Here is a 40658-nt window from a genome sequence, read left to right as displayed (position 1 = left end):
TTCCCGCTGATGCGAATTCATCCCTTGGTAATACCGATAGTGAAGTCTATTTTGCCGATATTTTGGTTAGAGGTAGACCTGTATTCCAAGTGGGTAGCCTTGCAGATCTGGGCGCAAGAGAACGGGCAAAAATTATCAATCGGCGGGTTAACAGTCTTTTGGCACAATCAGAAACTTTAGGACAGGTAACTGTTAAACCGGATGACCCTCGCCAAGTGGCAACCTTGCGATTGAATAATCGCGTATTAATGACGGTTACTCAGCAAGATGCCCAAGACTTTGGTTTGTCAGTGGAAGCCTTAGCCGAGAGATGGGCAGAACAATTGAATCAGGCAATTAAAAAACCCCCCCTAGCGATTGATGTGGGACAGCGTCTCTATGGAACAGTACAACAACTTTTACGGGATACGGTGACAAATCTCCCCTCTTTATTAGGGGCGCTGGTTATGGTTGGGATTACCTGGGGAATAGCGAAAACAGTGCAGTTTATTGGCTTTAGTTGGGCGCAACGGACAGAAGGCGATCGCAGTACGGAAATTCTGATTGGACGCTTGGGTTATGGTGGCGTCTGGGTACTGGGTTCAGTTGTTGCTTTAGGGGTTTTAGGACTGAATTTTGGTGCATTATTAGGGGCGTTGGGACTCACCAGTGTGGCGATTGGTTTTAGTCTCAAAGATGTGCTGAGTAATTATATCTCTGGAGTCATTTTACTCGCGGCTCGACCTTTTGGTATTAATGATCAGGTGGTGATCAGTGATTATGAAGGTACGATTACGCAGATTGACCTCCGGGCAACTACGATGAGAACCTATGATGGGCGGTTAGTTTATATTCCGAATCAGGAAGTATTCTCTGCCAGTATTATTAATAATACCGCTTCGCCACGCCGTCGTAGTTCAGTGATGGTTGGTATTGACTATGATGCCGATATTACTCATGCCAAACAAGTGATTAAAACGGCTCTTGCCTCACTTGCAGGATTAGAAAAAGAGCCGCCTCCGGAAATTTTGGTAATGGAATTAGCGGCGAGTACGGTGAATCTGGAAGTGCGGTTTTGGGTGGATTCGCGACGATTAGGCTTTTTGACGATGACATCTCAAGTCAGTCAACGTATAAAAGAAGCACTGCAACAGGCAAATATCGAAATGCCGACTGATATCTATACATTAATGTTTCGCAATTCTCCTCTACCAACGGATACAACGGGTAATTCTCAGTCTCACCAACCGCCTGGGGTTGAAACCCAAAGCTAAGAACTCAAGTTAGCTAAAGCGGACTGGATATGGATTTCAGTCCATAGTGGTGATTTTTCATTTTATTAAAATAAAACAATAGCCTATAAAATTGAATTTTTTTAATCCAACTTACGGCAGATACGTCACTCCGCGATCGCTGTACCCTAGAGAGACGTAAAGTTATTCAACACCGAGATAAAATACCAAGTGTAAATTGCCAAATTTTAGAAACGGATATGCATACACTACCAACTCTAACCTTAGAGGAAATCACCAGCGTGCTTGAGCGCATCTCAACATTGAGAGAGGCTGTTTTGTACAAGTAAGAATCCTTGAATATGGCTGAATTTAAGAAGTTAACTAAGATAGCTTAAAGGTAACATCTTAAAATAGGGAACTTGCACCGTAAATTGATTGGCTTTACACTAACATCACGACATCAAAATTAGCCAAGCTGATCAATCGAATGCAACTGTCACTTTTTCCAGAGACTCAAACCTCGAACGCCAAAGATAAATCGGTGTTCAGTGATCCGAGTTTTGCCAGCAATAAGCTTTTACCCGTACATCGGTGGATACCTTGGATTGCTGGCTTTTCCAGTTCTTTTGTGCGCGGCGTGGTAGAAACTAAGCTTCCTCAACCGGGAACGGTTCTTGATCCCTTTGCGGGTGTGGGTACAACCCTCGTTGAATCAGCATTAATTGGACATGATAGTGTTGGTTTTGAGATTAATCCCTACGCGGCTTTGGCTTGTCGAGTTAAAATCAATGCATATAAACTTAATCCAGAAGATATTCAAAGAGAGATAGGGCGATTCCAAACGTTTTATGACCATAGCGTGACGAGTGGATATTTGCCGATGAGTCAGCCACCATCGGGATTCCGAACCCGTCAAGCATTCTATAGTCCAACTGTGTTAGAGAAAGTCCTGATTGTTCAGGATTTTATTGATTCTGTGGATGATGAGAAGATTCAAGATATTTTTAGATTGGCGTTTGCGTCAACGATGGTTTATTACTCGAATTATTCCTATGAACCCAGTTTAGGAACCAGACGTGCAGCAGGTAAAAAGAATATTGCGGATTTTGCCGTTTTTGAATTAATCACGGAAAAGCTTAATCAAATGGCTTTGGATGTTAAATGGCTTTCTAGTAATTTGCCCCGTCATTCATTCCAAAACAAGATTGTCAACGCATCATTTTTTGATTGCCCACAGTATCTTAAACCGAATTCAGTTGATCTTGCAGTTACATCACCCCCTTATCTGAATAATTACCATTACATTCGCAACACCCGCCCCCATCTCTATTGGCTAGGGTTTGTCAAGAAGCCTGATGACACTAAGATTTTGGAACAGCAAAATTTTGGCAAATATTGGCAAACTGTGCGAGTTCAAGATAGGGTTAACTTGAATTTTTCCCATCCACCAGCCGAGCTTATTGAAAAAATTGATTACTTGCGTACAGTTAATACACAGCGAGGTATCTATGGTGGCAATGGATGGGCTAACTATGCTGCATCTTATTTTAATGATTGTCATCGTTTTGTTCAGGGACTTCGATACGTTCTCAAGCCGAGTGCTTCAGCATTTGTGGTGATTGGAAATAGTATTTTGCAAGGAGTCATGTTCCCAACCGATGTCTATTTAGGTAAAATTGTTGAACAATCGGGTCTTGAGCTTGTCAGCATAAACACGCCACGAGAGACTCGTGTGGGAAATAGTATTATTCAATCAAAGGTGCGGGTTGCTAAAGCGGATAATGCTTGTCGATTATACGAATCGGTGGTTGAATTACGTCAGCCGAAATAGTTTTGAATCTTTTCGATTAGTTGTTCTCGATTAGGACGTTGACCCTGCCATTTTCTTTCCTAACTTCGACCCGGGTGCAAGGTGTCCCATTCAGCCAGCAGTTGTCCATAACGGTTAATCCCTGGATCATGATTTCCGAAGCCATCGATAACACTATTCCATAAGGGTTGATATCGACGAATTAGTGCTGCTTCAACCGCAGGAATCAGACTACTCTCATCGTCAGTTAGAATAACAAAGCGACATGAGAAATCTGTTAAGTTGAGGTTCTGTGCTGCTCTTATACTGGTCGCATGTTCGTTTAAACGACGATAAAGAGTCGCTATTTTTTTAGATGGGGTTCGGGCTTGTCGCCAACCACTCGGAACGGCTTTACCCGCATAAATTGGTGTGGAAAGGTTATGGCTGTTCGCTTGCGCGATCGCACTATAGGGTGGAAAATGACCTGTGTAGTACAGTAAGTAAAGTCCTGCACCTGTAAATGTCTCTGATGGCGGTAAGGGTTGAACAGGTGTGGAGAGGAGAAAACCTACAGCGTCTTGAATTACCTGTTGAAACTGGGATGATCGAAAAAGGTGGTTGTCTGGGTTGAAAGAGGAAAACATTGTCGATCATGGGTGAGAAAGCCGGACATGATATGACACAACTAAACTGATGGATTGGAGTTGTCGATTTTATGGGCGCACGCCATGCGCCCCTACGGTTTCTTGTCAAGTGGTGGGTATAGGGCAGTGGATGCAGTAGAGTGTGTTAGAGTGCAGTTTGACTGAATCCCTATGTATGCCAGGTGGCGATCGCGTCTGGGGTCTGCATCCGGTGAGTAAGCTAGACTAGGATCAATGGCGGTGAAAATTTGCATCGCGCGATCGCTAAAACCTTGGATATATGGATAGGTGTTTTTTTTGGGGGATGGGGAAAAATGGCTGAATCGCCCTCTAGGTAAGCAGTTGAACGTGACTCTACTCAAATCTCAGCCGCGCAATTCCTGAAAGGCTTACTGGGACTGATGTTTAGCGATTTTTATTTTTGCCTCTTGCCAAACCCTAGGTCTGAAATGCTATTATTTTTATCAGCCGCGCAACTGAACCATGAAAACTACATACTGTCAGGCTTCCAGATGACCGCTCTCGGAATTCCCCTGAATCCCTATCAGGGATTGAAACCATTGATCAATGCTTCCGTGATTTCAATGCAATCCTCGGAATTCCCCTGAATCCCTATCAGGGATTGAAACACAAGAGGGTACAAGCCTGAAAATAACAGAAGTCTCGGAATTCCCCTGAATCCCTATCAGGGATTGAAACCATTTGAAGAACGCTTGGACTAAGTGTATAGCTGCTCGGAATTCCCCTGAATCCCTATCAGGGATTGAAACAAAACCTTAGTAAGGGCTTGGTAACCAAGCCCCTACGTCTCCCCCTCACCCTCAACCCATCACTGTAATTATGGGTATTCAACCGGACATGATATGAATCCCGATTAGGCGGCAAATCTGCACAATTGGCTCTAGCCGGATATAATAAAGAGTTCGAGATAAATGCTTTAGCCCAGAATTAGGAGTCTACCCGCCCGTGGTTGTACAAGTCGCCAACAGCATCTACGAAACCCAAACCATCGAAATTGCCAAACAGCTTCTCGACACCACTCGGCAAAAACGCTCCTTTTTTGCCCAAATGCGCGATCAAATGCGCTGGGATGATAAACTCCTAGCTTGGGCAATGAGTAATCCCGGTTTGCGGGTGCAGCTTTTTCGCTTCATTGATGCCTTACCCGCCCTCCAGAGTAAGACCGAGATTGCCCGTCATTTGCAAGACTATTTAGGGGATGAGTCGGTGGAACTTCCCACCGCCCTGAAAAATTTACTCAATTTTGCTAATCCTGACTCGATGCCGGGACAGTTGGCGGCGTCAACGGTATCTACGGCGGTGGAAACCTTAGCCAATAAGTATATCGCTGGGGCAACAATTAAGCAGGCAATTAAGACGATTGAACGCCTGCGGAAAGATAAGATGGCATTTACCCTAGATTTACTGGGGGAAGCCGTGATTACTGAAGCCGAAGCCCAGTCGTATCTGGAACGCTATCTGGATTTGATGGAACAACTTACCCAGGAAGCGAAAAATTGGTCAACGGTGCCGCCAATTGACCAAGCCGATGGGGAAGAATTACCACGAGTTCAAGTTTCTGTCAAGTTAACCGCATTCTATTCCCAATTTGACCCCCTAGATCCAGAGGGTAGCAAAAAACAGGTGTGCGATCGCATCCGGATTCTGTTACGGCGTGCTAAGGAATTGGGGGCGGCGGTTCATTTTGATATGGAACAGTATGTCTATAAAGATATGACCCTGGGCATTCTCAAGGAATTGTTGATGGAAGATGAATTCCGCGATCGCACGGATTTAGGTATTACTCTACAAGCCTATCTACAAGACAGTAAAGGGGATTTAAAAGATATTATCACCTGGGCAAAAGAACGGGGCAATCCCCTCACCGTGCGTTTAGTTAAAGGGGCATATTGGGATCAGGAAACAATTAAATCCTTACAAAACCATTGGCAACAACCCGTTTATAACCAAAAAAGCGCCACCGATGCCAATTTTGAGGAAATGACCCAGCTATTGCTAGAAAATCACCAGTATCTCTATGCTGCCATAGGGTCTCATAACGTGCGATCGCAAGCCAAAGCCATCGCCATTGCAGAACAGTTAAATATTCCCCGTCGCCGCTTCGAGATGCAAGTTCTCTACGGAATGGGGGATCAACTGGCAAAAGCCTTAGTGCAACGGGGACATCGGGTGCGGGTTTATGCGCCGTATGGGGAACTGTTACCGGGAATGGCATATCTAATTCGCCGCTTACTGGAAAATACCGCCAATAGTTCCTTCCTACGCCAAAGTTTAGAAGAACGCCCCGTTGACGAATTAATCGCACCCCCGGTTGTGGATGAGGAACCTGAACCTGTAGAGACGTTGCATGCAACGTCTCTACAATTCGCCAACGCCCCGGATACCGATTACGCCCAAGCCGAAGCCAGGGAAAAAGCCCAAACCGCCCTGGAAACCGTGCGCCAACAATTGGGTAAAACCTACTATCCCTTGATTAACGGCGACTATCAACCCACAACCGAAACCGTTGACTCCGTTAATCCCGCCAATCCCAGTGAAATTATCGGTAAAGTGGGATTACTCTCCATCGACCAAGCCGAAAATGCCCTAAACGCCGCCAAAGCCGCCTTTCCGGGATGGCGTCGCACCCCGGTTAAACAACGGGCGGATATTTTGCGTCAAGCGGCGGAATTAATGGAAGGGCGCCGGGAAGAACTCTCCGCTTGGATATGCTTAGAAGTCGGGAAAGCCTTACGAGAAGCCGATGCAGAAGTCTCCGAAGCCATCGACTTTTGCCGTTACTATGCGTCGGAAATGGAACGGCTGGAGGGTGGGTATATCTATGATGTGGCTGGCGAAACCAATCGCTATGTCTACCAACCCAGAGGAATTGCGGTGGTGATTTCTCCCTGGAATTTCCCCTTGGCGATTGCGACGGGAATGACGGTAGCCGCATTAGTCGCGGGGAATTGTACCCTGCTTAAACCTGCTGAAACCTCATCCGTGATTGCAGCGAAACTGGCAGAAATTTTAGTCGCAGCCGGAATTCCCCAGGGTGTGTTTCAATTTGTTCCCGGTAAGGGTTCCCAGGTGGGGGCGTATATGGTGAAGCATCCAGATACCCATTTAATCGCCTTTACGGGTTCTCAAGAGGTGGGCTGTCGGATTTACGCTGATGCGGCGATAGTTCAACCCAGTCAAAAGCACCTAAAACGGGTAATTGCCGAGATGGGGGGGAAGAATGCGATTATTGTCGATGAGAGTGCGGATTTAGATCAAGCTGTGGCGGGCGTGGTGAAGTCGGCATTTGGATATAGTGGTCAAAAATGTTCTGCCTGTTCACGGGTAATCGTTCTCGACCCTATCTATAATACCTTTGTCGAACGATTAATCGAAGCCACGCGATCGCTAAATATTGGGGCAGCGGAATTACCCAGTACCCAAGTTGGTCCAGTGATTGATGCTACTGCCAGAAATCGGATTCAGGACTATATTGAAAAAGGGCGGCAAGAGGCAGAAATTGCGGTGGAATGTGAAGTCCCAGACACGGGTTATTTTGTGAGTCCCACAATTTTCACCAACGTTTCACCGGATGCCAAAATTGCCCAAGAGGAAATCTTTGGTCCGGTTGTAGCGGTGATTCGGGTTAAAGATTTTCCCGACGCCCTGGCTGTGGCAAATGGGACAAAATATGCCCTGACGGGAGGATTATATTCCCGCACGCCATCTCATATTGACCAAGCATCTGCTGAGTTTGAAGTGGGCAATCTCTATATTAACCGCACGATTACCGGGGCGATTGTTTCGCGCCAACCCTTTGGCGGATTCAAATTATCAGGGGTAGGTTCTAAGGCGGGAGGACCCGATTATTTACTCCAATTTTTAGAACCGCGCACGATTACCGAAAATATTCAGCGTCAGGGGTTTGCCCCGATTGAAGGAGTTGATTAAGGTGATGAAAGCAAAACATATTATTGATTTCAATAAAGGACTAACGTTTCCGGTAATATTAGCCTTGATGGTGGCATATCAAAATTTTACCATCGGTTCTTGGGTGTACCTCGCCCTCCATGGCATGTATGGGTTTATGTGGGTACTCAAAAGCCGCATCTATCCCGATAAACAGTGGGAACAAGAAATCTCTTTTGGAACAGGTCTATTTATCTTTGGGCTTCTATTGCTCTACTGGGTTGCTCCGTTTATCCTGATTAGTAGTGGCTCAGAACCGACTCCTCCCCTGATTGCGGCGGCGATTGCGATTAACCTAATGGGTGTCTTTCTCCATTACAGCAGCGATGCTCAAAAGTATTACACGCTCAAGTATCATTCTGGATTGATTACCGAAGGATTTTTTGCCCGGTGTCGGAATCCTAACTATCTGGGAGAAGTCTTAATCTATGGCTCTTTTGCCCTGCTGACTCAGCACTGGCTACCATTTTTAATTCTGGCAGGTTTTATAGCGGGTATTTTCATTCCCAATATGCTTAAAAAAGACCAGTCACTCTCCCGTTATCCAGAGTTTGCTGACTATAAAGCTCGTTCAGGATTGCTATTCCCTAAACTGTTTGTCCCCAAATCTTCTGAGGTAAATAATTCAGACATTGCTCAGAAGGTAAGTTAGTTTTCACAGGAAACAGAGAAAAAAGCGAACCAATAGGCAAGAGGTAATTCTAGAAGGTGTATTTCAGGACTTTTTTAAGATTTAAAGAATGAAGTAGATCCCTGACGTCTTGAAGATATCGGGGATTTGGCGTCCTGAAGCCTTCTATATTGTCGTAGTATCACCGAATTTTGAATACATTTCTTTATAGATTAGGGTAGCATCTGAGTCGTCAAATCCACTCATTACTTGTAGATTAACACTGACGGATGTTACCCAGTTTTTTAGCAAAACCCTCTCTAAAAATGCGTTTGCGCCTTGTCCTTGTTGTTCCTTTCCTGCTGCAAATTACAGCGGCTGTAGGATTAACGGGTTGGCTTTCCTTACGCAATGGTGAACAAGCGGTTCATGAACTTGCCAGTGATTTACGTCAAGAAATCGCTGCCCGGATTCAACAGAAACTCGATAGTTACTTGCAGATTCCCCATGCCTTTAATAAACTCAATGCCAATGAAACCTGTCTGAATCAATTAGAATTAGACAATTGGCTTGATTGCGAAAAAACCGTCTGGCATCAGATGCAAGTTTTTCCAGTTAGCGCTACGGCAATTGGTACAGAAGATGGTAAATATCTGGAAGTGGTGCGACAAGAGGGGGATAATTTTCAAATTCATGAATCAGTGAATTATACTAAATATATTTATGCCGCGAATCAGCAAGGAAATCGGATAAAGTTATTAGAAACTCCTGCCTACGATGATCACCGAACTCGACCCTGGTACGAAAAGGCGGTAAAAGCAGGTGAGGCAACCTGGAGTGAGGTTTTTCGCTATGAACATGAAGATACATTAGCGATCGCGGCGAGTATGCCCCTGTATCAGGGTGATACGTTGCTGGGCGTAACCAGTACGATTCTGTCTCTGTCTCATATTGGGGACTTTCTGGAAAGCTTGAAAATTAGTGACTTTGGACAGACGTTTATTTTAGAACCCAAGGGGAAGGGAACCTTAGTCGCTACATCGATGAGTGAAGATACATTTGTCTCTACTGATCATGCTAAATCTGAACGTCATGATTCAATTACCAGTGAAAACCAGCTAATTAAGGCGACGGCTGACTTTTTAGTCGGGAAATTTGGTAGCTTTGAGAATATCACAGGGGAATATCAGTTAGATTTTGAGTTAGATAAAAAGAAGCAATTTGTCCAAGTTCTCTCCTTTCAAGACAATCAAGGACTCAATTGGTTGATTGTTGTCGTGGTTCCCGAAGATGAATTTATGGGACGCATCCACGCCAACACGCGCACGACAATTCGCCTCTGTGTAGCGGCGTTAATTCTTGCCACGCTTTTGGGATTATTTACCTCGCGTTGGATTAGTCAACCCATTTTACGACTGAGTATGGCATCTTGTGCGATCGCGAGTGGGGAACTTGATCAACGAGTAAAAGTCGAAGGGATTTATGAACTGCGGATTTTATCCAAATCTTTTAACCAAATGGCGCAGCAGTTGCAGGAATCCTTTACCGCCCTGGAAAATGCTAAAGCTGAACTGGAATTGCGGGTAGAACAACGCACAGCAGAACTAAAAACAGCCAAAGAAGAGGCGGATACGGCGAATAACGCCAAAAGTGAGTTTCTGGCAAATATGAGTCATGAACTGCGAACGCCATTGAATGGGGTGTTAGGCTATGCCCAAATTCTACAACGATCCAAAACGATGAGCGATCGCGAACTTGATGGTGTTCGGATTATTCATCAGTGCGGTTCTCATTTGCTGATGTTAATTAATGATATTCTCGATTTAGCGAAAATTGAAGCCCGGAAGATGGAACTCCATGGCAGTGATATTCATTTTCCTTCATTCCTGCGTGGCGTTATCGAAATTTGCCGGATTCGGGCGGATGCAAAAGGCATTTCCTTTATCTATCAACCGACTTCATCCCTTCCTGCTGGTATCCACGTAGACGAAAAGCGACTGCGACAAGTTCTAATTAATCTCCTCAGCAATGCGATTAAATTTACCGATACTGGCGGCGTTACCTTTAAAGTCGGCTATGCAGATAACCAAGACAATCACAGCATTGGGGGACACAATGGAGACAAGCCAGAAGGCGTCTCTCATCCACGGGAAGCCTCAACCTCTCCCCATCACCAAATCCGGTTTCAAATCGAAGATACCGGGGTAGGGATGAGTCCCCAACAATTGCAACGCATCTTTTTACCCTTTGAACAAGTGAGCGATCGCAAACGTCAGGCGGAAGGAACGGGACTAGGGTTAGCGATTAGCACCAAGATTGTACAACTCATGGGTAGTACCATTCAAGTCCACAGTGAAGTCGGTAAGGGAAGTGTATTTACCGTAGATCTAGACTTACCCGAAGCCCAAGAATGGATTCAAACGACTCCCGCCTTTACTCAAGGTAGAATTATTGGCTATCAGGGCAAACCCCTAACCATCCTTGTCGTCGATGATCGCTGGGAAAATCGTTCAGTCATCGTCAATTTGCTCGAACCCTTGGGATTTGATGTCATTGAGGCGAATAATGGTCGAGAAGGATTAGATATCGCCATGACAGCCTCACCGGATCTGATCATTACCGACTTAATTATGCCGATTATGGACGGCTTTGAGATGATGCGACACATTCGCCAGTCCAAAACCCTGAAAAATATGCTAATCGTAGTATCGTCAGCCAGTGTTTTTGAGATGGATCGGCTTCACAGTTTGGCAGCCGGGGGTAATGATTTTCTGCCCAAACCCGTTCACATTGATGAGCTACTCCAGACGTTACAACAACATTTGGGACTGACCTGGATTTACGAACCCGCATCAGGGAATGGTAGTCAGTCAGCGGCTGTTAAGGTAACACCATACGAGCAACAAAAACCGGGCAAACTCGAAGCGATTATTTTTCCTGAAGAGGAATTAGATATTCTCTGGGATTTAGCCATGAAAGGTCGCATTAAAGTTCTCCTCGAAGAAATTGATAATATCGAGAGTTCGGACAAGAAGTTCGCCCCATTTGCTCAATATATACGCCAGCTTGCTAAAGGCTTCCAGCTTAAAAAAATACGAGATTTTATTGAAGAAAATCGGTGCATTCACTAAACGGAATTAACCTATCGCTAACAACTAGAAATTCTCGCCATGCTTACGTCTAAATCTACTACATTGAACCGGATAGAACAACGCAACAAGGCAATGATAGACAAGTTAAATAAAACGATTATTTTAATTATTGACGATAGTCCCAACAATCTAGAAATACTCTCAGAAACCCTGACTAGCGCTGGATTTGAAATTGCCGTTGCTCTTGATGGAGAAACCGCGCTTGAGCAAATTGCCTATGATCCACCGACCTTAGTTTTGTTAGATGTGATGATGCCAGGAATTGACGGATTTGAAACCTGCCGACGTCTAAAAGCAAATCCTGACACTCACGAGATTCCGATCATTTTTATGACGGCTTTGACCGATACCATTGATAAAGTTAAGGGGTTAAATTTAGGGGCTGTAGACTATATCACTAAACCCTTTCAGCAGGAAGAGGTATTAGCACGAGTCAAGGTGCATTTGAAACTGCGAACCTTAACCAAAACCTTAGAAGAACAGAATACCCGATTAGTTGAAGAAGTTGAACAACGGGGTAAAGCAGAAGCCGCGTTGCAAACATTGACCCAAGAATTAGAACAACGGGTGGAAGAACGGACGAATCAACTTGCCCAAGCCCTCAACAATTGGCAACAAGCCCAAGCTATGCTAGTTCAAAGTGAAAAAATGTCCAGCTTGGGACAAATGTTAGCCGGAGTTGCCCATGAAATTAATAATCCCATTACTTCGATTCATGGCAATTTAAGCTGTGCCAGCGAATATAGCCGAGATTTACTTAAACTCCTGCAAATCTATGCTCAACATTATCCGAATCCAGTTTCCGAAATTCAAGATAAATCTCAAAAAATTGACACGGATTTTCTGGTAAAAGATTTACCAAAAACCTTTAAGTCGATGGAATTGGGCATCGAACGCATCTGTCAAATCATTAAAAGCTTGCGAAATATATCTCGCCTCGACGCGGGCGAAATGATGATGGTTGATTTGCATGAGGGGTTAGATAGTACGCTGGTTCTCTTGCAACATCGGATCAAACCCTCCGGGAAACATTTAGGGATTCAAGTGATTAAAGAATATGGTAAATTACCGCCTATTGAATGCTATCCTGGACGGTTGAGCCAAGTGTTTATGAATATTCTGGCGAATGCGATTGATGCCTTAGAGGAAGCAGAATTTAGAAAGCAAAATTCCGAGACAATTTCAGAGAGTGATCCAACCCCCGCGCCTCCCACTATCTGGATTCGTACCAGAGGGATTGATAACCAGCGAGTAGAAATCCGTATTTCTGATAATGGTCCTGGTATTCCTGAAGAGATACAAGAAAAGCTATTCCAAGCCTTTTTCACGACTAAACCCTTTGGTAAGGGAACGGGGTTAGGGTTATCGATTAGTCATGAGATTGTCGTGGAGAAACACGGCGGACAATTACGTTGTGTGTCTCACCCTGGAGAAGGTGCTGAGTTTATCATTGAACTGCCAATTGGTTAATGAAGGGAAGATGAGGGAGATGGGGAAGATAGGTGTCAGATGGGGAAATTGTGTAGGGGTTCACTTTCACTACTATCGTTGGAAATGGTGCGTTACTATTATCGTTGGAAATGGTGCGTTACGCTACCCTTCGGGAACGCTTCGCGAACGCTAACGCACCCTACTGGCTACTATCGTTGGAAATGGTGCGTTACGCTTTGCTAACGCACCCTACACCCGCCCCGACTTGACAAATGACAAATGACAAATGACAAATGACAAATGACAAATGACAAATGACAAATGACCAAAATAAGGAGGTGATACCCTTGCCGAAAGTTCGCGTGCGCCAACATGTCAATCCCTTGAGTAAAAAATACCTGACTCCAGTAACGCCTCCCCCCTGGGACAAGGTTTATCATCAACCCCAGCAACCTTTGCATCTCGATATCGGTAGTGCGAGAGGGGAGTTTTTGTTAGAAATGGCAACCCGGAACCCCGATTGGAATTTTCTGGGATTAGAAATTCGAGAACCTTTAGTCGAGAAAGCCCAAGAATTGGTAGCGGAGTTAGGATTAGATAATCTTCATTTTATCTTTTGCAATGTCGATAACTCATTAGCGCCAATTTTAGCTTCTTTACCACCTGGCGTATTCAAACGGGTAACCATTCAATTTCCTGATCCATGGTTCAAAAAACGACATGCTAAACGCCGTGTAGTCAAACCGGAATTGGTCAATACTTTGGCAAAATACTTGGTCAAAGGCGGCGAAGTTTTTATCCAGTCTGACGTTGAAGCCATAGCCCAGGAAATGTGCGATCGCTTTACTGAGAATCCAGCCTTTCAACGTCAAGGAACCGAGTGGTTAGCCACGAATCCTCTACCTGTTCCCACCGAGCGAGAAACCTACACAATAGCCTGTAAACAACCTGTTTATCGCGCGTTGTTTGTGATTGGTGATTAAGTGGGTAATTCGTCATTCGTCATTCGTCATTTGTCATTTGTCATTTGTCATTTGTATTAATTAAAGGTGTAGGGGCGGGTTTAGGGATTTTATTCTCGCTATTGATGATCAGATTTATTCAAAACCCGCCCTTCTACGTCTTATCAAAAAAAGATTCCATTTTATTAATTAAAGGTGTAGGGGCGGGTTTAGGGATTTTCTTCTCGCTATCGATAATCAGGTTTATTCAAAAGCCGCCCTTCTACGTCTTATCTTTGATGTTAGTCAGGACGGGTTTTGCTATAGCAGTAGACACATCGATTAGGACTTTCGGCACCATTGTAGAGACGTTGCATGCAACGTCTCTACATAAATGATGTGTCCTAACAGCCATGGCGGTTGCTATACATACATTATCGGTGGGATTCAAGATTGAGTGGCTAAACCCGCCCCTACATATTGATTGACAGATGTTTCGCCGGAACCTCTCTACCGGATCGTCACGCGATCGCGCCCCTGTCGTTTTGACTCAAATAGTGCTTCATCAGCCGCCTGCACCAGCTTTAATGGATCATCATCTGGATGGGGAATCATCACAGCGACACCCAAACTCAGGGTGATAATTGAGGAATATCCACACATCCGATAGGGATCATGGGAAATATTTAAGGCTTTGACACGTTCTCGGATTTGCTCTGCTAATTGTACCGCTTGCTCTCCATTTATTTGTGGCATAATTACGGCAAATTCTTCCCCGCCAAAACGGGCAACCAAAGCCCCTGAATGCTTAACGCACTCCCGAATCGCTTGGGCGATTTGCTGTAAACAAAAGTCTCCTGTCAGATGACCAAACGCATCGTTAAACAATTTGAAAAAATCGATATCCGCTAAAATCAGTGCCAGGGGAACCTCTTCTTCCGCTAATCTCTGCCATTCTTCGGCGAGGTGATCGTCAAAGTCGCGGCGATTCGCCAGCTTGGTTAAGTCATCAATTCTTGATAAATACTTTAACTGTTGATTCTCTTGCTCTAACTGTCCAATACGCGGATCGGTTGGCGATTCCAGGGAGAGTTGTTCCCTCAAATAAAGCCGATATAACTTACAGCGGATTGTCGCCTGATTTCCCTGTAGTTTGATCAGCCCCATACTCTCTAATTTATACGCCGCGATCGCGTCTAAACGCACGCTCTCTGTTGCCATCACCACCTGTTGCAACGCCGCCACTAACTCCGGATTCTTTTCCACCGTGGCGAATTGACGCCGCAAATGATGACTATAAACTCCCGCCAGGGTTGGTGCTTCTTCTAATAACTGTGCCAAGGTAAGATCCGCGTAACGCAGGTGATAAAATGCCAGTTGGATTAAATAAGGATGTCCTCCCACCATTGCCATTAAGTCGGCGACTTGAGACTCATCCATCCCATCGAGTTGATAACGACGGGCTAACTCCTGCACTTGCTCTAACGTTAACTCCGACAAAATCAAGGGTAGTCCCACATTAAAGGGAGATTGATTAATATTTAATGACGTATAAATCTCCGTCGAATGCACCACAACAAAGCGCAGTTGCTCAAACCCCTCATCCAGTTGGGCTTCTTCATGCCAGGAACGCAGTAATGGTAGAAAGTCCCTGGCAATTGTGTCATACTCTAACAGCCGATTAACTTCATTCAATGTCAGCAGAATCGGCGTGTCAATTTGCTCCAGCAGATATCCTTGAAAATAGAAGGTGCAGCTAACTTTGCTACCAATATCTTCATCCCAATAGTCATCCAGATTAGGTGGGATCTGCAACTGCCGAGCGACGTTAGCGCAGAACCAGCGCAGAAATTTATCCAGGTTGATAAAAACACTTTCATCAGCTTGTTGAAAGTCGAGATTAACTGTGTGGAATCCTTGCGCCTTAGCTTGAGCAATAATCCGTTGCAGCAGAGAACTTTTTCCCATCTTTGAGGGTGCTTTGATGCGAATGATACTGCCGGGTATGCCAATTTCCGCGTAAGCGATTTCTTCGACAGGGGGGCGATTGATGTAAAATTCGGAATTAAGTGGCAGAGGACTACCAGGGAATTCTAACCGATCTGGTGTTTTGGTTTGGTTTAACATAGTATTGCTGAAGTTGGCTAGAGGAGATTGGGCTGAAATATCTTTTGTTCCGTTGATAATATAGTACTCAAAGACAGTATTGATATTATTTTTAGTGACTTTTTCTCCAATAATCTGAGAAAGACGTTGCCAAAGTTTAGCACCAACATCTCGAATATAACTCTCTTCATATCCAATGTTAGCCGAAATTTCCGTATAGGTTAACCCTTGCCACGTCAAGTGAAAGACTTGTTCTTGAATGTTACTCAGTGGCGGCTCACGAAGCATCGAACTCAGGACAGCTAGCGCTTCTATACTATTCATTGAGTATCATTATGTATTGTATTAACTCAGCCTTTTTAAGTTTATTTTAAGGGACAGAGTACCAAAAACCAACATTTTCCAACAAAAATGTCTATTTTGGTTCATTTTGAACACTAGAGCGGAAATTATAGGACATTATCCAACAGATAAGGTAGAATGGGGATCAGTATACTGAAAACGTGACAGAGTTGTCTTTTTATCTAAACTAAAAAACAAAACCACTTTTTTGAATATACTCACAGCAATTTACCCGTTTTCCGGGCAATAACTCCTCAATTACTGTAGTTATTAGTTATTTTAAAAACGGCATAAAATACCGCTCACAGGATACACCGATAATTCATAGTAACGCCGTTTACCAGAACGATGAATGGTTGTTTTTGTCAGGGATAATGGAATAGAAATTGCTCCGAGACGTAGCCGCCATATTTCCCAAATTTTTCAACGCCTGTATAGCAAACAGGAGTATCCAGGAATGGAAATTGGTTTAACCCTGTGTCAGACAAGAGTGGACAATCATCGTGGTAGACTTTGGGTAGAATCTCAACTCGGTCAGGATTCAACGTTTTACTTTACTTTTGCTGATTATCAGAATTAAAATTATGGGTACTCAAGGCACTTTAATTGATTTTCCTCTACCAGCGATTTTTCAGTGGCTTGAGAAAGGGAATAAAACAGGTGTACTAGCGATTCACCCCTTCACTGGTGTCCGCTTCGCGTCTGATACAAACTGGCAATCCAATGTAGGCGTTAGAGGAAACACGGGAAATGAGGAAGATAGAGCGTCAACCCTCAAGACGCGCCATGGAACGTCTCCAGAATCAGTCAGGACGAGTTTTGAACCAACGTTACCACCTGTAGCAAAACCAAAGCAGATCCACTCGTCTCTACAAATTCAACACTTTCCCAATCACTACATCTGGATAGCTCAAGGTCGAATAGTCGCCGCCGCTAATCGGTTCGATGGAAAGGGTTTGATATCCCTGATTCGACGGGATCAATGGGTAAGCGATCGCGTCTTAAGCAAATTATTACAGCGTTGCTCCCTGAATCACCAACCCTTGGGGTTATGGCTCAAAAGTAACGGCGTCTTGGATAGCGCACAACTCGAACAAATCTTTGAGATTCAACTCGTCGAGCAAATTGTTCCTCTATTTCAACTCAAGGATGCTCAGTTCAAATTTGAATTGAGAGCGGCTCTACCTGCACTGGAAATGACTGGTTTAAGCCTATCCACAACCGAAGCAACGATAATGATATCGGGAGCGTTGAAACGGTTTAGTGGGTGATGGGGTGATGGAGAGCTGGGGAAGCAGAGGGAGCTGGGGGAGCAGAGGGAGCTGGGGGAGCAGAGGGAGCTGGGGGAGCTGGGGGAGCAGAGGGAGCTGGGGAAGCTGGGGAAGCTGGGAAGTTAACTCAAAACTCTACCTACCTGTTCCCTGTTCCCTGTTCCCTGTTCTTTGACAAATGACGAATGACGAAAACTTTAACCGCGATCGCAAACCCATTTCCATAGCGGATGACTCGGACCTTGATCACATATCCGACGCACCTGATGCGCCAAGCGTTGTTTTTCAGCGGGCGGAATTCCAAATAAAATGTTGCGACTTTGCCAAACTAAAACCGCCGTCGTCATCCCAATACAGATAGCTAGACCCAAAATAGGCAAACGGTTAAATGCAATACTATATCGCAGACCCGACCAGGTAAAATGCTCTTGTAACAACAATAACTCATAACGCCAACCCCAAAGACTCAGCGGAGCAACACTAATCCAAAGAATACCCACGAATAACCAACGACCATACACCGTAAGTTGATGAAGTCGCTGAATTTTCACCTTTATTGTCGGCTCAAGGTGATCTGGAGTGTTGTGAGAAGTCTGAGTGTCTGACGGCTCCATTATAATTAAAGACAATTCCAATTATGCTTTGTCCAAAAATTCAGCTTCGATAACCTGGGTAGCTTTGGTTTGACCCGTGCGTTCTCTCCAGAATGCTAATAGGGTACTGGCAATAAAAATACTCGAATATGCACCTGCGATAAACCCCACAATTAGGGCTAGGGCAAAATATTTTAACGTTTCTCCGCCAAACAAGAAAATAGACACCAACGTTAATACCGTAGTTAACGTGGTATTAATTGACCGGGTAAGGGTTTGATTAATCGCATCATCAACTATTTGATCAATATGTTGGTCGGGATGCTTGGCAATGACTTCCCGGATGCGATCGTAAATAACTACGGTATCATTAACAGAAAATCCAATAATTGTCAAGAGAGCGACGACAAAAAGGCTATCGACTTCTACCCCTTGGACTAAACCCAAAATAGAGAAAATGCCCAACGTGACTAGGATATCGTGAAGTAAAGCAATAAACGCCAAAAAAGCATAGTCAAACTGAAACCGGAACGAGAGGTAAACCAGAATCCCGGCAAAGGAAACGAGTAATGCCAGTAAACCGGATGTAAATAACTGTTGTCCGATGATTGGACCTACCGTATCAATTTGAGTCGCGGCTGGAGCGAATTCCCCAATCCTTTCACTTAGGGCTGCTTGTAACTGACTGCGCTGTTCAACATCTAACGTTTTCGTCCGAATCGTCAACCCTTGTTGTGCAGCACCGATACGCTGAATCGTACTATTACCCAGATCCTGTTCATTGAGAACCTCGCGCACCTCTGCCAGCTCTATCGGTTCGTCGCAGTTACCGGGTACACTACAATCGAGTTCAACTTGTAGACGTGTCCCGCCAACAAAATCAAGACCGGGACGCAGAGGCGCTCCTAGCTGTGCCGTGGAAATCGCCATCGAAACTATACCAGCCAGGATAATTACGGCGGAAATGATCCACCAGAGCGATCGCTGTTTGATTACACTAAATTTGGTCATTTGTCATTTGTCATTCGTCATTTGTCATTTGTCATTTGTCATTTGGTCGGGGCGGGTTTTGCCGCCAAGCTAGCGATAACAATCAATATTAGTCCCTAAACCCGCCCCTACACACAGATGTCATGACACCTCTCTACATGACTCCCCCAGCTTCCCCAGCTCCCTCATCTCCCTCATCTCCCTCATCTCCCTCATCTCCCTCATCTCCCCCATCACCCCATCACTGAGACGATGACAGATTCGGACAAAACAGTTGCGGCTTCTGGCGCACCCCAGGAAATCCTAAAACCAATAACAGCATAAATGTGCGAGTACAGGTAAGGGCTGTAAACATACTAATCACAACTCCAATTCCTAGGGTAACGGCAAAGCCCTTAACTAAACCTGACCCTAGCCAAAATAGAGCCGCACACGCAATCAACGTGGTTAGGTTCGAGTCTAAAATACTGGAGAATGCTCGATAAAAACCCGATTCCACAGAGCGATATAGAGTTTTCCCCTCGCGTAACTCTTCTCGCGTCCGTTCAAAAATTAGCACATTCGCATCTACCGCCATGCCAATACTGAGAATAAACCCAGCAATTCCTGGTAGAGTTAACGTCACACCAATCAGGGCAAAGGCGGCTAGGGTAAGTAGAGCGTAGATACTCAGCGCCACATCAGCAATTAAACCGGGGAGACGATAGTAGATACCCATGAACACCAAGACTAAAATTAAACCGCCAATGGCAGCATAAACACTGCTTTGAATACTATCTCGTCCCAGGGTAGCGCCGACAGTGCGATTTTCCACGATTTCCACAGGTAACGGTAACGAACCCCCTTTGAGTTGGGCGGCTAAGTCACTCGCCCGTTGCACATCAAAATTCCCAGTAATCACAGCACTACCGCCACTAATCCCCGTTTCCGCGTATTCGGGACCCACCGTGGGGGCGCTGATTAGGGAGTCATCCAGGAAAATTCCAATACTGCGCCCGGTACCTGCCAAGTCTCTAGTCAGTTCAGCAAATCCTTGTCCCCCCGCCGCATCAAAACGGATGGCGACTTGCCAACCATTACCAGCTTGAGTCGGTTGCGCGAAGGCATCTTTGAGGTTTTTCCCAGTGACATTCGTCTTCTCAAACAATTCTGCGATCGCGGCGTTCGAGCGTTCCAAAGCGGCTTGATTTTCTGCGATCGCGTCTGGATCACCACCCTCTTCACTCTCCAGTAGAACGGCTTGCTCAAATAGCAGTTGCTGACGCAACTGTTGCTCAATCTGAAGCTGGGCTTCTGTACCCGGTATTTGCTGGCGGAAATCCAGTTGTGCGGTTCCCCCTAGCACCCGTTCCGCCTGTTGCGGATCATTCACACCGGGGAGTTGTACCAATATTTGGTCTGAGCCAATAGTTTGGACTTGAGATTCAGAAACACCCAGAGCATTCACTCGACGGTCAACCACAGTTTTAACAGCTTCCAACTGATCGGGCGCAATTTCGGGAATCTCTTCTGTGGTTTTCACCTGAATTGTCAGTTGTGCGCCACCCCGCAAATCCAGTCCCTGCTGAAGAGGAATCTTCACCAGCACCACAATTGCCAGAATGATCAAGACTAGAATCAGGGCTACTAACGAACGCTGTCTTTGCATAACTGTGACCCGCCGCAACAAATGCTATCTTAACTCTGTTTCTTTCATATCTTGCACCATTTTCCGTAAGCCCCCCCATCCGCCAAGAACTTCAGGTCTTGACAAGCAAGCTACTGTCCAGGCTTAGTGGAGCGAAATCCATTCCAGTCAGCTTTAGCTGACTTTAGCTTTTAGCCTTGGGTTTGAACCCAAGGCGGTTTAAGGTGAGTGGTGCAAGATCTGAGTTAAATCTGAAGTGCCAACATCTTTTTTACTCCCTCTGCAATCTGCTGAGGTTGGACAATGGTCAGGCTTTCCAGAGTGCCATTATAAGGAGTGGGGATATCTTGAGACGAGAGCCGCAAGACAGGAGCATCCAATTCATCGAAGAACCGATCATTGATTGATGCCGTTACCTCCGCCCCAATACCACCAGTTTTCATGCATTCTTCCACCAGAATCACCCGATGGGTTTTGCGAATCGATGCGCCAATGGTTTCAAAATCCAAGGGCTTCAGAGAAATCAAGTCAATCACCTCTGGATCAAACCCTTCTTTCTCTAGAGACTTCACCGCTTGGGTGACATGGTGACGCATCCGCGAGTAAGTGAGAATGGTGACATCTTCGCCCTCTCGGACAACCTCGGCTTTATCCAAAGGCAGGACATACTCCTCATCTGGCAAATCTTCCTTTAAGTTATAAAGAAGAACATGCTCAAAGAACAAAACCGGATTATCGTCCCGAATTGCCGCTTTGAGTAATCCCTTGCCATTGTAAGGAGTAGAGCAGGCGACAATCTTTAAACCCGGAACCGCTTGAAAATAGGCTTCGAGTCGTTGAGAATGTTCCGCACCCAGTTGACGCCCCACCCCACCGGGACCACGAATCACCATGGGAATTTTGAAATTACCGCCAGACGTGTAACGCAGCATCCCAGCATTATTGGCAATTTGGTTAAATGCCAAGAGCAAAAAGCCCATATTCATGCCTTCAATAATCGGTCGCAACCCCGTCATTGCTGCGCCCACGGCTAAACCCGTAAAACTATTTTCGGCAATGGGAGTATCTAGAACTCGCAGTTCACCGTATTTTTTATACAGATCCTTGGTCACTTTGTAGGAGCCACCGTAGTGACCCACATCTTCACCAAGCACGAATACCGCGTCATCGCGAGCCATTTCTTCATCAATAGCCGCACGCAACGCATTAAAAAAAAGTGTTTCTGCCATCAATACCTCATCAGAAGTGGCAAATGTCATCCTAGCATTGCCTAAGCAACAGGGGAAGTCGGGGAGCGGGGGAGCGGGGGAGCGAGTATGACCTAAGACAAATATCTCTAACTCAAGCCAAGTTTAATTTTTATAATAAAAAATTAAAGTATTGAGGTTTCATTAATCAATTCCCATTAAAGCAATTAGAATTTCCTATTGATAAGTCATAGTAATAAATTTTGTTCATTGCTGCCTCTAGAGATTAGTTTTGCTTAAAAGGGATCGAAAAACTACAGATTTATGTATACTGAATGACTGTGTGAGTCATGACAGTGCATTCTACAGCAGAATTATTTTACATTATGCCATTTTTCGGACTAATTTGGACAACATCATGGGTAAGCTGTTTGCTGGCATCCAGCCAGGGTCTATTAAGAGTACCCGACTACATCACCAATGCTTTACCGACTAAAGTTTTATCCGTTGTTAACAGCCCACTCGAACAACCAATATCTCCTTTTTTTTCATCTCCAGTTTATTCAAACGTCTGGTCTAACAAGTCTTCAGTAACAGCACTTGCCAATTCAGGATTAGCTAATGATTTAGGCAGTTTACCATTTCCATTCGCCCAGACTGCTACTGTCGCAGCTCATCCATTCAGGGATACTGCTCAACCAGTTACTTGTCCAGCAAAGTCAGATTCCCTGGATGATGGGGGCAAATCCCAACCTAGCCATGATTCCTCATCGGCTTTAGGAAATTATTCATCTACCAACCATCTCTCAAACGCTAGTCTACCCCAGAAAATCTGGAAAATGATCGAGAATTTGTTTTCTTGGGGTCAACCTGTTGCATCCAAAGAAAAAACCTCGGCTGAATCCGTAGTCGTAATCAGCTCTCACTCTCAAACACGACCTCGTGGCAGAAATAAGAGTCAGGGAATAAGGGGAAAACGGGGCTTTTTGCAATATACCCAAAGGAGTAATAAATTAGAACATTCGGCTGAACAGCAGCAATTCCAGGTTGTGGTGAAAGGGCGAACGATTGCCCAATTGCCGACTCAAAAGCAGGCTGAACAAATGGCGCAAAGTCTCACGCTGTTGTTTTGTGACTCATCAGATGTATCTGAGATAAATTCATCGGTACGAGCTATCCTGTCTGATGGAATACCTGTGGTGAAAGCAGGCGATCGCGTATTATTTAAAGTGGATGATACCTTAGCCAAAGACTTAGATCAGCATCGAGAACTTCTGGCAATTGAATGGGCAAATAACTTGCGTCTAGCGTTAGGACAATCGCCATTAAGTTTGGCAGACGCCCAAAAGCAGATGTACAACTTAGTTGAAACATCAAGTACCATTGAAGGCATAGCATCTTGGTACGGACCCTATTTTCACGGTCGGTACACAGCTACTGGGGAAATTTACGATCAGCATGATTTGACGGCAGCGCATCCTACCTTACCATTTGATACCTATCTGAAGGTCAAAAATTTAGAAAATGGTCATAGTGTGATTGTTCGCATTAATGATCGCGGTCCTTATATTCCGGGTAGAACTCTAGATTTATCCCGACAAGCCGCTCGTTCTATTCGGAGTGAAATAGTAGGAGTTATTCCGTTTGAAGCTACACTTATGGAACCACGCGAAAGGATAAGGGATGAGGGATAAAAGAGATAATAAAGATGGGGAAGATGGGGAGCAAATGACCAATGACCAATGACCAATGACCAATGATGAATGACCAATGACCAATGACCAATGACCAATGACCAATTCTTAACTTGGCGTCAGTGAAAGTTCAGGATGCTTGGTGATTATTTGATTAATCGGAATAGCGATAATGAACTCTGATCCGACACCGGGTTGAGACCGACAAGTTAACTGACCCCCATGGTTTTCTACAATAATTTGATAGCTAATCGATAGACCCAATCCGGTTCCTTTACCCAGGGGTTTGGTGGTATAAAATGGATCAAAAAGTTTTTGGCAGACGTCTGGACTCATCCCTGGACCATTATCGGCAATCCGAATTACAGCATGAGGTATTTTTTGGCAATAACTTGCTCCAGGTTTCTCAATACTAATATCCTGCACCTCAGTGCTAAGTTTAATTTGATGAGGAGTCTTTCTACCTGAAGATTCCAATACATCTACAGCATTAGTGAGTAAATTCATAAACACTTGATTGATTTGCCCTGCATAACAATCGACTGGGGGTAATTTGCCATAGTCTTGAATCACCGTAATTTCGGGATGCTCAACGCTAGGTTTCAGGCGATGTTGCAAAATCAAAAGAGTACTTTCAAGTCCTTCATGAAGATCGGCGGACTTCATTTCAGTTTGGTCAGCCTTGAGAAATTTTTGTAGAGACAAAACCACCTGCCGAATCCGGTTAGCTCCGACTTTCATTGAATTCAGTAGTTTTGGCATATCTGCCATCAAGAAATCTAGATCAATGTCTGTGATTCGTTTCTGAATATCGGCTACGGGTTGGGGATAGTGAATGCCATAGAGTTCGACTAACTGCATTAAATCGCGCAGATAACAGATGGCGTAATCGATATTGCCGTAAATAAAACTGACAGGATTATTGATTTCATGAGCAACCCCGGCAACCACTTGCCCCAAACTGGACATTTTTTCTGTGTGAATCAGTTTGGTTTGAGCTTGTTGCAGCTTCTGTAATAAATCAGTGACGTAGTGAGTTTCTTCTGCCAACGCCACTTCTGTTTGCTGGTGCAGAGCGATCTCTTTTTTCAGCCGCTCATTGATTTGCAACAGTTCAGCCGTTCGTTTAGCGACTCGTTTTTCTAACTCATCATTCGTTCGTTCTAGGGTTTCCTGAGCCAATTGGCGTTCGGTAATATCTCGTGTTACCCTAGCAAAACCCCGTAATTGTCCGTCTTCTCCCCGTAAGGCAGTAATCACAACATTCGCAAAGAAGGTGGAGCCATCTTTACGCACTCGCCACCCTTCCTCTTCCACACGACCTTGCTGTGCAGCTATGTTTAAGCACTTGTCCGGTTGTCCCTGGGCGATATCCTCAGGGGTATAAAAACAACGGACATGTTGACCGAGAATTTCTGCGGCGCGATATTGTTTAATTCGTTCGGCACCCGGATTCCAGCTTACAATCTTACCCTCTGGATCGAGCATAATAATGGCGTAGTCTTTGACGCCATCGACTAATAAACGAAACCGTTCTTCGCTTTCCCGGTGTGCGGCTTCAGCTTCCCGGCGTTGGGTGTTATCACGAGCAACCGCATAAATTTGGTTCTGCGTGTGACATAAGGTGATGTTCCATAACAGCCACTTATAGGAGCCATCTTTGCAGCGGTAGCGATTTTCAAAGGAGACAATTTCCTCACAGTCCCTCAGCTTTTGCAGTTGCTTCAAGGTCATCTGCTGATCCTCTGGATGCACCCATTCAATCCAGGGGCGGGCTTTTAATTCTTGGCTACTATATCCCAGGATTCGCTCACACATCGGGTTAACTTGCTGCCAATAGCCATCAGGACTGGCAATGAAAAACAAATCAAGGGTCAGGGTTAAAAATTTGTCTTGATTGCTACAAAACTCATGATGCTTTTGTGTTGTATCTCCCTGAGACTTAGGGATAGGGGGTTCTGCCGTTTGGATGATCATCGATTACTTACCTGATTGATGAGACTCAATTGCGCGAGTGAGAGAAACTCAAAATGATACTACAGGTCTCTCAAATACCTAAACCGACTTAGCTGAGTCGCTATGTTATCTAGAAAAGCCGAATAACAGCTAGACCTCTGAAGTCTATCTATTTTTCGTCAAACGCTGTTGTGGTCAGGCAAGCAGATACACCCTTGAGTATGATAAAGCCTTTCGATCGTTATTGCTAGTTTATTCTCTAATATATATTCTCTAAATATAAAGGATAAAGGACAAAGGACAAATCAAAACTTAGACAATTAGCCAGGGAAGCCAGAGGGCTAAACTCAGCAAGCTGAGAAATAGAATCGGTAAAGTCAGAATCAGGCTAAGACGAATATAGTAAAACCAATGCAGGCGCAAACCTTTACGTGCTAAAACCTTGAACCAAATCAATGTTGATAAACTACCCAGAGGAGTAATTTTTGCTCCCAGGGTACATCCAATCACATTAGCGTACTCCATCATTTCCCGAATCGCTGGCTCAGTGGTTGTGTCGGAAATGGCTACGGCATTCAGCAACACAGTGGGTAAATTTTGAAATAAGTTTGACAGCCCAGTAGCCAGAAAACCTGTGCCGATGGCTGTCAGGGTTAACCCCCAACTGGAGAGGGCGTCTAGCTGATGGGTGATGACATGACTCATGCCAACTTGACCTAAACCGAGGACGACACCATACATCAGGACGCTAAACCCGATCAATTGCCAGGGAATTTCCTGCCAAACTTTGCCCACAGAAATAATCGGTGTGGTATTTGGGAGAAACCCGCGTCTCGCCAATCCTAGCAGAATCAACGCCGCGATCGCAGGCACGATCCAAGTCGGCAGAGCATGGTCTTGGGCAATCCAGTATGCCAGAGGTAGACTGGCTAAAATAAACATGCCCCATTGACAAACCAACGGATCACGAATGGCTTGGCGTGGTAGCGGCAGGTGAGTAATTTTATATCTGGCTGGAATGTCCCGATGGAAGTAGAACCAGAAGCTGGCTAAACTGGTTGCGATCGCGACGAATGTCACCGGGGTCATCACCAGACTATAGCGAAACCCGGAAATTCCGCCATAGTTTACCGCAAGCAGATTGACCGGATTGCTCACAGGGAACAATAAGCTAGCCGCTTCAGTGATAAAACTAACCGTAAAGACAACGGCGAACACGGTTTTAGCCCTGAGGCGTAGTAAACAAAGGATCTCCATCACCGGAGAAATCCAGATTAATGCCATACCCACATTGGTTAAAACAATTGTTCCCAATGCTCCCAAAAGTCCGCACAAAAGGAAAAGCAGACGCCCTTGACCTATCCCCAAAACTGTTAATTGTAGCGCTAACCCTCGCCAAAACCCGGCTTCATCCAGAATCCGGCACAAAATGAGTAGGGCAATCAATGTGAGTATAGTATTGCCAACGGTTGCACTAACTCTAAGTTCGTCCATTAAGGACACATCGCTAACCAGAGTAAAAATCCCCCCTGTCAATGCACCCAATCCGATGCCCAATCCTCGCAGTTGCCAGATAATCAGGATAAGCGTGAACAGAAAAATCAATAGTGCCACAGAAAGAAGCCTGTTTAATCACTGATGACCCTTTAGCACTAATTATTCTATGGTTTGTCGCCCTAATCCTGCCTTAATGTATATCCGTGATGCCACTGAGGTAGATTTGCCCGCGATCGTGGAAATTTACAATTCGGCTGTTCCCAGTCGCATTGCCACCGCCGATCTAGAACCTATCTCAGTTGAAAGTCGTATCAGTTGGTATCAAGAACATACACCAAACAGCCACCCTCTTTGGGTCATGGACTGCCATGAACGATCCAATTCTACAGGTCAAATTGCTGGTTGGCTCAGTTTTCAGGCTTTCTTAGTCCGCCCAGCCTACCATGCAACGGCTGAACTTAGCGTTTACGTGTCTCCCGATTTTCGGCGTCAAGGAATAGGACAACAACTGCTGCAACGCGCCATCAAACAGAGTCCTAAGTTAGGACTCAATACCTTAGTTGCCTTAATCTTTGCTCACAACCAACCCAGCCTACACCTCTTTCAAAAATATGGCTTCCAACGTTGGGGGTATTTACCTCAAATAGCGGATATGGGTCACATTGAGCGTGATTTGGTAATTATGGGACGTCGAGTGTGTTGATTTGTCATTTGTCTTATGTCATTTGTCTTATGTCATTTGTCTTATGTCATTTGTTAGGGAACAGGGAACAGGGAACAGGGAATAGGGTAATGGGCTATAGAAATTTTGTTTCCCAGCTTCCCCAGCTCCCCCAGCTCCCCCAGCTCCCCCAGCTCCCCCATCTTCCCCAGCTCCCCCAGCTCCCCCAGCTCCCCCATCACCCCATCACCCCATCACCCCTGTTCCCTTGAATCACCTTCTCGACTAAATCAGGATGACGAATTCTGACCCAATCCGGAAACGCTAGATAAGGATCATCCGTTAGCTGGCGTTGTAAAAGCTCAATGATATCATCAACTTCATTGACCAAATCAAAGACAAAAATATTAAATTTCATCGTCTGATTGACATTGAAGTCTAGCGCCAGGAAATGTTCAATATCAATATCTTTACCTAATCCCAAAACAAAAAACTTGATATCTTTATGATTTCCAATTTTGCTACATGCTGAAGCAATACATTGAATAAATTGCTCTTCGTCATCAAATTGACCATCAGTATAAATAATAAAAAAGGCTCCTTTACCATTAGGTTTGCCTTCAGTTAACCAAGTCTTAACACAATGGTTTAAAGTCGGAGCAACAAATGTTTTGGTTTTGGGTTTATTTTTGACAAACAGCTTCCAAACTTGAGAGGCATCGTTAATCAAAATAGGTTTGGGTTTAACCCTTTCCCTGCTGAAGAAGTAAACAGAGACCCGATTTTCAGCCGGATAGCCCTGCTTCATGGCAATTTTTTCATCCGCTTTATTCCCGGATTCAGAACCAACTGACAAAATGGCGGCAATATGTCCTTCAACAACTTCTGCTAGATATTCATACCGAGTTTGATTTCCGGTATCTTCATCCTTTCTCACCATAGAACCACTTTGATCAATCAGGATAAAGATATCGCGGTTGCTCAATAGAGAATCGGACACATCTTTAACCGTTAATCTCACTTCACTTGTCACGCGAATTTCTGTATCTTCGCGTTTCACTATCTTGTGATTATTATCATCTACAACTTCAGATGACCTTTGGTGAGTCACACTCAAAGTTTGCCGGGTTACAAGTTCAGGTTGATATTTAGCGAACAGCGCAATTAACTCTCCTCGTTTAGAACGTCGTTCATCAGGAAACTCATTTCTCAGCCTAAAAGCTGAACAGATATTCTCAACGTGTTTTCTCACCGTTGATGTTTCAATATGTAACGATTGAGCGATATCCTGATCCGAAACGCCAGCCAAGAGCAATTTCAGCACTTGTCTGCGTCGTGGTGTCAATCCCTCAAAGGCTTCGGTAAACTGCCAACGGTTCATCTTTCCTCCTCGTGGAGACTCCCGCTATAAACGAGGCGGATATATCGAAGCGAAGCGAGTACCGCCAAAGTTTTAGCGGCGGGAGGAAACGAGGAAAAATTTATGGGGTTCAATAGCCCTAAATTTTTCAAATCACTGTGCATAGGAATACCCATCCTTTTTGTGAAGTGGCAAGCAGTATTTATGACTGATTCCTTGAACTAGTCCATCTGTTGTGGAAATATTGAAACTTCCAGTGGCACGAGTGGCTACCCGCCCAACGTAAGTTCCAATTTTTTTGCCAGACGTGACAACAGCTTTAACGATGTCACCCGTCTGAAAACCTTTGTGAAATTTTGTTCTCTTGCAATAACGACTAGGAAACCCGAACTTGTCAGTACGGCACTGCTGACGGGTTCCGTGACCTTTAGCAGCAATCAATAGAGGTTTAGCTTCTGATGTGATTAACTGCTCTGGGGTTGAAGCTCCAACACAGGCAGCGTCCCAGTAATGAGTTTTGTCTAAACCTCGGATGGTTCGGTTGTACTTGGTGCGACCACCCGTGCCAACTTCGACAGGTAAACCCGTTTTTTTGAGGTTTTCGTACAGATTCCATCGGGTTGCGTTGACTGCTGCTGTGTCAACCAAAGGTCTTTTAGCTTGAGACAGGATGCATTTGAGCAGGTCAGGTTTACCCTTGAGGAAATCCTTAATATCCTGGTTGCCCTTTTTCCGATTACAAGAGGTACAGGCTAGGCACAAGTTACTGATTCGGTTGGAACCCCCTTTTGAGCGGGCATTCATATGCTCAATCTCAAGAGGCGTGTCTTTTGCGCCACAGTAGGCACAGGTTCTGTTCCACTTTTCGAGCAAAAACTCACGGATTTCGTAACCGAAGAGTGTGCCTTGTTGATAGCCTATTCCGCTAATTTCAGCGTCTTCCATCTGCTGAGTGTCAAACCTGACCAATTCTTGAGATATGGCAGTAATTTGACATAGGGATGATAGGCGATTAACCCAAGTCAAGATGTTGGCGACTCGACTGTTTAACGATGGTGGTAACCATCCTTCAGGGCGAGTACGGTTCAGAAAACGTGGCTTGCGGTAACGAGTTTTGCGGTTACGGCGTGAGCGTCTTAACTGGCGGCGTGACGTTAAAGCATCCCGAATTTGAAACCCTCGGTGTTGTAACTGGGCAGCCCAAACAACCTCACCAGTACTGTCGTTGACTAATGCTAGTCCTGTAGTTTTCGCGCCTGGGTCGATTTTGACTCGAAGCGATTCTACTTTTGGGTTGACCACCTCCTTCTTCAGTATCACGGTGAAAGGGTAGCGCCGAAATACAGCAGCTTTCCCTTGAGATAACAGCATTCTTGCCCTACCTGAATGGATGGGGTTGAGAGGCTGCTTGTTGGTGTCTAAAACGAAAACTTTACTCACGAGTGAGTCTCCTTGCGGGTAATGTTAGCCTTGGCAATGTTACGAAAGCTTGTTGAGTCTACGACACTGACTTCAACCCGATATGTCTGTTTAATCGCAAACGATAGAGCTAAAAACTGGCTACGCATTCTTAGGTATCTTGACTTTCGTAACGTAGTGAATTAACACGCTTGCCTGGTAAACTCTGGGCTTCTTTAAAAGCCCCCGCTAGAGTCGGTACTCCGACTTAGCGGCGGGTAGTTTACTTTGATGAATTCTGGATCAGTTTCCCAGTGTCTGAGTCTGCCAGGAAGAAAAAATCTGAGTGTATCCTGTTGGTTGGCAAAAGTAGGCGAATTTTGATTCTTCAGACGTTAAATTAGCATAACATAGCACAAAAAGAGTTATTTTGAGGCATAATCGCCACAATTTTTGTAATTCTTTGAGAAAATACTAAATTTTTCACCAAAAATCCCTTTTATGCGCTTTAATTGCATTTAAGCCAGTAATTGTCTGGCAAGCCTAACCCATTAGGATACCAAATAAGGTGTGACTATGACCGTTAAATACCTTACTACATTTGCCATCGCTTCACTTTTGAGTCTGGGATTAGCCACAGGTTGTAGCGCTCCCCCAGAAACGGATGATAGTACGACTATCGAGGAAACTGAGCCAGCTAACCCTGATAATGCAGCGACTGAAGATGCCGCTCCTGCTGCAACCGATAAGGCAGTCGAAGAGAAGGGAGACATGGATAAAGCGGCTGAAGATAAAGACATGTCTGACAAGGCAGACATGGAAAAGGCGACTGAAGATAAAGAAATGTCTGACGAGACGACTGAACCTCAGGCTGAGGATGACTCGACTTCTGAGACTACTCCTTAAGCGTCAGCTACCTAACCTCGTCTCAACGTAAACAATTTTTATCCGTAGGGGCGCACTGACGTGCGCCCTTTGTTGTATAGCACTACGGCAATACGTTAGGACTTTTCTCTGTTGCCTATTGCCTATTGCCTATTGCCTTTTCACCCAATTTTATTGTCCTAACCTCAATGCGTAGTGCTATATGCGGTGTCTATATTTCAGACTCATCAGCAAACGTCGGCAGCACCAGTTTCCTGAGAATGATGTAAACTTTTGTTAAGACACGATCAGAGGAACTTAATATGACCACCCAACTCGGCTTTGGCAAAGTCCAACCCAAACAGCAGAAAGCCAAGAAAAACAAAGTCAAACGGGCATCCGCTTCCCGCAAGTATGATGAAATGCAAAAGTCGGGATTACCGGAATTCAATATCTATGTCCGGATTAAGGGAGAGAAAAACTGGTTACCGGCTGGCTCAATGGCAGTGAATCGCAGCAGTCAAATCAACCAGGCGTTATTTCAGCAAGAAGAGGAGTTACTCAAAGGAATATTTCGGCTATTCCCCAAACTGCGGAAGCGCCAAAGCGAGTTGGAATATGGTTATCGACTCAAAGAGTTTAAAGACGAACCTATCGTTGTGGCAACTCGTCCCCAAGCAACACCAGGGAATTTGATTCAATCCACTGTCAGCCAAGTTAAAGAACGTTTCTCATCAGTATTCCAGCGTAAGTAGGGTTGGCTGAATAAGTCTTGTGTTGAGGGGGAGCTGGGGGAGCTGAGGGAGCTGAGGAAGCTGGGGGAGCTGGGGGAGCTGGGGGAGCTGGGGTACTGATGCGTGTGTAGGGGCGGGTTTCACAACTATCGTTTCTGACTTCACCCAGATTTAGCTAAATCCGCCCCGGCTCAGTTGCCACGCATTTAAGGAAAGCTTGTAGTGAGGGAACCTTAGCCCCCTCCATCTATGCGTTAGAACACTAAAGTGCTTACTGCAAATCCCTATTTTAGCTGGATCACGCATAAACTCAATCCTTGCCTTGTACCACTCAAATTAATCTTCACGATGATAAGGATCACTGACGTCAAAAAATATTCTTGCTAATTATTTAATTTTCGCGCCTCACCGCTTCCCCAGGGAAGCTTCAGGCGTTAGTTTGATACAAGTTAGCGGCAATAGCGGCTTGCCTTGTATCACCATTACATGCTGTTTCAGTCTGATTTTGTAACCCGATACGACTCATGATTGCCAATCCAACTGTGACTGAGAATCCATTACACCGTGGCAAGGGACTCCCCCCTTTTGACCAAATTGAGCCAAACCATATTGTGCCTGCGATAACGCAGCTATTAGCTGAACTCGAGCAGGAATTAGCCGCCCTAGAGGAAAAGGTAGTACCAACCTGGGACGGTTTAGTGGAACCCCTAGAAGCATTGACAGAACGCCTCAGGTGGAGTTGGAGCATCGTGAGTCATTTGATGGGGGTGAAAAATAGCCCGGAACTGCGTGAGGCTTACGAAACGGTTCAACCCAAAGTCGTTCAATTCATCAACAGGCTTAACCAAAGTCAACCCTTATACAAAGCCTTTAAAGCCTTACAGGATGGGGATGAATGGCGTAGCTTAGAGCCAGCCCAAAAACGCATCGTAGAAGCCGCCATTCGAGATGCTGAACTGTCGGGTGTTGGACTTGAAGGAGAAGTGCGGGAACGCTTCAATCAAATCCAGATGGAGTTGGCAGAACTATCCACAAAGTTCTCCAACCATGTCCTAGATGCGACCAAGGCATTTAGCATGACCCTAACCCGTCCAGACGAAGTAGAAGGTTTACCTCCTAGCTTAAAGAGTTTAGCCGCTCAAGCCGCCCGTGCTGCTGGGGAAGAAAAGGCGACTCCGGAAGCAGGTCCCTGGCGGATCACTCTGGACTATCCCAGTTATGTTCCGTTCATGCAACACAGTACCCGTCGGGATTTGCGGGAGAAACTCTATAAAGCCTTTGTCAGCCGCGCCTCTTCTGGGGAGTTGGATAACAGTCCCCTGATTGAGCGGATTTTAGAACGGCGTCAAGAAAAATCAGAGCTGCTAGGGTTTAGCAGTTATGCTGAATTAAGCCTTGCCAGCAAAATGGCACCGAATGTTGAGGCGGTGGAGGGATTACTGGAAGAACTGCGTGGTGCTAGCTACGATGCGGCGGTTAAGGATTTAGAGGCGTTGAAAGAATTTGCGGCGGCTAAAGGTGTCCCCGAAGCCAATGAGTTGAAACACTGGGATATCAGTTTTTGGTCAGAACGTCAACGGGAAGAAAGGTTTGCCTTCAGTGCTGAGGAATTGCGTCCTTATTTTCCGTTACCTCAAGTGCTGGATGGTTTGTTTGGCTTAATCAAGCGACTGTTTGGGGTAACCATTACGCCTGCGGATGGACAAGCCCCGGTTTGGCATGAAGATGTCCGCTATTTCCAAGTTACTGATGAAACAGGAAGTGCGATCGCGTTCTTCTATTTAGATCCCTACAGCCGTCCCGCAGAGAAGCGTGGGGGCGCTTGGATGGATGATTGCGTGGGGCGTGCCAAACTCACGGAAGCCGGGACAATGACGACGCGCCTACCTGTTGCCTATTTAGTTTGCAACCAAACGCCACCGATTGATGGTAAACCCAGTTTAATGACCTTTGGTGAAGTCGAAACCCTATTCCACGAGTTTGGTCACGGGTTGCAACACATGCTCACCAGAGTGGATTATGCTGGGGCAGCCGGAATTAATAATGTGGAATGGGATGCGGTGGAACTGCCCAGTCAATTTATGGAAAACTGGTGTTACGATCGCCCCACGCTGATGGGCATGGCGAAGCACTACGAAACGGGAGAATCCCTGCCAGAACATTATTATCAGAAACTTTTGGCAGCCCGGACTTACATGAGTGGTAGTGCCATGTTACGGCAATTGCACTTTAGTTTAGTGGATATCGAACTGCACCACCGCTATCAGCCTGGTGGGGAAGAAAGTCCCAGCGATGTCCGTCACCGGATTGCCAAAACCACCACCGTGTTACAACCCTTACCAGAAGATTCCTTCCTCTGTGCCTTTTCCCATATCTTTGCGGGTGGCTATGCGGCTGGGTATTACAGTTACAAATGGGCAGAAGTCTTGAGTGCCGATGCTTTTGCTGCCTTTGAGGAAGTCGGTTTAGAGAATGAAACGGCTGTGGCGGATACAGGAAAGCGGTATCGGGATACGGTACTGGCATTAGGCGGTGGTGTGCCGCCGATGGAGGTATTCAAGCAATTCCGGGGACGGGAACCGAGTACGGAACCGTTACTGCGTCATAGTGGATTAGTGGCGGCGTCTTGACGGAATTGAGTCTGGTGCGATCGCGAAATTACCCTGTAGGGGCGACCCGCTGGCATTAATCAAAAACTCCATTCCATTCAATTGGATCGGGTCGCCCTCTTATTTAGGGTCTGCTGAATAAGTCTTGTGGTGGGGAGAGGGAAAGCGCGTAGCGCTATATGTGGGGACGCAAGGCTTGTGCTTCTAAATTTTGGTGTACCTAATCATTAACAAAATTAGCAATAACTGGGAAATGATCAGAGGGAAAAATTCCTTGCCATTTCCTATTATCAACCGTCACAGTTTCTCGTCTCAGGCGACTATCGTAATAAATCGTATCAACAGCCGCAAACGCCTCACCTGTAAACCCATGAATACTCTGCTGTTTTTCCAATTCAACACCCGCCAAGGCATCATGGAGAGTCATAGAATTCGCTGATGAATCAGATAAGATTTCCCGTGGTAAGCTACTGGGTTCAGCATTAAAATCACCGGTTAGGAAGAGATAGGTCGTGTCAGGATTGCAGTGAATCATGCGATCGCGGATTAGTCTTGCCCCCAGTTCCCGTGCTTTGGCACTGGTATAATCCAGATGGGTATTAAAACAGGTAATCGTTTTAGACACCTGCGCTACACTAAAGACTGCCCAGGTTGCCATTCGCGGTGCAGGATTTCCCCACTCAGGACTGATACTCCCAGCAATATCAGGCGTATCGCTTAAGTAAAAATCGCCATTATCCAGGCATTTAAGACGGTCTTGGTTATAGAAAATCGCACAATGTTCTCCTGTCCCTGTTCCCGTGCGATCGCCCCCAATACTTTGATAATTCGGTAAACGGCGATGTAAGTCAAGTAGCTGGTGGGCTTTGCCTTCCTGGGTGCCAATGATATCTGGATGATACTCCTGAATCAGCGCCGCGATCGCATCACGCCGAATCCTCCAATCCTGGTTATCGGGATCTGGCTTATCGTAACGGATATTGAACGTTATGATTCTAATGTTCATAGGTGATTCGTCTTTTGTCATTTGTCATACTCAAGGAAGCGAGAAGCAAGCTACATAATTTGTTCCCTGTTCTCTATTCCCTATTACCTCTGTTCACAACTCAAATCGAGTCATTATATAACATTTAGTTAACTTATAGTTAAGGCAAGGTTAAGTGTTTGTTAATATAATGGAAAGTAAGAGATTATGAGACAGGAGGTAAGATATGGCAAAGTCCACATCATCCGATTCCGCACAGGTCAGTAAACAAAACTTTCTTTACCCTAGATGCCGCTATTACGGCAAGTTTACTCCAGAGGATCTAGCCTTTAATGCCAACTTGCAAGAGTTTGCCCAGAAAGTGTCCTATATTTCTGCCCTAGAAACTGGCGGTAAAATTTCCTCTGAACGAGCCTATGAGCAAGTACAGTCATTGTGGAAGCAGTTGAAATATAGTAAGGAATCCTTGGGCATTGGTCAAGCTAACCCCCCCAAAACCTAATAGATTTTTTATAAGACGGTCGTTTGAGAAAAACTGTGACACACAATGCTGCAATTTTAGTCATTGAAGATGAAGAAATTTTGCGGGACATTATCCTTAATGTCTTACAGGAAAAAGGGTATCAGGCAATTGGTACTGGGGATTCTGCCAGGGGCTTACTCTTAGCCAAAGAGTTAGTCCCTGATTTGATTTTGTGCGATATTCGGATGCCCAAGTTAGATGGGTATGAAGTTCTCAAAGCTTTACGTCAAGATTCAAAGACTAGGACTATACCCTTTATCTTTATTTCAGCAGAAAAAAGCCAAATTGTTAGGAACCGAGGGCAACAGTGTGGGGCAAATGGTTATCTTGCAAAACCTTTTACAACCGATGAACTTTTAACGGTAATCGCTAATCATATTAACTTTTATCAGTAAACGATAATTTTTTTATGTCTATATTTATTGCCGATAACACCGATTTATAATTACGAATCAGGGCGGGTTTTGTTATTGATTTATCGGTGACAAGTTAAGTTAGTGGCTAAACCCGCCCCTACAATGGATCAGGATCTACACTGCGTAGTAGTGCTGGCAAAATGTCTACCAGAAACAATGAACCGACGCAAGAAACGCTACTCGCTGAGATTTCTAATCCGGAATATTCGTCAATCGCTTTCAGTATTCCGCTATAGTGGACGCGCCTTGAAGTTAGTGTGGACAACCAGTCACAGACTAACCCTGGTGCTAGCAATTTTAACCGTTATCGCGGGATTATTACCTGCCGCGATCGCATACTTGGGCAAATTGATTGTAGATACCGTGGTATTGGCGTCTCAGTCAGGGTTAGCCGCCCATCGGTGGCTAGCGTTAGGCTATGTCGGATTAGAAGCGATCGCGGTTATGATACTGGCAGGAAGTCAGCGCGGTCAAACGGTTTGCCAGTCGCTATTGCGGGTATTATTAGCGCAACGGGTCAATGTGTTAATTCTAGAAAAAGCCTTAACCTTAGACTTACCCCACTTCGAGGATTCCGAATTTTACGACAAAATGACCCAGGCGCGGCGAGAAGCCTCCAGTCGCCCTCTGGCGCTAGTGACGCGAACGTTTGGACTGGTTCGGGATAGTTTGTCGCTACTCACTTTTGGCGGATTACTGCTGCAATTCTCAACCTGGGCGGTGGCGATATTAGTCATAGCTGCCATTCCTCCCTTTATCGCCGAAACGCGCTTTGCTGGCGTCGCCTTTCGCTTATTCCGGTGGCGTTCCCCAGAAACCCGCCAGCAGCATTACTTGGAAACCTTAATAGCTAGAGAAGATTACGCCAAGGAAATTCAGCTATACCAGCTTGGCGCAACCATGCTACAACGCTACAACGACACCTTCAGACGCCTTTACCGGGAAGATAGAGATTTGACCGTTCGTCGGGGATTTTGGGGTTACTTGTTAGGGTTGCTGAGTACGCTGACATTTTATGGGGCGTATGCTTGGATTGTCATCGAAACCATCTTTGGTCGGATTTCCTTGGGTGACATGACTATGTATTTAACCGTATTTCGCCAAGGACAATCTACCTTTTCCGCCATACTCACCTCTGTTGGCGGTATGTATGAAGATAACCTCTATATTTCCAACCTCTACGAATTTCTGGAACAAGAGGTTCCCCAATCTCAGGGGACAGCAACTCAGGGAATAAAACCGGGGGATGGGATTCGGTTTGAGACTGTGTTTTTTACCTATCCTGGAAGTCAAACCCCGGCACTAAACGGGATTGACTTACACCTGAAACCGGGAGAAAAGTTAGCCATTGTTGGCGAAAATGGGTCAGGAAAGACAACATTGATTAAACTATTAACTCGTCTCTATACGCCAGATTCGGGGCGCATTTTGTTAGATGGGGTAGATTTACAGGAATGGAAACTTGATACGCTACGCCGTCGGATTGGGGTAATATTCCAGAACTTTGTCCGCTATCAATTTACCGTAGGCGAGAATGTTGGCGTCGGGGATGTAGACTATTTGCAAGATAAAACCCGCTGGGAAAATGCAGCAGAGAAAGGCATGGCGAAGCCGTTTATTGAGTCAATGCCAGACGGATTTAGCACCCAGTTAGGGCGATGGTTTAAAGGGGGACAGGAACTCTCTGGAGGTCAATGGCAGAAAATAGCCCTATCTCGTGCGTTTATGCGAACAGGTGCAGATATTTTAGTCTTAGATGAACCCACAGCCGCCATGGATGCAGAAGCGGAGGTGCGAGTCTTTGACCACTTCCGCACGATTACCCAGAATCAAATGGTGGTGTTAATTTCTCATCGCTTCTCCACAGTACGCATGGCGGACAAAATTGTGGTGATGGCGGGGGGAGAAATAATTGAACAGGGAACTCATGAGGAATTAGTGGAACTTGGCGGACGTTATGCGCGGTTATTTGCGCTACAGGCGGCGGGATATCAATAGTTCATTTATCGGTAGGGAGGGCGGGCGCAAGTTGTGCATTGATTTGTGACGCATTCAATTTAATCCCTAAACCCGCCCCTACAAATGATTGATGACGAATAAATTTATATCATGTTCTGATGATTTTCTAGAATTACAAGGCTATAAAAATAAAGATTTAAATCATTTTTATTAAAAATATTTCAACCGAAATAATATAACCTATTGTAGGGGCGACCCGCTGCATAAATCAACAACCCCCATCCTCTCAATTTTATCGGGTCGCCCTTTACCAAATTGGGTTGGGTTGTCTTAACCTGAACCCGGACAGGTTTTATTGTTCATTTATCGGTGGGGAGGGCGGGCGCAAGTTGTTCATTGATTGGTGACGCATTCAATTTAGTCCCTAAACCCGCCCCTACAAATCATTGATGATGAATAAATTCATATCATGTTCTGATGATTTCCTAGAATCCCAAACCTATACAAATAAAGATTTAAATCATTTTTATTAAAAATATTTAACCCGAAATAATATAATCTATTGTAGGGGCGACCCGCTGCATAAATAAACAACACCCATCCTCTCAATTTTATCGGGTCGCCCTTTACCAAATTGGGTTGGGTTGTCTTCTCCTGAATCAGGACAGGTTTTATTGTTCATTTATCGGTAGGGAGGGCGGGCGCAAGTTGTGCATTGATTGGTGACGCATTCAATTTAGTCCCTAAACCCGCCCCTACAAATGATTGATGACAAATAAATTCATATCATGTTCTGATGATTTCCTAGAATCACAAGGCTATAAAAATAAAGATTTAAATCATTTTTATTAAAAATATTTAACCCGAAATAATATAACCGATTGTAGGGGCGACCCGCTGCATAAATCAATAACACCCATCCTCTCAATTTTATCGGGTCGCCCTTTACCAAATTGGGTCGGGTTGTCTTCTCCTGAATCAGGACAGGTTTCGTTGTTCATTTATCGGTGGGCAGGGCGGGCGCAAGTTGTTCATTTATTGGTGACACCTTCAATGTAGTCCCTAAACCCGCCCCTACAAATGATTGATGACGAATAAATGCATATCAGGTTCTGATGCTTGCCTAGAATCACAAACCTATAAAAATAAAGGTTCAAATCATTTCCATTAAGAAGATTTAACCCGAAATAATATAACCTATTGTAGGGGCGACCCGCTGCATACATCAACAACACCCGTCCTCTCAAATTTATCGGGTCGCCCTGTGTTTAAACCCAAGACGGGTTAATAGAACAGGTGCAAGATAGGAGAGAAACCTGTTTGTAGTCGTCGCTTTAGCGACGCACCCGTTTAATGATTTTGTGTGAACTGTTTTAACTTCTTCTGGGCGAACTCCCGCACCTTCTCATCGGCATCATTTTCTGCCCTATCGCGCAATAAGGTTAGCGTTTTGGGATGGTCAGGATACCGCTTGATGATAATTTTAAGTGCAGTTTGTCGAATGTTTTCTTCCCTGTATTTATCTGGTTGAAAGGGGTCATTAATAGTGCAATTGTACAATAATTCAAAGAGCCATGGATCTTCTTTCCATCCTTTGGCTAGTTCCTGTAGCGCCGCACGTCGCACAGAGCCATCATCATCAGATTGAATCAGTTGTTTAAGCAGAGGTAAAGTATCCGGGTTTTCTTTCCATCCTTTGGCTAATTCCTCTATCGCCGCACGTCGTACATACCCATCATCATCAAATTGAATTCGTTGTTTAAGCAGGGGTAAAGTATCCGGGTCTTCTTTCCATCCTTGAGCTAATTCCTGTAGTGCCGCACGTCGTACATACCCATCATCATCAGATTGAATTCGTTGTTTAAGCAGGGGTAAAGTATCCGGATCTTGTTTCCATCCTCTAGCTAATCCCTCTACCGTCGCACCTCGGACAAACCCATCATCATCAGATTGAATTCGTTGTTTAAGCAGGGGTAAAGTATCCGGGTCTTCTTTCCATCCTTGAGCTAATTCCTGTAGCGCCGCACATCGGATAACCCAATGATCATCAGATTGAATCAGTTGTTTGAGTAGGGGTAAAGTATCCGGATTTTGTTTCCATCCTTTCGCTAGTTCCTTTACTGCTGTACCTCG

29 protein-coding genes are annotated in these 40658 nt (G+C 45.1%); 17 read left to right on the top strand and 12 right to left on the bottom strand.

Going from position 1 to position 40658, the window contains the following annotated elements; translation table 11 throughout:
• Together RIG66_RS28945 and RIG66_RS28940 are read left to right on the top strand one after the other, a co-directional pair.
• A partial coding sequence (locus tag RIG66_RS28945) for a mechanosensitive ion channel family protein (protein ID WP_446382822.1) occupies positions 1-1253 on the top strand: 1253 nt, incomplete at its 5' end.
• Positions 1254-1701: 448 nt separating this feature from the next.
• Positions 1702-3045, top strand: coding sequence for a DNA methyltransferase (locus RIG66_RS28940; RefSeq protein WP_446382820.1), 1344 nt, complete (start codon positions 1702-1704; stop codon positions 3043-3045).
• A gap of 59 nt (positions 3046-3104) precedes the next feature.
• Here the strand turns inward: RIG66_RS28940 and RIG66_RS28935 are convergent, their stop codons facing one another.
• On the bottom strand, positions 3105-3650 hold the full coding sequence (locus RIG66_RS28935; protein ID WP_446382818.1) for an Eco29kI family restriction endonuclease: 546 nt from the start codon (positions 3648-3650) through the stop codon (positions 3105-3107).
• Between the two features lie 966 nt (positions 3651-4616).
• Here RIG66_RS28935 and pruA point away from each other — a divergent pair.
• The 5 genes from pruA to trmB all read left to right on the top strand — a co-directional run bounded on the left by pruA (position 4617) and on the right by trmB (position 13795).
• Entirely contained in the window at positions 4617-7601 is a 2985-nt protein-coding gene (gene pruA, locus RIG66_RS28930) for an L-glutamate gamma-semialdehyde dehydrogenase (RefSeq protein ID WP_446382816.1), read from the top strand.
• Between the two features lie 4 nt (positions 7602-7605).
• Positions 7606-8271 carry a methyltransferase family protein gene (locus RIG66_RS28925; RefSeq protein ID WP_446382814.1) on the top strand — a complete coding sequence of 222 codons (666 nt, stop codon included), beginning with the start codon at positions 7606-7608 and terminating at the stop codon, positions 8269-8271.
• A 248-nt stretch (positions 8272-8519) separates the two neighbouring features.
• A complete protein-coding gene (locus RIG66_RS28920) occupies positions 8520-11360 on the top strand; it encodes an ATP-binding protein (RefSeq protein ID WP_446382813.1) in 2841 nt (946 codons plus the stop codon).
• A 39-nt stretch (positions 11361-11399) separates the two neighbouring features.
• Positions 11400-12851, top strand: coding sequence for a hybrid sensor histidine kinase/response regulator (locus RIG66_RS28915; RefSeq protein ID WP_446382810.1), 1452 nt, complete (start codon positions 11400-11402; stop codon positions 12849-12851).
• Positions 12852-13126: 275 nt separating this feature from the next.
• The gene (gene trmB, locus RIG66_RS28910) at positions 13127-13795 is read left to right on the top strand and encodes a tRNA (guanosine(46)-N7)-methyltransferase TrmB (RefSeq protein WP_446382808.1); all 669 of its coding nucleotides are present in this window, start codon (positions 13127-13129) and stop codon (positions 13793-13795) included.
• 468 nt (positions 13796-14263) lie between these two features.
• On the opposite strand, the gene RIG66_RS28905 is transcribed toward trmB, so the two are convergent.
• Positions 14264-16183: an AAA-like domain-containing protein gene (locus RIG66_RS28905; protein ID WP_446382806.1), complete on the bottom strand. Its 1920-nt coding sequence runs from the start codon at positions 16181-16183 to the stop codon at positions 14264-14266.
• 370 nt (positions 16184-16553) lie between these two features.
• Between RIG66_RS28905 and RIG66_RS28900 the strand changes: the two genes are divergently transcribed.
• On the top strand, positions 16554-16781 hold the full coding sequence (locus RIG66_RS28900) for an ATP-binding protein (RefSeq protein ID WP_446382804.1): 228 nt from the start codon (positions 16554-16556) through the stop codon (positions 16779-16781).
• Between the two features lie 4 nt (positions 16782-16785).
• Positions 16786-17472: a DUF4388 domain-containing protein gene (locus RIG66_RS28895; protein ID WP_446382802.1), complete on the top strand. Its 687-nt coding sequence runs from the start codon at positions 16786-16788 to the stop codon at positions 17470-17472.
• A 197-nt stretch (positions 17473-17669) separates the two neighbouring features.
• Here the strand turns inward: RIG66_RS28895 and RIG66_RS28890 are convergent, their stop codons facing one another.
• The 4 genes from RIG66_RS28890 to RIG66_RS28875 form a co-directional block, all read right to left on the bottom strand.
• Entirely contained in the window at positions 17670-18086 is a 417-nt protein-coding gene (locus tag RIG66_RS28890; protein WP_446382800.1) for a hypothetical protein, read from the bottom strand.
• Between the two features lie 21 nt (positions 18087-18107).
• On the bottom strand, positions 18108-19076 hold the full coding sequence (gene secF / locus RIG66_RS28885; RefSeq protein WP_446382798.1) for a protein translocase subunit SecF: 969 nt from the start codon (positions 19074-19076) through the stop codon (positions 18108-18110).
• 220 nt (positions 19077-19296) lie between these two features.
• A complete protein-coding gene (gene secD / locus RIG66_RS28880; RefSeq protein ID WP_446382796.1) occupies positions 19297-20703 on the bottom strand; it encodes a protein translocase subunit SecD in 1407 nt (468 codons plus the stop codon).
• Between the two features lie 224 nt (positions 20704-20927).
• Positions 20928-21911, bottom strand: a complete 984-nt coding sequence (locus tag RIG66_RS28875; protein WP_446382826.1) for a pyruvate dehydrogenase complex E1 component subunit beta — start codon at positions 21909-21911, stop codon at positions 20928-20930.
• Between the two features lie 308 nt (positions 21912-22219).
• Here RIG66_RS28875 and RIG66_RS28870 point away from each other — a divergent pair, with 308 nt between their 5' ends.
• Positions 22220-23563 (top strand): septal ring lytic transglycosylase RlpA family protein, encoded by a 1344-nt coding sequence (locus tag RIG66_RS28870; protein WP_446382794.1) that lies wholly within the window; start codon positions 22220-22222, stop codon positions 23561-23563.
• A 108-nt stretch (positions 23564-23671) separates the two neighbouring features.
• On the opposite strand, the gene RIG66_RS28865 is transcribed toward RIG66_RS28870, so the two are convergent.
• The gene (locus RIG66_RS28865; RefSeq protein ID WP_446382792.1) at positions 23672-25540 is read right to left on the bottom strand and encodes a PAS domain-containing sensor histidine kinase; all 1869 of its coding nucleotides are present in this window, start codon (positions 25538-25540) and stop codon (positions 23672-23674) included.
• Positions 25541-25831: 291 nt separating this feature from the next.
• Positions 25832-27133 carry an ArsB/NhaD family transporter gene (locus RIG66_RS28860; protein ID WP_446382790.1) on the bottom strand — a complete coding sequence of 434 codons (1302 nt, stop codon included), beginning with the start codon at positions 27131-27133 and terminating at the stop codon, positions 25832-25834.
• 49 nt (positions 27134-27182) lie between these two features.
• Between RIG66_RS28860 and RIG66_RS28855 the strand changes: the two genes are divergently transcribed.
• Positions 27183-27719 carry an N-acetyltransferase family protein gene (locus RIG66_RS28855; RefSeq protein WP_446382788.1) on the top strand — a complete coding sequence of 179 codons (537 nt, stop codon included), beginning with the start codon at positions 27183-27185 and terminating at the stop codon, positions 27717-27719.
• Between the two features lie 196 nt (positions 27720-27915).
• Here RIG66_RS28855 and RIG66_RS28850 read toward each other — a convergent pair whose 3' ends face one another.
• Both RIG66_RS28850 and iscB read right to left on the bottom strand, forming a co-directional pair.
• Entirely contained in the window at positions 27916-29058 is a 1143-nt protein-coding gene (locus RIG66_RS28850; RefSeq protein ID WP_446382786.1) for a LuxR C-terminal-related transcriptional regulator, read from the bottom strand.
• Positions 29059-29190: 132 nt separating this feature from the next.
• Positions 29191-30477 carry an RNA-guided endonuclease IscB gene (gene iscB / locus RIG66_RS28845; RefSeq protein ID WP_446382784.1) on the bottom strand — a complete coding sequence of 429 codons (1287 nt, stop codon included), beginning with the start codon at positions 30475-30477 and terminating at the stop codon, positions 29191-29193.
• 534 nt (positions 30478-31011) lie between these two features.
• Between iscB and RIG66_RS28840 the strand changes: the two genes are divergently transcribed.
• The 3 genes from RIG66_RS28840 to RIG66_RS28830 all read left to right on the top strand — a co-directional run bounded on the left by RIG66_RS28840 (position 31012) and on the right by RIG66_RS28830 (position 34663).
• Positions 31012-31341 carry a hypothetical protein gene (locus tag RIG66_RS28840; RefSeq protein WP_446382782.1) on the top strand — a complete coding sequence of 110 codons (330 nt, stop codon included), beginning with the start codon at positions 31012-31014 and terminating at the stop codon, positions 31339-31341.
• Between the two features lie 281 nt (positions 31342-31622).
• Positions 31623-32054: an HHL1-like protein gene (locus RIG66_RS28835; RefSeq protein WP_446382780.1), complete on the top strand. Its 432-nt coding sequence runs from the start codon at positions 31623-31625 to the stop codon at positions 32052-32054.
• Between the two features lie 503 nt (positions 32055-32557).
• The gene (locus RIG66_RS28830) at positions 32558-34663 is read left to right on the top strand and encodes a M3 family metallopeptidase (RefSeq protein WP_446382778.1); all 2106 of its coding nucleotides are present in this window, start codon (positions 32558-32560) and stop codon (positions 34661-34663) included.
• A 199-nt stretch (positions 34664-34862) separates the two neighbouring features.
• Here RIG66_RS28830 and RIG66_RS28825 read toward each other — a convergent pair whose 3' ends face one another.
• On the bottom strand, positions 34863-35648 hold the full coding sequence (locus tag RIG66_RS28825; RefSeq protein ID WP_446382776.1) for an endonuclease/exonuclease/phosphatase family protein: 786 nt from the start codon (positions 35646-35648) through the stop codon (positions 34863-34865).
• A 205-nt stretch (positions 35649-35853) separates the two neighbouring features.
• Between RIG66_RS28825 and RIG66_RS28820 the strand changes: the two genes are divergently transcribed.
• The 3 genes from RIG66_RS28820 to RIG66_RS28810 all read left to right on the top strand — a co-directional run bounded on the left by RIG66_RS28820 (position 35854) and on the right by RIG66_RS28810 (position 38564).
• On the top strand, positions 35854-36129 hold the full coding sequence (locus RIG66_RS28820; RefSeq protein ID WP_446382774.1) for a DUF7219 family protein: 276 nt from the start codon (positions 35854-35856) through the stop codon (positions 36127-36129).
• Between the two features lie 35 nt (positions 36130-36164).
• Positions 36165-36545, top strand: a complete 381-nt coding sequence (locus RIG66_RS28815; RefSeq protein ID WP_446382772.1) for a response regulator — start codon at positions 36165-36167, stop codon at positions 36543-36545.
• Positions 36546-36722: 177 nt separating this feature from the next.
• Complete coding sequence (locus RIG66_RS28810; protein ID WP_446382824.1) at positions 36723-38564, top strand: ABC transporter ATP-binding protein; 1842 nt, start codon at positions 36723-36725, stop codon at positions 38562-38564.
• A gap of 1311 nt (positions 38565-39875) precedes the next feature.
• Here RIG66_RS28810 and RIG66_RS28805 read toward each other — a convergent pair.
• The coding region (locus RIG66_RS28805) for a HEAT repeat domain-containing protein (RefSeq protein WP_446382770.1) at positions 39876-40658 on the bottom strand (783 nt) is incomplete at its 5' end.

Origin of the sequence: Coleofasciculus sp. E2-BRE-01, assembly GCF_040221695.1 — a bacterium.
GTDB lineage: Bacteria > Cyanobacteriota > Cyanobacteriia > Cyanobacteriales > Coleofasciculaceae > Coleofasciculus.
Note: the sequence above shows the minus strand (reverse complement) of the source record. Positions and strands in the feature narration are given on the sequence as shown.

Coding starts and splice junctions, on each gene's coding strand:
- RIG66_RS28925 (WP_446382814.1), top strand. CDS start 7,606: ATGAAAGCAAAACATATTATTGATTTCAATAAAGGACTAACGTTTCCG.
- RIG66_RS28830 (WP_446382778.1), top strand. CDS start 32,558: ATGATTGCCAATCCAACTGTGACTGAGAATCCATTACACCGTGGCAAG.
- RIG66_RS28825 (WP_446382776.1), bottom strand. CDS start 35,648: ATGAACATTAGAATCATAACGTTCAATATCCGTTACGATAAGCCAGAT.
- secF (WP_446382798.1), bottom strand. CDS start 19,076: ATGACCAAATTTAGTGTAATCAAACAGCGATCGCTCTGGTGGATCATT.
- RIG66_RS28935 (WP_446382818.1), bottom strand. CDS start 3,650: ATGTTTTCCTCTTTCAACCCAGACAACCACCTTTTTCGATCATCCCAG.
- RIG66_RS28855 (WP_446382788.1), top strand. CDS start 27,183: ATGGTTTGTCGCCCTAATCCTGCCTTAATGTATATCCGTGATGCCACT.
- RIG66_RS28890 (WP_446382800.1), bottom strand. CDS start 18,086: ATGGAGCCGTCAGACACTCAGACTTCTCACAACACTCCAGATCACCTT.
- RIG66_RS28840 (WP_446382782.1), top strand. CDS start 31,012: ATGACCGTTAAATACCTTACTACATTTGCCATCGCTTCACTTTTGAGT.
- RIG66_RS28905 (WP_446382806.1), bottom strand. CDS start 16,183: ATGAATAGTATAGAAGCGCTAGCTGTCCTGAGTTCGATGCTTCGTGAG.
- trmB (WP_446382808.1), top strand. CDS start 13,127: ATGACAAATGACCAAAATAAGGAGGTGATACCCTTGCCGAAAGTTCGC.
- RIG66_RS28900 (WP_446382804.1), top strand. CDS start 16,554: ATGGTTGTTTTTGTCAGGGATAATGGAATAGAAATTGCTCCGAGACGT.
- RIG66_RS28810 (WP_446382824.1), top strand. CDS start 36,723: ATGAACCGACGCAAGAAACGCTACTCGCTGAGATTTCTAATCCGGAAT.
- RIG66_RS28870 (WP_446382794.1), top strand. CDS start 22,220: ATGACAGTGCATTCTACAGCAGAATTATTTTACATTATGCCATTTTTC.
- RIG66_RS28920 (WP_446382813.1), top strand. CDS start 8,520: ATGTTACCCAGTTTTTTAGCAAAACCCTCTCTAAAAATGCGTTTGCGC.
- RIG66_RS28865 (WP_446382792.1), bottom strand. CDS start 25,540: ATGATCATCCAAACGGCAGAACCCCCTATCCCTAAGTCTCAGGGAGAT.
- RIG66_RS28940 (WP_446382820.1), top strand. CDS start 1,702: ATGCAACTGTCACTTTTTCCAGAGACTCAAACCTCGAACGCCAAAGAT.
- RIG66_RS28835 (WP_446382780.1), top strand. CDS start 31,623: ATGACCACCCAACTCGGCTTTGGCAAAGTCCAACCCAAACAGCAGAAA.
- RIG66_RS28895 (WP_446382802.1), top strand. CDS start 16,786: ATGGGTACTCAAGGCACTTTAATTGATTTTCCTCTACCAGCGATTTTT.
- RIG66_RS28820 (WP_446382774.1), top strand. CDS start 35,854: ATGGCAAAGTCCACATCATCCGATTCCGCACAGGTCAGTAAACAAAAC.
- RIG66_RS28850 (WP_446382786.1), bottom strand. CDS start 29,058: ATGAACCGTTGGCAGTTTACCGAAGCCTTTGAGGGATTGACACCACGA.
- secD (WP_446382796.1), bottom strand. CDS start 20,703: ATGCAAAGACAGCGTTCGTTAGTAGCCCTGATTCTAGTCTTGATCATT.
- RIG66_RS28875 (WP_446382826.1), bottom strand. CDS start 21,911: ATGGCAGAAACACTTTTTTTTAATGCGTTGCGTGCGGCTATTGATGAA.
- RIG66_RS28915 (WP_446382810.1), top strand. CDS start 11,400: ATGCTTACGTCTAAATCTACTACATTGAACCGGATAGAACAACGCAAC.